The organism is Mesorhizobium sp. WSM4815 (genome assembly GCF_055811575.1).
The window spans coordinates 361,431-417,660 of sequence record NZ_JBVVQS010000102.1; the positions used below are offsets into that span (position 1 = coordinate 361,431).

Sequence of the window (56,230 nt, forward strand, 5' to 3'; positions counted from 1 at the left end):
AACCACATATACGAGATTCGTGACGGCTGTTTGAAGGCAAGAGCGAGGCGATTGAGGGGCGGTGCGAGGCAAAACCTTGTCGTCGGTTCCGCCCTCGCGCAAAGCTGTTCCGGGCCGGCGGGTCGGTCAACAGACCCGCCGGTGCGGCACCTCAGACGTATCGGTTGACGATATTCTCGAGCAGTTCCTGGCGGCCGGATCTCGGCTGCGGCTCGATCTTCTTCTTGACGACGCGCTCGGTGATCTCCTCCAGCGTCCGCTTGCCGGCAAGCATCGCCTTGGCCTCGGCCGAGTTCCAGCCAGCATAGCGCTCGGCCAACGGTCCCGACAGCGCCTTGTCCCCGACCATGCGAGCGGCGGCCTTGAGGCCGCGTGCACAGCAATCCATGCCGCCGATATGGCCAATCAGCAGATCCTGCGGATCGAGCGACTGTCGCCGAAGCTTGGCGTCGAAATTGGTGCCGCCGGTCTTGAAGCCACCGGCCTGCAGGACCTGATAATAGGCCAATGCCATCTCCGGCACGTTGTTGGGGAACTGGTCGGTGTCCCAGCCCGACTGGTAGTCGTTGCGGTTCATGTCGATCGAGCCGAAGATGCCGAGCGCATTGGCCAGCGCCAGTTCATGCTCGAAGGAATGGCCGGCCAGGATCGCGTGGCCCTGCTCGATGTTGAGCTTGACCTCCTTCTCCAGCCCGAAGCGTTTCAGGAAGCCGTAGACGGTGGCGACGTCATAGTCGTACTGGTGCTTGGTCGGTTCCTGCGGCTTCGGCTCGATCAGGATGGTGCCCTTGAAGCCGATCCGGTGCTTGTAGTCTACGACCAGGTTGAGGAAGCGGCCGGCCTGTTCCTGTTCGCGGGCAAGGTCGGTGTTGAGCAGCGTCTCATAGCCCTCGCGGCCGCCCCACAGCACATAATTGTCGCCCTTCAGCCGCTTGGTGACGTCGATGCAGTGTTTGACCGTCGCTGCCGCATAGGCAAAGACGTCCGGGTCGGGATTGGTGGCGGCTCCCGCCATGAAGCGGCGATTGGAGAACAGGTTGGCCGTGCCCCAAAGCAGCTTGACCCCGGTCTTCTTCATCTTCGCCGCAAAATAGTCTGATATCTCGTCGAGCCGCGCGGCACTTTCAGAAAAATCTTTTCCCTCCGGCCGCACATCGGCATCGTGGAAGCAGAAATAGGGAACACCCAGCAGCGAAAACATGTCGAAGGCAACATCGGCCTTGAGCTTGGCCAGTTCCATCGTGTCGGTGCCACCAGCCTCGGCGAACCACGGCCGCTCAAAGGTCTGGCCGCCGAACGGATCGCCGCCCGGCCAGGCGAAGGAATGCCAGTAGGCGACGGCAAAGCGCAAATGGTCTTCCAGCCGCTTGCCGGCGACGATTTCATCGGGATTGTAGAACCGGTAGGCCAGCGGATTGGTCGAATCCGGCCCCTCGTATTTGATCTTCTGGATGTCGCCGAAAAAGCCGCTGGTCATGTCTGTCTGTCCTCTCGCAGGGTTCGGTCCTGATTACCTCAGGCGTAATTGGTTTCGCGCTGGCGCTGGATGAAAAAGGTCATGTCAAAGCCAATCAACAACGGAGACAGACCATGACCGACCTCAACACGATCGCCGAAAACTACATCGCCACATGGAACGAGAGCGATGCCGCGCGCCGGCAAGCCTTGCTCAAGGCGGCCTTCACCGATGACATCAGCTACCGCGATCCGATCGTGCAGGGAGACGGCCACAATGGCCTCGCCGCACTGATCGATGGTGTCCAAAAACGTTTTGCCGGCTTCCGGTTTTCGCTGAAGGGCAAGCCGGATGGGTTTGGCGACACGATCCGCTTCTCGTGGAATCTCGGGCCGGAAGGCACCGATTCCGTCATCGAAGGCACCGACATCGGCGTCATCGAGAATGGCCGCCTGAAAAGCGTCACCGGCTTTCTCGACAAGGTCCCGGCACAGTGAGGTGATCTCGGGCCGCGGCGGGGGTGGGAAACCACTCACGCCGTGGCCGTCTTGATAGCCGGGTAAAGCAAGCGGTAGCGCTGATAGGCATCCGCATAGGCGTTGCTTAGCGCGGCGACCGGCTCGATTGTGGCATCGGTGGCCGGCGCCGTGCACACTCTGAGCGGATCGGCGCCCGTCGCCGCGATCAGGCCAAGCCTCGCTGCACCGAAGGCGGCGCCGAAATCGCCGTCGGCGGGAATGTCGACGGGCAGGCCGAGCGCGGTGGCGATTGCCTTTAGCCAGTAGTGCGAGCGCGAGCCGCCGCCGATCGCCGTCACCCGCGTCACCGTCGTGCCGGCTTTGGCCAGGGCTTCGAGACTGTCGCGGAAGGCGAAAGCCACGCCCTCCAGCACGGCCTGGGTCAACACGGCGCGGCTCGATTCATGCGCAAGCCCGGTAAACGAGCCGCGAATGGCCGCATCATTGTGCGGGGTGCGCTCGCCCGAGAGATAGGGCAGGAAGGACACGCCGGTCGGCGCCTTCAGCGTATCGCCGAGCTCGGCGGTCAGCTCGCCGGCGCCTTTGCCTGAAATCTCGGACAGCCAGTTGAGCGAATCGGTTGCCGACAGGATGACGCCCATCTGGTGCCAGGTGTCGGGCAACGCGTGGCAGAATGTGTGCACCGCGCTTTCCGGGTTGGGCAGATAGGACGCATTGGCGGCAAACAGCACGCCTGACGTGCCAAGCGAGACAAAGGCCTGGCCGGCGGCGACCGTGCCCATGCCGCAGGCCGACGCCGCATTGTCGCCGGCGCCACCGGCGATCGGGATGCCCGCCTGCATCCCCCATTTCGAGGCCAGTTCGCTGCGCAACGCGCCAGCCTTCTCAGTGCCTTCGACCAGTGACGGCATCTGCTTCTCGTCGAGCGACGTGGCGGAAAGCAGGTCGGATGACCAGCCTCGCTTGCCGACATCGAGCCAGGACGTGCCGGCCGAGTCCGACATCTCCGAAATATGCTCGCCGGTGAGCCAGAGCCGCAGAAAATCCTTTGGCAGCAAGACCTTTGCCAGTTTGGCGAAAATATCCGGCTCATTGTTTCTCACCCAGACCAGCTTTGGCGCGGTGAAACCGGGAAACACGATGTTGCCGGTCAGCTTGCGAAAGCGCGGGTCGGCGTCGAGCTTGGCAGCCTCGGCATGGCTGCGCGTGTCGTTCCACAGGATGCAGGAGCGCAGCACCTGGTCGCCGGCATCGAGCAATGTAGCGCCATGCATCTGGCCGGAGAGGCCGATGCCCTTCACGGCGGCGAGCTGTTCTGGATGAGAAACCTTGAGCTCGGCGATCGCTTCCTCGCAGGCGCGGATCCACTCGGCGGGGTTCTGCTCCGACCAGCCGGGGTGCGGCCGCGACACGTCGAGTGACGCGTGGCCGGAGCCGACGATGCTCTGCCCGGCATCGATCAACAGCGCCTTGACGCCCGACGTGCCCAGATCGAGGCCGAGATACATGGTGTCCTCCCATTGCCATTAATTTTTTCGGATCTCGAAAAAATCTGACTTGGCAGTTTTTTTAAGACAAGATCCGCCTCCGGTCAATTCTCCGACAAATCGGCAGCGCGCCGCGAAAGCAGCGCCGAGAGCGGGCTGGCGGGCCGCGCCAGCGCGCGTTCCGCGGCAAGTGCCCTTGCCAACGCACGGTCGCCCGACCGCAGCGCCGCCTCGATCAGCGTCAGGTCGATGACGTCGCGTTGCGCATGACTGCCGCCGAAGCGGTGGGCGATCGCCCGGATGGGTCGGATCAGGCGGACCGTCTCGGCAAAATTGCCGTCGCCGAACGCCTTGATGGCGAGCGTCAGGGGATGGCCGACATCCCGGGTAAAGGCGGCGTTGTCGTCGTTGGCGTGCATGGCCTCGCGCTGTGTTTCGAGCAAGGTGCGAGCCGGCGCTTCCTGGCCGGCGCCGACGAGGGCCATCATTGCGTGGGCATCGTTGAAGGCATAGTTGCCGGCGCTGGCCTTCGCCCAGTTGGCGGCGAGCGCCGCCCAGCGGCCGCCGACATCGACGCCGCCGAGATGCAGCCGCCACAGAATCGCCGAAGCATCGACCATGTTGAGCGCCAGCGTCGAGCGTTCGCCGTAGATTGGGCCGTCATAGAGCGCCAACGCCTCGTCGGTTTCGCCGAGATCGTAGTGGAACAGCGCCAGATGCCACCAATTATGCACTTTCAGGAAGCTTTCACGCGTCCACGCGTCGGGGTTGGCGCGCATCCAAGCGATGCCGTCCCTTTGCCGGCTCTGCATTTCCATGACATGGGCGACGGCGTGCTGCGCCCAGCCGTCGCGCGGCTCGATGTCGACTGCCATGCGGCCAAGCTTTTCGGCGCGCGCATAGTCGCCCATTTCCTCCAGTCCGAACGCCTGCATGCCGAGTATGGCGTGGTAGCCCGGCATGCCGCTTTGCCACGATGGCAGCGCGCGGCCGATGCGGTCGCGCAGCATGCGGGCATTGCCGGTGAAGAAATCGATCTGGTGCCCGGTCTGCAGCGCCAGCGCATCGAGCGGAAACTCGATGGCGATATTCTCGAGCAGACGAGCGGCTTCATGCCAGCATCCTGCGGCAAGATGGCCAAGTGCTGCGACATGCGCCTGCTCACGCGGCGTGGCGGCAAGCGGCAGTGCCGCCTCGTGGCATGTCCTGGCCACGGCTGTCGCCTCGCGCTCGGTGGCGAGGCCGAAGAGATAACCCTTGAACACATGCGCCATGACGAAGCCGGGATCCTCGGCGATGGCGCGATCCATCGAGCCGACCGGATCGCCGATGAAGCATTGCATTTCGCGCACGGCCTGGCTGTAAGGCGAGAACCCGGCCTCCGTCGCGCCCGAAAACGTCAGCCCGAATGCATCCCTGACTGCCACGTCATGTCCTCAATTGCCCGAGCGCATCGCCACTGTGGCGATGCCGGCGCCGACCAGCAGCGTGCCGCCGGTGCGGTTGAAGATGCGGATCGCCTTCGGGTTGCGAACGACGTTGCGTGCCCTTGCGGCGATCAGCGCGTAACCGAAGGCATTGGCGAAAGCGAGCGCCAGGAAAGTCGTCTCGAAGATCAGCATCTGCGTCCAGAAATCGGCATGCCGGTCGAGGAACTGTGGCAGGAAGGCGACGAAGAAGGTGATGCTTTTCGGATTGAGCGCGGTGACCAGCCAGGCATGCGCCATCATCTTGGCCGAGGACACCGCGTCCAGGCGCGGCTCGGCCTTGAGCGTGCCACCGGCGCGAAACAGCTTTATGCCGAGATAGATCAGATAGCCGGCGCCGACCACCTTCAGCACCGTGAACACGGTGGCCGACGCCGCCAGCAGCGCGCCGATGCCAAGCATCGACAGCGTCATCGCGGTAAAATCGCCAAACGCCACGCCAACCGCCATCGGCAGCGCCGTGCGCCAGCCCTGGCCGAGCGCATAGGACACGACCAGAAGGATAGTTGGGCCGGGAATGACAAGAAGGATCGTCGAGGCGGCGGCAAAGGCGGCCCAGTTTTCGAAGGACATGTTCGTCTCCTTGAGCTCAAAGAAGAGGATAAATCCTTGGGCTCACAAAGATGTAAAGGGGCAAAAATCGAAAATGCCCCTGGTTAACATCAGGCGACGGTTCTTCACGCTTTTTCAACCATGATTGGTGAAAATGCACTCTATCCGGCCGGACCGTGTTTCCCGCCGACAGCGTAGGGTTTGGGTAGATGCGTGAGTTGCCGCAAGGTCTGACGCCGCCGCACAATGGCGTCGAAATCGAAATTTCCGAAATCCAGCTTTCCCGCCGCGCAGTGTTGTCCGGTGCCGGTGCGCTGGCGCTGCTCGGCGTCGCCGGCTGCAGCCAGACGCTCGACCTGTCGGCGCTGCAACTCGACGCCGTCACCACCGGCGCGATCACCCCTGTCCGCCCAAGCATCAGCGTCGACAAGAACATCACCAGCCCTGGTGTGATGTATGCCTCCGTCACCGACGGCGGCTTCACGCTGCCGGAAGTGCCCTACCTCAAGGTCAAGCCGGAGTTTCGCCGCCAGATCGTCGTCGACCCGACCGGCGAGCAGCCCGGCACCATCGTCGTCCATTCGCAGGAGCGGCTGCTTTACCTGGTGCAGCCCGGCGGTGACGCGATCCGTTACGGCGTCGGCATCGGCAAGGAAGGCTTTCGCTGGTCCGGCCGCGCCAACATCCAGTACGGCAAGGAATGGCCGACCTGGAGGCCGCCGGCCGAGATGATCGCCCGCAAGCCGGAACTGGTGAAATGGCAGGCCGGGCAGCCCGGCGGCCTCGACAACCCGCTCGGAGCACGTGCGCTGTACATCTACCAGAACGGCCAGGACACCGGCTACCGCATCCACGGTTCGCCCGAATGGTGGAGCATCGGCCAGGCGATGTCGTCGGGCTGCGTTCGCCTGATCAATCAGGACATCATCGACCTCTACAGCCGCGTCTCCAGGAGGAACCCGGTCGTCGTCGTCTGACCCTCCCGGTCATCGTCTGAACTCGAGGCGGCTGATGCGGCCGCTCGACTCTCCCGTTGCGCGATCTCGCAAGACAGGCGAATGTGCCCTGCAAAGTCACTGCTCGGGAGACGTGAAGCATGTCCGGAACTTTTGTCATCGCACAAGGCGGCGGCCCGACCGCCGTCATCAACCAGACGGTGGTGGGCGCCACACTCGAGATCCGCAAGCGGCATCCCGGCGCCAAGGTCCTGGGCTCCATCCATGGCGTGCGCGGCATCCGCGACGGCAACTATGTCGATCTTTCGGCTATCCCTGAGGACCGGTTGCGGTTGATTGCTGCGACGCCGAGCGCCGCGCTTGGCTCGACCCGCGACAAGCCGGACGAGGCCTATTGCGAGATCATCCTCAACGGCCTGAACAAGGCGGGCGCCGATGCCTTCATCTATATCGGCGGCAACGACACGTCGGGCACGCAGCAGATCCTGACCGACGCCGCCGGCGGCAAGATGGTTTTCGTCCATGCGCCGAAAACCATCGACAACGATCTCGAGGAGAACGACCACACGCCCGGCTTCATTTCGGCAGCCGAGTTCGTCGCCGGCGCCTTTCTCTCGGTCGACCTCGACTTCCGTGCTCTGCCCGGCATCTATGTCGGCATCGTCATGGGGCGGCATGCCGGTTTCCTCACCGCCGCCGCCGCCGCATGGCAGCTTGATCCCGACAGCGGCCCGCATCTCGTCTATGTGCCGGAGCGTCCGTTCTCGGCTGCGGCCTTCATCGACGATGTTCGCGCCACGCTTGATCGCCACAAGCGCTGCATCGTCGCAGTCTCCGAAGGCGTCAGCACCGCCGACGGCAAGGCGCTGGTCGAAAGTCTTGTCCCGCCGGACAAACTGGAGCGCGATGCGCATGGCAACGTCAAGCTGTCGGGCAGCGACCTGCCGGCCGCCCTCGAGCGTGCGCTGGCCGAAGGATTGCCAGGCAAGCGGGCCCGCGTCGATGCGCTCGGCTACATGCCGCGCGGCTATGTCGGCGCCATCAACCCCGTGGATGCACAGGAAGCCTTTGATGCCGGCGTCTTTGCGGTCGCCGTGGCCGAACAGGGCGGCGGCTCGGTGGCGCTGCAATATGACGGCAAGAAAACCGTGCTGAACAAGGTGCCGCTGAAAAACGTTGCTGGCAAGACCCGTCACATGCCCGACGATTTCATGCTGCCTGAGGTCAATCAGCTCTCCGATGCAGGAATGGCCTATCTGAAGCGGCTGGTTCCCGAAAAGTACAAGGTCGGAAAGCCGTTCGTCTGAGCCGGCTCGCTTCTGATGCCGGAATCTTCGTGATGCGTGACTGGTTCAGCAAGATCGTCATCGACGCCGATACGACGATGCTGACCGAGCCGTTCGTGCATGATTTCGTGCGCGCCAACATCTGGCATCTGCGCGGCCGCGACGTCGACCTGCTTGTCGACACCGGCATGGGGATTTGCCCGCTGGCGTCGGAGATCGACACGCCTGATGGCAAGCCGCTGCTCGTCGTCGCCACCCATATCCACCTCGACCATGTCGGCTCGCTGCACGAATTCCCGCTGCGAGCCGGGCCGAGGATGAGTGCTGCGCAATTCGACAGCATGGATGACGCCGTCACCTACGCCCACATGTTTCATGATCTCGACGGCGCCGTCTCGAAGCTGCCGGCACCGGCCTGGAGAGCGGCCGAATACAGAATCCAGCCGGCGCCGCTGACACGGACGCTTGACGAGGGCGATCTGGTCGACCTTGGCGACCGGCAATTCCGGGTGCTGCATCTGCCCGGCCATTCGCCGGATACGATCGCGCTGTTCGATGAGGCCGACGGCCTGTTCTTCGCCGGCGACGCCATCTCCGACGCCTTGCTGATCGACGACCTGCCGGATTCCGACCGATCAGCCTATCGCCGAACCATGCAGCGGCTGCTCGATCTGCCTGTCAGCATCGGCCATGGCGGCCATGGACCAAGCTTCGACGCCAAACGGATGCGCGAGATCGCCACCGGTTATCTCAGGCGAACAGACGGCGCATAAGCCAAGAATCTGGTTGCCCGCCAGAGTATCTTTGACAACATTGGTGAAGGCCGACAGGCGGCCTGATGCAAACGGATTGTCTCGATGGTCACCCGCGGCTTCTCTTCAGGACGAAAGCCCCCGACGGATGCGGATGCGCGTATCCCGCCGGGACAATATCTCGAGCAAGGGTTTCCGGTGCTGTCGGCCGGGCCGACGCCGCCTGTGCGCACCGAGGACTGGTCGTTCACGCTCAAGCACGGACCGCGGCCGATCAAGACGTGGAACTGGACAGAGTTCAACGCGCTGCCTTTGACCAAGATGACCCGCGACATCCACTGCGTCACCGCGTGGACCAAGTTCGACACGGCGTGGCAAGGGGTGCTGGTCGACGATATTCTGGCGGATGCCGGTATCGAGCCACCGACGGCCTTCACGCTGGCGCTGTCCTTCGACGGCTATACAACCAATGTGCCGACGCAGGATCTCACTGCCGGCAAGGCGATGGTGGCGCTGCTTTACGAAGGCAGGCCGATCACGCCGGACCATGGCGGCCCGGCGCGGCTGCTGGTTCCGCATCTCTATTTCTGGAAGTCGGCCAAATGGCTGAACGGCCTGCAGTTCACCGAGCGCGACGAGCCCGGCTTCTGGGAGCTGCGCGGCTATCACATCTATGGCGACCCGTGGCGCGAGCAGCGCTATACGGGCGATCCATGAGCGACGCGCCGGCGGCGCAGTCGCCCTGGCAGACGGTGACCATCGCCCGCATCGAAAAGCGCACGCCGCGCGTCGCCAGCTTTTTCCTCCAGCCGTCGCGGCCCTTCGCCTATCGTGCCGGGCAGCATGTCGATGTCAGGCTGACGGCGCCGGACGGCTATCAGGCGCGCCGCTCCTACTCAATCGCCTCGGCGCCGGAAGCCGGCGAGACGATCGAGCTGGCGATCGAAAGGCTCGATGATGGCGAGATCTCGCCCTTCTTCCACGATATCGCGGCGGTTGGCGACGAGGTCGAGTTGCGCGGACCGCTCGGTGGCCACTTCGTCTGGTCCGACAGCGACGGCGGCCCGCTTCTGCTGGTCGGCGGCGGGTCCGGCGTGGTACCGCTGATGGCGATGATCCGCCATCGCGCCGCGCGCAGATCGGCGGTGCCCGTGGCATTGGTATTTTCCGCACGGGTCTGGGACGAGGTGATCTTTCGCGACGAGCTGATCGACTTCCACGATCGCCGGGACGGCTTCGATCTGGTGTTGGCGCTGACCCGCGAGGCCGCCCCGCGCCCGTCAGACTATTCGCGGCGGGTCGATGCCGCGATGATGGAGCAATCGATGCTGCGGCTGCCCGCGCCGCCAAGGTTCGCCTTTGTCTGCGGCTCGAATGCCTTCGTGTCAGCCGCCGCCCAGGCGCTGATCGATGCCGGCGTTCCGGCAAGCCTCATCCGCACCGAGCGCTACGGGGTTTAAGCTCCCCGGTCAGGCGTCGATCTCGAGCGCCGCCAGCGGCTTCGAACAGCAGGCAAGGATGAAGCCGTCGTCGATCTCGTGATCGAGGATGCCGCCATTGTGGCTCATCTCGACCGTGCCCGAGACCTTTTTCACCTTGCAGGTTCCGCACAGGCCGAACTCGCAGGCTGCGGGGATGCGTACGCCCGAAGCGCGCGCCGTCTGCAGCACGGTCTGGCCGGCAACGCATTCGGCATCAATATCCGAAAGCGAAAAGCGGATCGGCGTTGCGGCCTCGGCAGGTACCTCGATCCCGCCCTCTGCTGGCCCACCTTTTGCCGGCCCACCCTCTGCCGGCGAACCGAACGGGGCCGGAATTTCCTCCACCGCCGGGGCCGCAAAGCTCTCCTGATGGTAGTTGGCCATGTCGAAGCCGGCCGCCTCCAGCATCTGCCGCACGGCGCGCATGAACGGGCCGGGGCCGCAGCAGAAAATTTCGCGCTCGCGAAAATCGGGCGCCAGCAGCGGCAGCCGTATCGCGTCGATCCGGCCCATATGGCCGAACCAGCCCTCACGGCTGGACCGCTCCTCGATCATGAAGCCGAGCGTCAGGCCCGGCATGCGGCTGCCGAGCAGCTCGAGCTCCTTGCGGAAGATGATCTCCTCGGGCTTTCGCGCGCAGTTGACGAAGCCGACATCTGTCCATGGCGCGCAGTCGTTCAGCCAGCGCAGCATCGACATCATCGGCGTCACGCCTGAGCCGGCCGAAATGAACAGATACTTGGCCGCTGGATGGCTGTGCAGCGAAAAGTCGCCCGCCGGCCCATAGGCCTTCACGTGAACGCCGGGCTTCAGATTGTCGAACATCCAGCGGGTGCCGAGGCTGCCGGCCTGCGCTTTCACCGTCACCGCGATCGAGAACGGCCTCGACGGCGAGGACGACAGCGTATAGGTCCGCATCATCGGGCCCTCGGTGGTCGGCAGTTCCAGCGTCACGAACTGCCCCGGTCTGTAGCGGAACCAGGTCTGGTTGTCAGAGCGGAAGGTGAAGGTCTTCACGTCAGGCGCCTCGTCGCTGACGCCGATGACTTCCAGCACCTGGAGCCTGTCGTTCCAGGGCGCCATCTCGTCGAGATGGCGGTAGAGGCCAAGGTCCGTCATCGCATTCATCCCCTTGACCTCGTTCAGGCGACGCTGCGCAGCGCCGGCCGCCCGGCCTCGGCAAGGCGCGGCCCGATGAAGGAGGCGTACCATTCGACGAACTGGATGACGCCGCCCTCATGCAGTTCCGAATAGGGGCCGGGCTCATAGGCCGGCGACAGGATGCCGAAGGCGTTTTCCTCGACAATGCGACGGTCCTGGTCGTTGGTCTCGGTCCAGACATGGGTGAGTTCGGCGAGGTCGTAATCGACGCCTTCGACCGCGTCCTTGTGGACAAGCCATTTGGTGGTGACGGCCGTTTCCGTGGCACTGATCGGCAGCACGCGGAAGGTGACGGCATGATCGCCGAGGATATGGTTCCAACTCGTCGGATAGTGATAGAGCAGCAGCGAGCCGATACGGTCGGTCGAAACGCTGTCGGAAAGGTTCTTCTTCACCGCGCGTCTTCCCGTCATCGTGTAGCTGACGGCGTCGCGCAGCAGCGGCGCGCGGGTGACGCGATACTGCCCGGCCGGATCGATGCGGAACTTGCTCGGCAAGCCCGCCGCCTCGCATTTCGCCCAGTGCGCGAGCATCTCCGGATCGCTGTCGGCGCCCTGCACGCCGGTCACGGTCGGCGCTTCCGGGAATGTCTTGCAGAGTTCCGGATGGTTGCCGGCGCAATGGTAGCACTCGCGGTTGTTCTCCCAGACGAGCTTCCAGTTGCCCTTCTCGACGATGGTCGATTCGAAGGCGATTTTTGCCTCGCGCAGCCGGTGCGGCAGCAGGTAAGGCTCGATCATGGCGCGCATCGGCGCGAAGTCGGCCGGCTCGTTGGCCAAGCAGATAAAGATGTAGCCGGCAACGCTTTCGCAAGCCACCGGCTTCAGGCTGAACTGGCTCTTGTCGAAGCCGTCTGCCATCTGGCGAGCAAACAACAGCCGGCCGTCCAGCTCGTAGGTCCACTGGTGATAGGGGCAGACCAGCTTCGCCGCAGTGCCCTTGTCGGCATTGCAGACACGGCTGCCGCGATGCCGGCAGGAATTGTGGAAGGCATTGATCTTGCCTTGCTGGTCGCGGACCAGCACGACCGGATAGTCGCCGATCTGGGCGGTGATATAGCTGCCAGCTTTCGGCAACTCGCAATCGTGGCCGATGAACAGCCAGTCGCGATACCAGATCAGCTCCATGTCGAGCTTGAAGAAATCTGGATCGGTGTAGAAGGGCTGCTCGAGCGAATAGCCTTGCCTGCGGCCGTGCAAGAGCCTCAGCATGTCGTTGCGCGCGTCCATGTCCTGTCCTCGTGTAAGGACTGAACTGGTGGTGATGGAGGGAGGACCGTTTGCACGCCGGCGACAGGGCCGGACGTGCATCATCCACCTCTTGACCGCCCACCGCGATCAGTCGAGTCTGAAAATCTCGGGCTGGTTTCCGGGCTCTGGAGTGTCCTTGCGGACTCGTCGCGACACCTTCCCAGGCTTGTGGCCCAGTGGTCTCCCGTTGCGACTTGAACTCCACCACCGTTGCGGGGGCAGCGCCGGGTTCTGACCGGCTTCCCAATTCTCCGCTTCGTCGTCACCAAGCGGCACCTGAGATGGCGTGATCTAATCATGCCGGCCGGCTGACTGCCGGCATGAAAGCGACATCGTATCCATGCGGCGCGACACCGCCTGCGAAACCTGCAGGTTTATATCTGCAGGGCTGAAACCCCACTTTGTCGGCGGCCATTGTCGGCTGCCGTGACATCGAATCCGACCCGCGGCGGCGACCAGGAAGGTTAACAGTTTACAAAAGTGACTATTAGCCGCCTCTAAAATCGAACCGAACGGTTCGTTTCTGTTGACAATGAGTACAGCATGCTGTGAACGCAGATCCGCCAATCCGTCAAATCATGAATGGCTAATTTTGAATAAGATATTGAAAACGAACCATAAAACCATGGTAGTAGATGCTTCTGGTACAATTTCAAGGTGTAGATTCTTGGTCCATACGGAACAACTTCGTGATTGGAATCCGCCGAATGGCCTTCCCACATCGGGGCTGTCCGAACGACGCGCGCATCCTCCCAAGACACGCCGCTAGACGGACTGAAGACTAAGATACTGGAGTACTAAAATGAAAAAGATCGCTCTTGCTGCCGTCGCCGCTCTGGCCATCACCGGCAGCGCCTTTGCCGGCAGCGACCATTATGGGTCCAACGCCGCCACCCAGCCGACTGCTTCGGTCGACAGCTCGTATACGGCCTCTGTCCAGACGCCGGCTCACGCTGAAAAGCAGCCCGTTGGCCAGGGCGCCGACCGCAACCTTTTCGGCAACAATTAACAGCTGGTCCCAAACAGCAAAGTGGCGGTCCGCCGCTCGGGATCTGAGGAACTCAGGAGTATTTGAAATGAAGAAGCTCATTCTTGCCACCGCCGCCATTGTGGCCATATCCGGCAGCGCTTTTGCCGGCAGCGACAACTTTGGATCGAACGGCGCCAACCAGCCGGCCGCTGCGGTCGACAGCAACTCGTACACGGCTTCGATTCGGAATTCGGCTTCGCCGCAGAATCCGGTTCCGGCTGACGAGAAACCCGTCAACGGCAGCGACCGTAACCTGTTCGGCAACAACTAACAGTTCGTTCCAACAGCGGCGGCGGCATTTGCCCGCCGGGCTGGCGGAACCAAGAAAATCCAGGAGTTTTGAAAATGAAGAAGATCGTTCTTACCGCCGCCGCGCTTTTGATTGCTGCGGGCGGCGCTTTTGCCGGTAGCGACAACTTTGGCAGAACCGACATCAACAAGCAGGCGACCATCAACGTCGACAACACGCAGACTTCTTCGGTACGCAATACCGGCTCGCCGGTCTACAAGCTGCTCAACTCGTCGGGCGACGTACAGAAGTCGGCCCCGCAGGGCAGCGACCGGAACCTGTTCGGCCGCTAGCGCATCGGCCCGAAAATCGGTTCCGATTCTCGGAAAGCACGATGCGCAGGTTTAAAGTGTTGGAGCGTACCTTTGTGCGTCCACTTGGACGCACGTCGCTCTAACAGCGACCGGAACGCACAAGAGTGGCGGCTTTGCCCGCCGCTCTCGTTTTTGGGTCACCAAACATCCATCAGTTCGGCTGCTGCTCTCAGGCTGCCTTTGCTTCCGCTTTGTGGAGCGTGAATGAATGTCCGTCGGCATCGAAAATATGCAGGTCGCCGGCATCGGCATTCAACCGCAGCGCAGCGCCGCGCTTGACTCCGACATTGCCTGGCAGCTTGGTGACCAGCGGCAGGTCGGCGCGGCCGATGTCGACATAGACGAGCTGGACCTCGCCGAGTTGCTCGACATAATCCACCGTTCCCTCGAAAAGATAATCCGCCCCGGTGGCGATCGTCAGATCTTCCGGCCGCACGCCGAAGCTCACCGAAGCGCCCTTCACCGACGCCGGCGTGGCGATCGGCACCGTCGCCTTGCGCCCGCCGACATGACTGACGATGGTCGGGTCGCCTGATTTGTCGATCGTCGCCGGCAGGATGTTCATGGCCGGCGAGCCGATGAACTGGGCGACGAACAGATTGCCGGGTCTCTTGTAGAGCTCCATCGGCGTGCCGACCTGCTCGATATGGCCCTCCTTGAGCACCACGATGCGGTCGGCCAGCGTCATCGCCTCGACCTGGTCGTGGGTGACGTAGATCATCGTTGTAGCAGGCATCGATTCCTTGAGCTTGGCGATCTCGATGCGGGTGGCGACGCGCAGCGCCGCGTCGAGGTTCGACAGCGGCTCGTCGAACAGGAAGACCTTGGGGTTGCGCACGATGGCGCGGCCGATGGCGACGCGCTGGCGCTGGCCGCCCGACATCGCCTTGGGCAGGCGGTCGAGATATTTGGTCAGCTGCAGGATTTCCGCCGCCTGGCGCACCCGCTTGTCGATCTCGGCCTTGCTCTCCTTGCCGATCTTCATCGAGAACGCCATGTTGTCGTAGACAGTCATGTGCGGATAGAGCGCATAGGACTGGAACACCATGGCGATGCCGCGCTTCGACGGCGGCACGTCGTTCACCACCTCGCCGTCGATCTTGAGCTCGCCGGAGGTGATTTCCTCAAGCCCGGCGATCGACCGCAGCAAGGTCGACTTGCCACAGCCCGAAGGGCCGACGAAGACGATGAACTCGCCCGACTTTATGTCGAGGTCAATGCCATGGAGAATGTTGAGATTGCCGTATGATTTCTTCACTTGCCTTAGCGTGACATCGGCCATGGGTTCCCTCCAGTGAATTGCAAATTCAGTCGATACGCCCGAACCAGGCGCCGTAGCCGCCGAGGCGGATAAAGCCGGCGTCAGTCTGTCCCGAAAACCCGTGCCCCGGCAAGGGCTGCAGCGAGCGTCCGCCGAGATTGACTTCGGCCGGTCGGCTGCCGAGATTGAAGGCGCAGACGATCTGCTCATTGCCCTCGCGGCGCGTGAAGGCGACCGTATCGCCCTGGCTTTCGATGAACTCGATCTCGCCCTTGGCCAGCGCCGGATACAGGTGGCGGAAAGCGAGAAAGCGCCGGTAGTGTTCGAGCAGCGAGTTGTCGTCGCCCTGCTGCACATCGACCGCCTGCGAAAGGTGCTTGGCAGGCACGGGCAGCCAGGGCTTTGCCGTGGAGAAGCCGCCATTGCCGTCGGCGCCATTCCAGACCATCGGCGTGCGGCAGCCGTCGCGGCCCTTGAATTCCGGCCAGAACCGGATGCCGTAGGGGTCCTGCAGATCCTCGAATTGCAATTCCGCTTCGCCAAGACCGAGTTCCTCGCCCTGGTAGATGCAGACCGAGCCGCGTAGCGACATCAGCAGCGCCGAGATCACCTTGAGATAAGCGGTCTGGTCGGCCTCGCCGGCCGCCCAGCGCGAGGCAGTGCGCATCACGTCGTGGTTGGAGAAGGCCCAACACGACCAGCCGTCGCTGGCGACCTCGCCAAAGGCTTCCAGCACCGAACGCACCTTTGCCGCGCTGATCTTTTCGGGCGCCAGGAAGTCGAATGAATAGCACATGTGCACGCGCTTGCTGCCGGCGGTATAGGCCGCCACCACCTCCAGTCCGCGCTGCGAATCGCCGACTTCGCCAACCGCCGCCGTCGCCGGATATTCGTCGAGCAGGGCGCGGAAGCGTTCGAGGAAGCCAAGGTTTTCGGGGCGGCTCTTGTCGTAGAGATGGTCCTGGTAGTTGTAGGGGTTGACGGAAGGAGCGGTCTGGTCGTTGCGCTGTTCGGCCGGCAGCGGCGGATTGTCCTCGAGGCCCTGGCTGTGGAAGTAGAAATTGATGGTGTCGAGGCGGAAACCGTCGACGCCGCGCTCCAGCCAGAAGCGGGTGACATCGAGCAGCGCGTCCTGGACTGCGCGGCTGTGGAAGTTGAGATCGGGCTGCTCGGCCAGGAAATTATGCAGGTAATATTGCTGGCGGCTGGTGTCCCACTGCCAGGCCGAACCGCCGAAGATCGACAGCCAGTTGTTGGGTGGCGTGCCGTCGGGCCTGGCCTCGGCCCAGACATACCAGTCGGCCTTCGGGTTGGTGCGGCTCGAGCGGCTTTCCTTGAACCACGGATGGATGTCGGCGGTATGCGACAGCACCTCGTCGATCATCACCTTGAGCCCGAGCCTGTGCGCCTCGGCGGTCAGGGCGTCGAAATCGGCCAGCGTGCCGAACATCGGATCGACGTCGCAATAGTCGGACACGTCGTAGCCGAAATCCTTCATCGGCGACTTGAAGAACGGCGAGATCCAGATGGCATCGACGCCGAGCGCCGCGATATAGGGCAGCCTGCCGATGATGCCCCTGAGGTCGCCGATGCCGTCGCCGTTCGAGTCCTGATAGCTGCGCGGATAGATCTGGTAGATCACGGCACCTCGCCACCAGTCGCGGTCGACGGCGAAGTCGGGACTCAACGTCGCTTTCACAGCGGATTGCATGATCTCAGCCTCCCTTCACCGAGCCGGCGAGCAGCCCGCGGACGAAATAGCGCTGCAGCGAGAAGAACACGATCAGCGGCACGACAATGGTGATGAAGGCCGATGTCGTCAGGATCTCCCAATCGCCGCCGCGCGAGCCGAGCAGCGCGTTGAGCTTGGCGGTCAGCACGATCTGGTCGCCCTCGGTGCCGAGGAAAACCATCGCGACCAGCAGGTCGTTCCACACCCACAGGAACTGGAAGATGGCGAAGGAGGCAAGCACCGGGAACGACAGCGGCAGCACGATCTTGACGAAGATCTCGAAATCGCTGGCGCCGTCGATGCGCGCCGATTCCATGATTTCGCGCGGCAGGCCGGCAATGTAGCTTCTCAAGAGATAGATGGCGAAGGGCAGGCCGAAGCCGGTATGCGCCAGCCAGATGCCGAGATAGGTTTTCGACGGCACGCCGAAGAAGCTGCCGACGCCGTTGTAAAGCTTCAGCAGCGGGATCAGCGACATCTGCAGCGGCACGACCAGGAGCCCGATGATCACCGCGATGAGCAACGCCCGGCCGGGAAAGCGCATCCAGGCCAGCGCATAGGCCGCGAACGCCGCGATCAGGATCGGGATGACCGTCGCCGGAATGGTGACGGTCAGCGAATTCATGAAGGAGCGGCCGATGCCCTCCGAAAACAGCACCGTATTGTAATTGTCGGTGGTGAATTTCGGTGGCGCCGACGAGGCGTAGTAGACGCGCTGGCCACGCTCGCCCTCGAACGGCTTGGTCGAGGTCATGACGAAACTGCCGTCGGCGTTGAGCTGCAAGGTCTCGCCGTCGCCGAGATCGGCTGTCGTGCCGGCGGGATATTGCGTCGGCGCCGACGACTTGACGCCAAAGGCGCTGATGTCGCGGGCCGGATCATCGCCGAAGATGTTGCCCTCGAGGACGAACTTGCCGTCCTTCTCGACTTGCGCCGAGGCGGGTGGCAGCCGCCCCGCTTCCGTCTGCGTGGAACTGGCGAACGAGTTCCACCAGCCCGAGGCGATGATCTGGTCCTTGTCGCGCAGCGACGAGACGAGAATGCCGAGCGTCGGGATCGTCCAGATCGCGACGAAGAGGAAGACCGCGATATGGACGCCGAAACGGCTGGCAAAGGACTTTCCGGTCGAGACGGCCATCTCAATGTCCTCCCGTCTCTTTGTTGGCCTGGCGGATGTTCCAGATCATGATCGGAATGACCGCGATCATGATGATGATGGCGATGGTGGCGCCACGGCCGAAATCGCCGCCGCCGCGGAACATCCAGTCGAACATCAGATTGGCCAGCACCTGGCTGTTCCATTGGCCGTTGGTCATCGTCAGCACGATGTCGAAAACCTTCAGCACCAGGATGGTGATGGTGGTCCAGACGACGGCGATCGTTCCCCAGATCTGCGGCACCATGATCTTCCAGAAGATCTGGAACGGATTGGCGCCGTCGATGACGGCCGCCTCCAGCGTCTCCTCGGGAATGCCCCGCAAGGCAGAGGACAGGATGACCATGGCAAAGCCGGTCTGGATCCAGATCAGGATGATCATCAGGAAGAAATTGTTCCAGAACGGCAGCGATATCCAGACCTCCGGCTGGCCGCCGAAATATTGGATGATGGCGTTGAGCAGGCCGATCTGCGTCTGGCCAGCACCGCGGTATTCGTAGATGAATTTCCAGATGACGCTGGCGCCGACGAACGAGATGGCCAGCGGCAGGAAGATGAGGCTCTTGGCGATTGTGCCCCACCAGATCTTGTCGGTGAGGACGGCGATGATCAGCCCGAGGAAGGTGCAGGCGGCAGGCACGACCGCCAGCCAGATGATGTTGTTGAGGATGGAGGTGCGGAATTCGCGGTCGCCGAACGCCCATTCATAGTTGGCGAAGCCGACGAAATTGGCGCCACCGCGATCGAGGAACGACAGCCTGAGCGTCTCCACGACCGGGTAGATCAGGTAGATGGTGAGGATGATCATGGCCGGGCCGACGAACAGCCACGGCCGGATCATCCCCTGCCGGCGCAGATTGTCGATGGCCGCCGCACCTGCAACGCCGCGCGACGGGAAGATGATGTCCACCAGCTTGTTGGCGCCCCAGAAATAGGCGACGCAGCCGCCGACGCCGACGACGATGACGAATATGGCCGAGAAAATCTGAGCCGCCACGGGTCCCTCCCTCTGCGCATGATCCGCCAGTCGGGAATGACTTTGGCGATGCGATCACAGGCCGATTCAGTTATTTGGAACGCGATCGGATGCAAGGCAGGGTTTTGCACTTGCTGGTCGCGCGTCATGCCGGAATGTGCTCATAAAAATTGCTGCTGTGCGGGCCGCCGGTCGGATCCGGGCCATCGAGGCCCGGATCAATGCAGGATCGGACGTTCAGCCGGGACCGCCTACTTGATCGCGTCCCAGCTCTTCTGGATATCGGTGGCGACATCCTGGGCGGACTTGCCGCCGACGAGATCGATCATGCCGGTCCAGAAGGCGCCGGCGCCGATCTTGCCCGGCATCAGGTCGGACCCGTCGAAGCGGAAGGTCGAGGCCTCGGCGAGGATTTCGCCCTGCTTCTTCAGCGCGTCGCTGGCATAGGCGTCCTTGTTGACCGACTTGAACGGCGTCACAAAGCCGCCCTGGGCCATCCAGATCTCATGGGCGAGCGGCATCTTCAGGAATTCGATGAACGCGCGGGCACTCTTGCTATCCTTGGTGATCATGGCCAGCGTGCCGGCGCCGAGGACCGGGGTGCCGAGGTCGGGCTTGGCAGCGTAAGCTGGGAAGTAGAAGAAATCGGCGTCCTGGCCGATCTCGGTGCCTTCCGGGAAGAAGGTTGGGATGAACGACGCCTGGTGGTGCAAATAGCATTTCGGCGGCACCGAGAACAGGCCTTTCGGGCTGTCGCGAAAATCGGTCGCCGCCACCGCCTTGGCGCCGCCGTCGACCATCTTGTCGTCGGTCGCGATCTTGCCGAAAATGTCGATGGCGTTGACCACCGCGGGGTCGTTGAACGGAATCTCGTTCTTCACCCACTTGTCGTAGGTCTCGGGCGTCTGGGTGCGCAGCATGATGTCCTCGACCCAGTCGGTCGCCGGCCAGCCGGTGGCGCCGCCAGACCCGAGCCCGATGCACCATGGCGTGCCGCCGTCGGCGATGATCTGCTTTTCGAGCTCGGCGAGCTCTTCCTGCGTCTTCGGCACCTCGTAGTCGGCTTCCTCGAAATTGTCCGGCGAGTACCAGACCAGCGATTTCACGTCGGCCTTGTATGGGAAGGCGAAAAAGCCCGGCTTGCCATCCTTGTCCTTGAAGGTGCCGAGATCGACCCATGACTGGCCGGCGCCGTAATTGTCCTTGATCCAGTTGGCGGTGTCGTCGCCGAGCGGCGTCAGCAGGCCCTTGGACGCCAGGTCCTGGATCAGGCCCGGCTGCGGCAGCACGGCGATGTTGGGCGGGCTGCCGGCCTGCGTGTCGATGACGATCTGCTGTTCGTAATTTTCCGACGAAGAGTATTTGACCTCGGCGCCGGTGGCTTCCGAGAAATAGTCGAGAACGGTGCGGATGAGGCCCTCGTCCTCGCCGCGCCATGGCCCGAAGATCGACAGCGTCTCGCCCTTGAGGTCGACTTTCTTGAGCTCTTCGTAATTCGCCCAGTTGAAGCGGGGGTCTTCGCCCGGCTTGAACTTCAGTTCGGCTTGCGCCGGTGCGCCAAGGGCGAGCCCGACAAAGGCGGCGCTCAGCAGAAGCATTTTCCTCATTGGTATTCCCTCCCAGTGGTGACAGACACCGGACGGAACCTCCATTCCGTCCGCCGACGCTGCAGGACTGTGACTCACTCGGAAGGGAACCGCAACCTTTCGAAGAGTCTTCCAAAGCGCTTTGGTCTTCGCAATCACGCCACTGAATTAATCAGAAGTCAAGAGGCTGGTAAACTAATCGATTTAATTTCACGGCCGCAAGAGCAAACAAAGTGCGCTGCAGCACCATTTTGGGCGCTGCAACAGCAAATTTTGCTTCAAACCGGTGAGAAAAGGTGCTTATGATCGTCGCATCGGTAGCGCTTGCCGCCGTGGCGCGAGCGACCCATAGTTAAAGCGCTTTGAGGCTTGGAGGCCTCCGGTGAACCTCAAACAGCTTTCCCACATGCTGGCGCTTTCGCAGACGACGGTAAGCCGCGCGCTGAACGGCTACCCGGAAGTCAACGAGGAAACGCGCCGGCGGGTGATCGACGCAGCCAAGCGCCACGGCTATCGCCCCAACCCGAGCGCGCGTCGGCTGGCTACCGGCAAGACCGGGATGATCGGTTATGTCTTGCCGACCGGGGCGGCCGTCGACATCGACCCGCATTTCGTCGAGTTCCTCTCCGGTCTCGGCGACTACGCCCGTTCGCACGAACTCGACCTAGTGCTGTCCCCCGCCGATGCCGACGATCAGGAGACGACCTATCGGCGCATCGTCGCCAACCGGCAGGTCGACGCCGTCTACATCTCCTCGCCGAGGCCGGCCGACCGGCGGGTGGCGCTGGTCAGCACGCTCGGCATCCCCTTTATCGTCCATGGCCGCAGTGAAGGGCTCGATTTCGATTACCCTTTCACCGACATCGACAATGAGGGCGCCTTCCACGAGGCGGCACGGTTGCTCGTCCAACTCGGTCACCGGCGGCTGGCGCTGATCAACGGCGACGGCCGCGAGACCTTCGCCATTCACCGCGAGCGTGGTGTGCGCCGAGCGCTGGCGGCAAGCGGTCTGGCGCTTGGCGAAGGCGATGTCTGTTCCCTCGCCATGACCGAGGAGAACGGCTACCGCGCCGCCAGGCGCTTACTTGAGCAAAGCGATGCGCCGACCGCGATCGCCTGCTCCAGCCTGATCATGGCGCTCGGCGTCGTGCGAGCGGTGCGCGATCTCGGCCTGACCATTCCGGGCGACCTGTCGCTGATCGCCCACGACGACGTCTTCCCCTGGCTGAAGCCGGAGAATTTTTCGGTGCCGTTGTCGACGACGCGTTCGTCGATCCGCCTGGCCGGCGCTCGTATCGCCGAGCGGCTGGCGGCGCGGATTTCCGGATCGGAGGAGGGCGCCCGCGGCGAAGTCTGGCCGGTCGACCTGGTCATCAGGGGATCGGTCGCCGGCGCACCGCCGTAAGGGGTCAAATGTTGGCGGGTACCGGGAAATACGACATCGCGGTTCGCCCCCTCTGTCCGGCCGGACAGAGGGGGGTGCTTCGCGCCGCCCCTCATCGCTTTACCTCCCACGCGGACTTACTCCTTCGCCGCCTCGGCCGCCCTGATATCCAACAGGCCATAGCCGAAATCATTGTCCCTGCCCTTGGGGCCGAGATCCCTGGCCGTGGCGGCCAGCGCTTTCTCGACCCAGTCGGCGGAACGGTCGGGTGCGGCATGCAGCAGATTGGCGATCGCGCCGGTGACGATGGCTGCGGCAAACGAGGTGCCGGTGACCACATCCGAACCGGCGCCGCTCGGCGCTACCATCTCGACGCCGGGAGCGGAGAGGAAGACGTAGGCGCCGCGATTGGCCTGCTGCATCAACCCATCCTTGGCATCGGTGGCGGTCACCGCGATGACGCCGTCGAAGGCGGCCGGGTAGCCGTAGGGCGCCTTCGGTCCGTTGTTGCCGGCGGCGGCGACCAGCACGATGCCCAAGGCGCGAGCATTGCGGCAGGCGACGCCGAGCAGGTCGTTCTTCGGGCCGACGAAGCTCATATTGATGATGCGGACGTCTTGCTCCGCCGCCCAGTCCAGCGCCGCAAGGATGACGTCCATGGTCGACTTGCCGCCCTCGAAGGCGCGGGCGTGGTAGATCCTGGCGCCCGGCGCCATGCCTTTGAGCGCGCCGACGCCGGCGATCAGGCCGTCGATCGAGGTGCCGTGATCGCGCGCCTCGATCGGCACATCGGGCATGGCGTCGAACTGATCGGCGATGACGCCTCTTAGGGCCGGGTTGGTATCGTCGATGGCGGTGTCGATGACGGCGATGCGTACATTCTCGCCGCTCGCCTCTTTCGCATCGAGCGCGATGCGCTCGAAGGCATAGTTGACGATGGTGGCTGCCTGCTGCAGCGAGTAGATATGGTTGGGCTCGCGCCGCAAAGTGCGGCCGTCGGCGGCAAGCTGCGCCAGCACGACGCCGACCGGGCGGCCATCGGGAATGCCGAAGCGCACCAGCGTGGAGCCGAGCAACTGAGACTGGCGCTGCGAGCGCACCTCGAGGCCAAAGGAGGCGGCGATCTGCTGGACGGCATCGCCCTCCACCGTCACCAGCACCTCGTCCGGCACGAAATCACCGACGATGGCGCGCGGCGGCTCGGCCGCGACGAGATCGCTGGGCGAAACGATCGGGCCGCCCGCCGCAGCGGCTTGTATCGCTGTCGCACCGGCAGGCGGGACTGGCGGCGGCAACGCACCGCTGGCCGGATCGCGGCGCGGATCGGGCGTCGGCAGCGGCGCTTGGCCGCCGCCGATCGGATTGGGGAACAGGTCGACGATCAGCGCGGGAAGAAGCACCGCATTTGTCGCGGCAGGACCTGCGCCGGGCCTTTCGCCGCTGCCATCCTTTGTGTCGCGCTTGATGCAGTCGGCCGCCGTCGCCCCTCGGTTGAGGCAGTCGATTTCAGTCTGCGTAAGGTTCGGATCATTGGTCTGCGCCAAGGCAGGCACAGCGCCGATTATCATCGCCGCCACGAGCAGCGCCGCAAATCGGATGACCGCCCTAGCCGCCATCGACCGGTTTCCTTCCCTCGACCACAGCCTCCGCGAAAGGCTGGGCGGCAATCAGGCCGAGCACTTTTTCATAGTCGGCTGCGGTCGCGGCCGGAATGCCAAGACGGAAGACACCTTCGGCGGTTGGGCCGGCGGCAATCTTCAGCTGGTGCTCGCCAAGAAAAGCGACAATGTCGGCCATCTTCGCATCCGGCTTGAACGTGACCAGCGCGAACGGCATTTTCGCAAGATCGCCTTGCTGGCCGGCAATTTCGAAATCGCTGTCGATGCCGCCAGGCTGCTCAAACGACTGCACCACAACAAGCGCCAGCAGAGCCGCGGCCGCAGCCCAGGCAACGCCGGCGGGAACTGCCGTGAAGCGGCCCCACGCTTGCGCCAGCCAGGACGCCGCCGGCGCGCGCGCTGGACCGGCCTCGGCGTCGAGCGCCCGGGCGAAGCGGCTGAGCGCATCGGCCGGCGGACGGATCGCTTCATTGGATGCAGCGGTGCCGGAGAATTCGGCTTCGGCCTCGCCGAGTGCGGCAAGCGCTGCCGGGTCGGTCGCCAGCCATTCCTCGACGGCTTCGAGCTCTGCACCTTCCAGCGAGCCATTCAGATAGAACGGCAGCAGCGTTTCCATTTCATCGCGGCGCGACATCTTTTCAGCGGCGCTCATGGCCACCCCCTGTCGTAACCGGCGGCCTTGAGGGCCTCGCCGAGTTTCTTGCGGGCGTAGAACATCCTGGTCTTGACGGTGGCGACCGGGATGCCGAGCACCTCGCCGATCTCGGTCACCGACTGTCCGTGGTAATAGGCAAGGTCGATCACCGTTCGGTGTTCTTCCGGCAAGGCATCGACGAAGCGCCGCAACGCGGCGCCCTTGTCTTCCTTCATGGTGACGACTTCCGGAGAGTCGGCGCCGTCGGCGACCTGGGCCGCGTCATCGTCGTCGATCCAGTCTTCCTTTTTCTTGCGCAGCGACGACAGCGCCTTGAAGCGGGCGATGCCGAGCAGCCATGTCGAGACTTCCGAGCGCCCCTCGAAGCCGGGCGCCTGGCGCCAGAGTTCGAGAAACACCTCGTTGGCGATATCGTCGGCCATCATTTCCGATCCCGTCTGGCGCACCACGAAGCGGTAGACCCGCGCGTGGTGGCGCATGAACAGGAGCCGCACGGCGGCACGGTCGCCTTTGGCGACCCGGCCGACAAGCGCGCGATCGGTTTCCGTCGCTGCCGTCATGGCCGATCGAGCCGCCTGGCTCCTGTCTGCTCTGTCGCTGATCGGCCCAAAAAGGTTCACCGCTTTCCGCCCAGAATTCCCTGAAAGCTAGCCGAAGAGCGGCAGTGTTGCCAGAGGGAGGTTCTTCCCTTATCCCCCTGTGGGAGAAGGTGGCCGAGCGAAGCTCGGTCGGATGAGGGGTGCTGGACGGATCGCTACACCGAAGAAATAAGCGCTTCAAATCCCTCAATATTTTTACGCCGAGTTTCTTCCAACACCCCTCATCCGTCTTGCCGCTTCGCGACAATCCACCTTCTCCCACAAGGGGGAGAAGGGAAGACGCGCGCTCAGTCGAGGAACGGCCTGGCCTTCATTGTCGCGGGCACCGGGACGCCGAGGCGCGCAAGCACCGTCGGCGCAAGCTGCAGCTGGTCTAGCAGCGTGTCGGCCTCCGGCCCGTTGCCCTGTCCGAAATAATACAGAGCAAAATCCTGCATCTCGTCGTCATGGCCGCCATGATGGCCGCGATCGGTCTGGCCGTGATCGGCGGTCACGATGACCTCGTAGCCGGCTTTCCGCCAGCGCGGCAGGAAGGCGGCGAGCATGCCGTCCATCGCATAGACGGCATGGTCCATCTCATGGCAGTCATGGCCGAAGCGGTGGCCCATCGAGTCCAGCGTGCAGGTGTGCAGGATGCCGTAGTCGATGCCGTGGCGTCTGGTCAGCATGGTCAGCGTCGCGAACAGGTCGACGTCGCTCGGCGTCATCTGGTTGCGGGCATTGTAGCCGGTCATGGTGTGGAACCGGCCATGGGTGATCGGCCCGCCCGGCTCGTCGAACTCCATGTCCTCGACCAGATCGAACGGATAGGCCCGGAAGAATTCGGACCAGTAGGAATGGGTGACCGCACCTGTCTTGCCGCCGGCCCTGCTGACCTCGGAGAAGATATCCGGCTGCTCGACGCGGAAGCGGTTCTCGTTGGTCAAGATGCCATGCACCTGCGGCGCTACGCCGGTGTGGATCGAGGCATAGCAGCAGGCAGAGGTCGACGGCAGCACGGAACGCATCTTCCAGACGCGCGCTTCGCCCGATTGCACCCAGCCTTCGAGGTTGCCCATCAGCCGGCGCCAGTTGCGGTAAGGCACGCCGTCGAGGATGATCAGCAGAAGTTTTGTTTTCAGCGCCACCGGTGTGTCTAATTCCCCGCGCTGGCCATGCGCCGTCCCTTGATCGCCTTTTCCAGCCAGCCGATCTCCATTTCGGGGACTGAGGACAAGAGAAGGTCGGTATAGGCATCGAACGGCGGCGCCAGCACCTGGCTCTTGGCGCCATAGCGCACCACCTCGCCGCGATACATCACCGCGATCGAATCGGCGATCGACTTCACCGTCGCGAGGTCGTGGGTGATGAACAAATAGGCGACGTTTTCCTCCTTCTGCAGCTCGAGCAGCAACTTCAGGATGCCGTTGGCGACCAGCGGGTCGAGCGCCGAGGTCACCTCGTCGCAGATGATCAGCTTCGGCTTGGCGGCAAGCGAACGGGCGATGCAGACGCGCTGCTTCTGGCCACCGGAAAGCTCGGCCGGGTAGCGGTCGACAAAGCCCTTGCCCATTTCGATCTTGTCAAGCAATTCGGCGACGCGCTTGTCGCGCTCGCGGCCGCGCAAACCAAAATAGAATTCGAGCGGCCGGCCGATGATGGTGCCGACGGTCTGGCGCGGGTTCATCGCCACGTCGGCCATCTGGTAGATCATCTGCAACTGGCGCAGATCCTCCTTGGGCCGATCGGCAAGCCGGTTGGCGAGCGGCCGCCCGTCGAAGGTGACGGTGCCTTGTTCGGGCGGCAGAAGGCCGGTGATGGCGCGCGCCAGCGTCGACTTGCCCGAGCCGGACTCGCCGACCACCGCCAGCGTCTGGCCAGGATAGATGTCAACCGAGACGTTCTTCAGCACCTTGATGTGGCTGCGGCCATAGGCGGCGGTGATGTTCTTGACCGACAGGAACGGCGTCGTGCCGGGCTTCTGTTCCTGGTGCTCGATCTCATGCACCGAGACCAGCGCATTGGTGTATTCCTGGCGCGGCTCCTTGATGATCTGGCGGGTGCCGCCCCATTCGACCAGCCGGCCATGGCGCAGCACCATGATCTCGTCCGAGACCTGGGCGACGACGGCAAGGTCGTGGGTGATGTACAGCGCCGCGACGTGCGTGTCGCGGATGGCGTCCTTGATCGCCGCCAGCACGTCGATCTGCGTCGTCACGTCGAGCGCCGTGGTCGGCTCGTCGAAGACGATCAGGTCGGGCTCGGAGCACAGCGCCATCGCCGTCATCACGCGCTGCAGCTGGCCGCCGGACACCTGGTGCGGAAAGCGCTCGCCGATGCTTTCTGGGTTCGGCAGGCTGAGCTTCTTGAACAGCGCGATGGCACGCATTTCGGCCGCGGCCCGTGTTGCCGTGCCATGCAGAAGCGTCGCCTCGACGACCTGGTCCATAAGCCTGTGCGCCGGGTTGAAGGCGGCGGCAGCCGATTGCGCGACATAGCAAACCTCGCGGCCCCGCAGCTTGCGAAAGCCCTCCTTGCCGCCCTTGAGAATGTCGCGGCCGTTGAGGATCACTTCGCCGCCGGTGATCCGCACGCCGCCGCGGCCATAGCCCATCGACGCCAGGCCGATGGTCGACTTGCCGGCTCCAGACTCGCCGATCAGGCCGAGCACCTTGCCCTTCTCGAGCGACAGCGAGACGTCGTGGACCAGCACGATGTTCTTCGGCGCTTCGCCCGGCGGGAACACGGTGGCCTCGATGCGCAGATTGCGGATATCGAGCAGCACGGACTTTGCTCGCTGGTCAGCCATTACCCGCGCCCTCCCTTCAGGCTCGTCGTGCGGTTGAGCACCCAGTCGGCGACAAGGTTGACGGAAATCGCCAGCATGGCGATCGCCGCGGCAGGGATGAGCGCCGCCGCGATGCCGAAGACGATGCCGTCCTTGTTTTCCTTGACCATGCCGCCCCAATCGGCGCTAGGCGGCTGCACGCCGAGGCCGAGGAAGGACAGTGTCGACAGGAACAGCACGGCATAGATGAAGCGCAGGCCGAGTTCCGAAACCAGCGGCGACAACGCATTGGGCAGGATCTCGCGGAAGATGATCCACACGCTGCCTTCGCCGCGCAGCTTGGCCGCCTCGACGAAATCCATGACGTTGATGTCGACGGCGACCGCCCGCGACAGGCGGTAGACGCGGGTCGAGTCGAGGATGCCCATGACCAGGATCAGCGTCACCAGATTGGTTGGCAGCACGGAGAGCACGACGAGGCCCATGATCAGCGTCGGGATAGACATCAGGAGATCGACAAGGCGCGACATAAGCGTGTCGAACCAGCCGCCAAAAACCGCCGCCGAGAAGCCAAGGATGGCGCCGAGCGAGAAGGACAGCGCGGTGGCCAGCACCGCGATGAACAGCGTGACGCGGGCGCCGTAGATCATGCGCGAAAGAAGGTCGCGGCCGAGATTGTCGGTGCCCAGCAAATGTGTCGCCGACATCGGTGCCCAGACGTCGCCGACGATCTCGCCATTGCCGTAAGGCGCGATCCAGGGCGCGAAGATCGCCGCCAGCACGAACAATGCCGTCAGCACCAGGCCGATCAGCGCAGGGATGGGGATGCGTTTTATGTCGAGCACAGCGCCGCCCCTCACTTCGGATGTCTGAGACGCGGATTGGCGACGATCGCCGCTATGTCCGCAATGATGTTCAGGCTGATATAAACCGCGGCGAAGATCAGGCCGACCGCCTGCACCACCGGTACGTCACGCTTGGTGACGTGGTCGACGAGATACTGCCCCATGCCCGGATAGACGAAGATCACTTCGACAACGACGACGCCGACGATCAGGTAGGCGAGGTTGAGCATGACGACGTTGATGATCGGCGCAATCGCATTGGGGAAGGCATGCCTGCGAATGACGGCGAATGCCGAAAGCCCCTTGAGCTCCGCCGTCTCGACATAAGCCGATTGCATGACATTGAGGATCGCGGCGCGCGTCATGCGCATCATGTGGGCGAGCACCACCAGCGTCAGTGCCGCCGCCGGCAGCATGATCGCCTGCATGCGCTCGCCGAACGGCATCCCGTCATAGACCGTCGAGATGCCGGGGAAGATCTGGTATTTCACGGCAAAGAAATAGACCAGCACATAGCCGATGAAGAATTCGGGAAACGAGGTCGAGGCAAGCGCCAGTCCGGAGATCAGCTTGTCGACCCAGCCATTGCGGTAACGCACCGCAATCAGGCCGAGGATGATCGCCAGCGGCACGGCAACGACCGCCGCCCAGAAGGCGAGGAACAGCGTGTTCCACAACCGCCCCTTGATCGACGTCGCAATATCCTGCCCGCTCGACATGGCGGTGCCGAGATCACCGGTCACGACGCCGCCGAGCCAGCGGAAATAGCGGATAAAGGCCGGATCGTTGAGGCCGAGCTGCTCGCGCAGATTGGCAAGCGACTCCGGTGTCGCCGACTGTCCGAGGATGGCTTGCGCGACGTCGCCGGGCAGGATCTGGGTGCCGGCGAAGATCAGGACCGATACGGCCAACAGCAGGAGGATGCCCAGCGCAATGCGCTGGGCCACCAGTTTCACGATGGGTGAGGACATCTCCGCAAGGCCGGGCTCAGGCTTCGAGCCAGCACTTTGCCAGAGCGTACCCGTTCATCAGCTCCTGATGCGGATCGTCGACCCAGCCGGCGACCTTGGCGCCCGTCGCGTCGATGAACTGGTTGAACATCGGCAGGATCAGGCCACCTTCGTCGCGGACGAGCATCGCCATGTCGCGATACATCGCCTTGCGCTTGGCTTCGTCGAGCTCGGCACGCGCCGCCAGCACCATCTTGTCGAACTCGGGACGCTTGAAACGCGTGTCGTTCCAGTCGGCCGTCGACAGGTACGCAGTCGAGTACATCTGGTCCTGCGTCGAGCGTCCGCCCCAGTAGGAGGCGCAGAAGGGCTGCTTGTTCCATACTTCCGACCAGTAGCCGTCGCCCGGCTCGCGCTTGATCTCCAGCGTGATGCCGGCCTTGGCCGCGCTTTGCTGGAACAGCTGCGCGGCATCGACGGCGCCGGGGAAGGCGACGTCCGATGTCCTGAGCAGGACGGCGCCGTCATGGCCCGACTTCTTGAAATGAAACTTGGCCTTGTCGGGATCGTATTTGCGCTGCTCGATGTCCTCGGAAAACAGCGGATAGGCCGAGTTGATCGGGAAGTCGTTGCCGAGCGAGCCATAGCCTCTGAGGATCTTGTCGAGCATCTCCTCGCGGTCGATCGCCAGCTTCAGCGCCATGCGCAAATCGTTGTTGTCGAACGGCGCCGTGTTGCAATGCATGATGAAGACGTAGTGGCCAGGACCCGCATGGTTGCGGATGGTGACGCCGGGCAGCCGCTTGATCAGGTCGACGATCTTCGGCTCGACGCGGTTGATCATGTTGACCTGGCCGCCCTGCAAGGCCGAAGTGCGCGCCGTGGCGTCGTTGATGACGATGATCTCGATCTGGTCGGCATGGCCCATCTTGTCGGCCTGCCAGTAATTGGCGAACCGCTCGCCGCCATGGCGCACGCCGGGCTCGTTGGTGGTGATCTTGTAGGGTCCGGCCGAGATGCCGGCGTCGGCCTTGTCCTTGCCGCCATTGGGCTGGATGATCAAATGGTAATCGCTAAGCAGATAGGGCAGGTCGGCATTGGCTTCCTTCAGCGTCAGCACGACTTCCTTGCCGCTGGCCTTGATGCTCTCGATGCCTTTCATGTAGCCGAGCGCGCCCGACTTCGACTTCTCGTCCGAATGGCGTTCGAGTGTGGCGGCGACGTCCTCGGCGGTTACCGTCTTGCCGTTATGGAATTCGACGCCGTCGCGAATCTTCAGCGTCCAGACCTTGGCGTCGTCAGACGAGCCGATCTCCTCGGCGATGCGGTTCTCGAGCGTGCCTTCCGGGGAAAGCTCGACGATCAGTTCGCCCCACATCTTGCCGAAGGCGAACGGCACCTGCGTCATGAACAGGGCCGGATCGAGGCTGTTGGTGGACTCGCCGCCGACCAGGCCGGCCTTCAACGTGCCGCCCTTCACCGGACCCGCGGCGCGCGCTGCACTTGAAAGCAGCGAGTTGGCGAAGGTCGCGGTGACGCCGAGCGCTGCCGCCCGGCCGAGAAAATCACGACGGCTCAGTTTGCCGGATGCGACGCGCCGGCTAAGAAATTCCAGTTCGTTTGACATGTTGAGTTCCTCACTCTGTTGGTTCGACCTTGTGGTCGTTTTTTATGGTTTCTTGTGAGGAGAATAATGACCGCAAGGGAACGCCGTAAGCAAGACCGAATGCGACATGCCGTGGCGTAAATCGTACGTCGCAATTGGACCAATCCGCATAAGCGCTCAAAGCAGATCGCGCGGGATTTTCTCTTCGAAATTACGCTCGAAAACCAGTTCCTCGCCTTCATAGGCTTCGATTCTGGCGCTAATAATGAAGTTTTGCGCATCGGACCGCATCTCGGCTGACGTTTCTGTGCGCACCGACCATCCATTTCGCGACAGCGTGTGCGTCCAGTGCGTCTTGCCCGACGCTGACAGCGGATTGTCAGGATGGATCGCCCATGTCTCGCGGGCGACGCTGCCATTGGCGAGGCCATGCTCCAGGTCGCGCACCTCGCCGAAATCGTCGACAATGGAAAGCGTGACGATTCCGGTCTTCTCGTCGCGATCAACATGACGCTCCGAATTGGCGGCACGGACCGTTTCGGTTGCCCAGGGCACGGCTGCCTCGGGCGTAGGGAACGTGACTTCGTCGCCTTGCGCCGGCGGACGCAGCGGCAGCTTCAGCGTAGCCGCCGACAGGTCGAGCCGAACCGGTTCCGGCGATGGCCAGATCATCGGCCAGTAGGCGTTCGAAACGGCAATACGCAGGCGATGGCCTGATGGCACGCGATAGGCACATTGATCGAGCACGACCCGCGCCAAAACGGTCTCTTCCGGCACCAGCGCCTCGGGGAATTCATGCGAGTTGCGGTGCGTCAGGTTGAGCACGCCGTAGGAGATCAATTCGGATGCGCCGTCAGGATGCACGTCGCACAGCCGCACCGCGATGTTCGCCTGCGGTCGATCCGAGGCGACCTGGATCAAAACCTCCGGCGCGCCGACAATGTCGATCGCCTCGCCGAGCGGGGGCTGGTCGAAACACACCGACAGCGCATCGTCGGGGCGCTGGTCGCCGGGCAGTTCCGGCCCGAAGGTGAAGGGGAAATATTCGCCGCCGGCGAGGCCGCAGCTTTGTGGCGAAGCCACGATTACAGGCCTGGCGCCTTCCGGGATCAGTTCGATCGCCTCAGCCTTGATGTTGGGCGATGGCCAGTCTGCTTCGGCAACCCAGCGGCCGGGCCGCTCGGGGTGCCAACGCGCGGGGCGCACGCTGTCCATCACATAGGCGCGGTAGGCCGGGTCGGCCTCGACGCCGGTGTCGATGCCTTTCAACCAGCGGTCCCACCAGCGCAAGGCCTCCTGCAGGAAGCCGATCGCTGGTTTCGGTGCGGCGTAATGCGGGTACTTGTGGATCCACGGGCCGACGATGCCCTTGACCGGCGCCTCGATATTGGCCGCGAGGTAGGAAATCGTATTGCGATAGCCGTCATGCCAGCCGCCGATCGACAGCACGGCGGCTTGGATGGCGGAATAGTTCTCGCAGATCGAACCGCGCTTCCAATAGGCGTCGCGGTGCTGGTGTCTCAGCCACAGCGGCGCCAGGAAGGGCTGGTTCTCCAGCCGGGTCAGCCATAGGTCGCGCCATCTGTTGTCGCCGGCCAGCAGCGGGTCCGGTGGCCGCGACGAATAGGAGAGCATGGTCGAGGCCCAGCCGAAATTCTCGATCAGCAGGCAGCCGCCCTTGTAGTGGATGTCGTCGGCATAGCGGTCGACGGTCGAGCACAGGCTGATGACTGCCTTCAACGCCGGCGGCTGCTTGGCTGCAACCTGCAGGCAGTTGAAGCCGCCCCAGGAGATGCCCATCATGCCGACATTGCCGTTGCACCAGGGCTGGGCCGCCGCCCAGTCGATCACGTCGCATGCGTCCTGCAATTCCTGCTCGGAATATTCGTCATCCATCAGCCCTTCGGAATCGCCATTGCCGCGCATGTCGACGCGGATAGAGGCGTAGCCGTGACCGGCGAAATAGGGATGCGTCAGCTGGTCCCGATAAATTGTGCCGTCGCGCTTGCGGTAGGGCAGGTGCTCAAGGATCGCCGGCACCGGATCGTCGGCAGCATCGGCCGGCATCCACATTCGCGCCGACAGCCGGCAGCCATCCGGCATGACGATGCCCATGTCCGGAAATTCGACGACCTTGCGGGCAAATTCAGTGATGGTCTTCATCCGGGGCATAACGCCCCGCAGCGAGGCGACTTTCAATCGTCATTCGCGACTGGAGCAAAAAAATATGCGACCTGTCAGGGAGCGCGCTATCGCAACTCGTCCAGCAGTTCGGGATGTTTTTCCAACAGCGTCATCAACTGAATGGTCGGGCCACTCGGCTCAATCAAACCCCGTTCGTATTTGTCGAAAGCGTTCTCGCCGACTTTGAACAGGGATCCCGCCTCGCGCTGCGACAGTTTGAGCTTTGTGCGCACGCGACGGATGGTGGCCGGCGCCGGAACGCCGTCGATCTTTTCTTTGAGGATGCGGAGCGCTGCATCGACGACAGTCATGTCGTCCCCGACATGCACGCCCTCATCTCCCGATGGGGGATAATACCCCGGCAGATCGACGATCATGCTCTCGCCCTTGTAAGTCACAGTGAACGGACGCACTCCACGCGTCAGCGTTTCTCCTGTTTCTGGGGAGATCATGGTGTTCGTTTCCTTATTTACTTTCGTCGTCATAGTCACTTTTCCTTGAACGACATGACTGTGAATCCGGTCACGACGTCGGCCTGAAATTTCACATAGAGCACCAACTCGCGTGCTGGCACGTGGTAGACATCTTGCCAGACACGATGGTCGGCGAATGTCGTCATTGACTTTACAAACATTTTTCGCGTGATGCTGCCGATCACCTCGACTATACCGGAGCGATCGAAGCCGAGGCCAACCGCATCCCGCAGGCCGGACGTCGTGATTGCCAGCGTATCTACAGAGCCCAACTCCGCCTTGATAGCATCAAGATCGTAAGTGGGCCTGCGTTTCTCCATAACACAGTATGCCACCATAAAGGGGGCATTTCAAGCTTTGAACTTTGGGGCATTCAACTCAACGGAATGTCGTTGTCAGCCTTGCTCGCTTGATAGGCGACGGACAATTCGTCATAGCGTGCGGAGATTTTGCCGATCCGCGTTCCCAGTCGCAGGCGCTCGGTCTCGGGCAGCAACGACACCAGTCTGCGGATCGAAAAACCCTTCCAGTAGGCATTCTCGGCATTGTAGCAGCCGGGGTCGAGGGTGAAGACCTCCTTCAGGATCTTCAGATCGTGCGGGATGGCGAAGCTGTCGCGCGAATCCTCATGCGAAAAAAGATAGTAGAAATTGTCGAAGCCGGTCCAGGTGATCGCCGACAGGCAGAGCGAGCAGGGTTCGTGCGTGGCGAGAAAAATCGCGTCCTTGGTGTCGACGCGCTCAGCCTTCGGCATTTCATAAAACCGCTTCAGGCAGTGCACTTCACCATGCCAGAGCGGATTTTCCGTCTCGTTGTTGGTTTCGGCGAGCACCAGCGAACGGTCGTTCTTGCGCAGGATCGCGGCGCCGAACAGCTTGTTGCCGTGGGCGACTCCTTCGGCCGTCTTCGGCACGATGTCATGCTCGATGACGTCGAGCAGGCGGTCGATCAACGAGACGTCGGCCATCACTGGCTCCCGTCGGGAAGATGGATCTCATAGGCGTGCGAGAAATGGCATTCTTCGAGGTTGGAGCCGTCGCCACCGCGATCGACGACGAGGAAATCCTGAGCCTCGCCGATCGGCGTCAGCACGCCGTGCCAGCGATTGCGCGGATAATTGACGCCCTGCCCGGGCGCGGTGAGGAAGGCGTGCGGCTCGCCCGGGCCGTCGTCGCCATCATGGCAGACGACGACCAGGAACGGCCGTGGCGACAACGGCATGAAAGCCTGGCTGCCGAACGGATGACGCTCGACCATGGTGAGCTTCAGCGGAAAATCGTAAGGCGTGCCGCGCACCATGGAGATCAGCACGCGCCCATTCGGCCCCTGCGCTTCGGCGGTGGCGAGGTTGTGATAGCGCTCGGCCTTGCCGCGATTGATCGGGTAGTGATTGCCGCCGCCCAAATCGATGACGTCGCCGAACTCGGCAAAATTTTCGCGGGTTAGCGGCCGCGCCACGATGCGGGTCATGGCGCGCGCCTCCCGACGCCGGCGCCACCAAGCTTGGCGTGCCGGTTGACATCCTTGTAGAGCAAATAGCGGAATTTTCCGGGGCCGCCAGCATAGCAGGCCTGCGGACAGAAGGCGCGCAGCCACATATAGTCGCCGGCCTCGACCTCGACCCAGTCCTGGTTGAGGCGGTAGACCGCCTTGCCCTCCAGCACATAGAGGCCGTGTTCCATGACATGCGTCTCGGCGAAGGGAATGACCGCGCCCGGTTCGAGCGTGACGATGGTGACATGCATGTCGTGGCGCATGTCTTCAGAGTCAACGAAGCGCGTCGTCGCCCAACGGCCCTCGGTGCCGGGCATCGGCGTCGGCGCAATGTCCTGTTCGTTGGCAAAGAAGGCTTGCGGGACACCAATGCCTTCGACGGCGTCGTAAGCCTTGCGGATCCAGTGGAAGCGGAGAGCAGCGCCGCTCTCGTTGCGAACTGTCCATCCGCTGGCCGGCGGCAGGAAAGCAAAGCCGCCCGGCTGCAGGACATGCTTCTCGCCAGCCAGCAAAACGCTCAGCTCGCCCTCGACCACAAACAGGGCGCCCTCGGCGCCGGCATCCGGTTCCGGCCGGTCGCTGCCGCCGCCGGGCGCGACCTCGACGATGTATTGCGAAAACGTCTCGGCAAAACCCGACAGCGGGCGCGACAGCACCCAGACGCGGGTCTTGTCCCAGAACGGCAGGGCGCTGGTGACGATGTCCTGCATCACCCCCCTTGGAATGACGGCGTAGGCCTCGGTGAAGACGGCCCGGCCGGTCAGCAGCTCGCTCTGGCCGGGGTGGCCGCCCTGCGGCGCGTAATAGGTTCGGTCGGCCATTTTCATCGTATCCATCAGTTCAGAGCGTATTGCGGAAGCAAGGCCTATTGCGGAAGCATGTCCTTGAGGCGGAGCAGTGCGATGCGCTCGACCTGTTTGCAGGCGGTTTCGAATTCAACGCCGCGGCTGTTGCCGATGCGCGCCTCGAACTCCGCCAGGATTTCTTCCTTGGTCTTGCCTTTCACCGCGATGATGAAGGGGAAGTCGAAATTGGCGACGTAGGCGGCATTGAGCTTTGAGAACAGCTCGCGCTCCTTGTCGGTCAACGCCTCGAGCCCGGCGGAAGCCTGTTCCCTGGCCGATTCCGCAGTCAGCCGCTTGGTTTGCGCCAGTTTGCCGGCAAGGTCGGGATGGGCGTTGAGCACGGAGAGCCGCTCGGCCCCGCTGGCGCCGCGAAAGACACGGCACAGCGCATTGTGCAGGCCGCCGGCACTGTCATGCGCCGGACCGAGCTCCAGCTCATAGGCGCGCTCGGCGATCCACGGCGAATGCTCGAATACGCCGCCGAATGCCTGGACGAAAGCCTCGAATTCCATCTTCGACGGGCGCAGCGTCGGCGGCCGGAACGGATGGTTCTCTTGCCAGTGCCTTGCAATGTCGATGCGTCGCGCCAGCCAGACCCTGTCGTGTGATTTGACGTAGTCGACGAAGCGCTTCAGCGCCGCGACCCGGCCCGGCCGGCCGACGAGCCGGCAGTGCAGGCCGATATTCATCATGCGCGGCCGTCCTGCCTTGCCCTCGGCATAGAGCGTATCGAAACTATCCCTAAGATAGGCGAAGAACTGGTCGCCCGAGTTGAAGCCCTGCGGCGTGGCGAAACGCATATCGTTGGCGTCGAGCGTATAGGGGATGATGAGCTGCGGCTTTGCCGACCCGTCCGGCCCAGCATGCTCGAACCAGTAGGGCAGTTCATCGTCATACGTGTCCGACACATAGTCGAAGCCGCCCTCTTCCGCCGCCAGCCGCACGGTGTTGATCGATGTGCGGCCGGTGTACCAGCCGGTCGGCCGCGCCCCGGTCACCTCGTAGTGCAGCCGGATTGCCTCGTCCATGTCGCGGCGCTCGTCCTCCGGCGCATGGTCGCGATAGTCGATCCATCTCAGCCCGTGCGAGGCGATCTCCCAGCCGGCCTCCTGCATCGCCACGACCTGGTCGGGCGAACGCGCCAGTGCTGTGGCGACGCCGTAGCAGGTGATCGGCACCTCAGCCTCGGTGAACAGGCGCAGCAATCGCCAGAAGCCGGCGCGGGCGCCATATTCGTAGATCGATTCCATGTTCCGGTGGCGCTGCCCGGGCCAGGGTGCAGCGCCGACGATCTCGGACAGGAAGGCTTCCGAAGCCTTGTCGCCGTGCAGGACGCAATTTTCGCCGCCTTCCTCGTAATTGACGACGAACTGCACCGCGACATGCGCCCTGCCGGGCCATTTCGGATCCGGCGGATTGGCGCCGTAGCCGCGCATGTCTCGTTCGTAACGCATTGTCGCTCCTGCCGGATAGTGTGATCAGGATAGTCGAAAGGATTGCTTGCGCATTCCCCCGAAAATTTTTGAAAGTGTTTTTGCAGCACTTCACTCGACCGGGACTTATGCATCGCCTTTAATGGGCGCACAATTCGCCAAACATGTTCGACTGTACCGGACATGTTTCGAGTGTACCGGAATGGGAGCAGCCAGTGGCGGAAACGTCGAAAGCCGAAGGCGGACGTCTGACGACCCATGTCCTCGACACCGCGACCGGCAGGCCGGCGGCAGGCCTGTCGATCGAGCTTTACCGCATCAACGACGACATGCGGACGCATCTGAAGACAGCGGTCACCAATGCCGACGGCCGGTGTGACGCGCCGCTGCTTGCCGACGCGGAATTCCGCACCGGCGAATACGAGCTGGTCTTCGCCGCCGGCGACTATCTGCGCCGGCAGGGGTTGAGACTGCCGGAACCGGCCTTCCTCGACAGCGTGCCGATCCGCTTCGGCATGGCCGAGCCGATGCACTATCACGTGCCGCTGCTCATATCGCCCTACGGCTATTCGACCTATCGGGGGAGCTGAGACATGACGAGGCTCAAGATACGCAATGAGATACGCTTCATCCTCAATGGCGAGGATGTTGCGCTGACTACGGTCGCGCCCGACGAGACCTTGCTCGACTGGCTGCGGCTCGAGCGCTCGCTGCGCGGCACCAAGGAAGGCTGCGCCGAGGGCGACTGCGGCGCTTGCACCGTGCTGGTCGGAAGGCTGTCAGGCGGCCGGCTCGTCTATGAAAGCGTCAATGCCTGCATCCGCTTCCTTGGCTCGCTCGATCGCACGCATGTCGTAACCGTCGAGCATCTGCGCGGCGACGGCGAAAAACTGCATCCGGTGCAGCAGGCGATGGTCGATTTCCACGGCTCGCAATGCGGCTTCTGCACGCCGGGCTTCGTCATGTCGCTTTATGCCCTGTGGATGCGGTCACCGGAGCCGTCGGATGCAGCCATCGAAAAGGCGCTTCAGGGCAATCTCTGCCGCTGCACCGGCTACGAGGCGATCATGCGGGCGGCACGTGCCATCTCCAGCTACGGCAAGGCGGCAAAGGATCCGCTGGCAGCGGAGCGCAAGGCGATCACGAGCAAGCTCGAAGCGATGAAAGACGGTTCGCGCATCGAGATCGGCGCCGGCAAGCAGCGCCTGGTCGTCCCGGCCGATGCCGACGACCTCGCCGCCGTGCTCGACAAGGAGCCGGGCGCCACCATCGTTGCCGGTTCGACCGATGTCGGCCTGTGGGTGACCAAGCACATGCGCGAGATTGCGCCGGCGATCTTCATCGGCAATCTCGACGGGCTGTGCCGGATTTCCGAAGACAAGGGCATCATCTCGATCGGCGCTGGTGTCACCTACACCGAGGCTTTCTCAATGCTGACGAAACGCATCCCGGCGCTAGGCCCGCTGTTCGATCGCATCGGCGGCGACCAAGTGCGCAACATGGGCACGATCGGCGGCAACATCGCCAATGGCTCGCCGATCGGCGACACGCCGCCGCCGCTGATCGCACTCGGCGCGCGGCTGACGCTGCGCCGCGGCAACAAGCGGCGGACGATCTCGCTTGAAGACTTCTTCATCGCCTATGGCAAGCAGGACCGACAGCCGGGCGAATTCGTCGAGGCCGTGCATGTCCCAGTGCCGGGCAGGGATACCAAATTCGCTGTCTACAAGATCACCAAGCGCCGTGACGAGGACATCACTGCCGCACTTGGCGCATTCCTGCTGGCCCTGGCCAAGGACGGCACGGTGGCGGAGGTGCGCATCGCCTATGGCGGCATGGCGGCAACGCCGAAGCGGGCTTTCGGCGTGGAAAAGGCGCTGCTCGGCAGGCCCTGGACGGAACCGACGGTCGAGACCGCCATGGCCGAGTACGCCAAAGACTTTACCCCGCTGACCGACATGCGGGCGAGCGCCGAATACCGGGCGCTGGCGGCGCGCAACCTGCTGTTGCGGTTCTTCGCCGAGACCAGCGGCACCAAAGCACCGATCCAGATATCGCGCAACGAGGCGGCGTGATGACCAAGCACGCTCCAAACCTCAAGGCGCAGAAAATCGCTGGTGGCGTTGCCACCGACCAGCGTCATGATTCCGCGCACAAGCATGTCCGCGGCACGGCCGTCTATATCGATGACATGCCGGAATCATCCGGCATGCTGCATGGCTGCCTCGGGCTTTCGACGGCCACGCATGCCACCATCAGCAGCATGGACCTGGCGGCGGTGCGCGCAGCACCCGGCGTCGTCGACGTGCTGACGGCGAGCGACGTGCCGGGCGAAAACGACATTTCGCCGACCGGCCGCCACGACGAACCGGTGCTGGCCGACGGCAAGGTGCAGTTCTTCGGCCAACCGATCTTTTGCGTCATCGCCGAAACCCGCGAGCAGGCGCGCCGCGCCACAAGGCTGGCCAAGGTCGAATACAAGGAATTGCCTTTCGTCACCGACATCGGCGTCCTCGATCCCAGCAAGGACAAGCTGGTCACGCCGCCGCTGACCCTGAGGCGCGGCGATGCCGCGGCTGCGATCAGGGCGGCGCCGCGCCGGCTGAAAGGAAAAATGCGCATCGGCGGCCAGGACCATTTTTATCTCGAAGGCCAGATCGCCATGGCCATTCCCGGCGAGGATCAGGACGTCACGATTTATTCGTCGACACAGCATCCGAGCGAAATCCAGCACATGGTCAGCCATGCGCTCGGCGTGCCGAGCCATGCCGTCACGGTCGAGATCCGCCGCATGGGCGGCGGCTTTGGCGGCAAGGAAACGCAAGGCAACCAGTTTGCCGCGCTCGCGGCGATTGCTGCGAAAAAACACCATCGCGCGGTGAAAATCCGGCCCGACCGTGACGAAGACATGATCGCCACCGGCAAGCGCCATGACTTCCTCGTCGATTACGAGGTCGGCTTCGACGACGAGGGCAATATCCTCGGCGTCGATTTCATGTTTGCGGCGCGCTGCGGCTTCTCGGCGGACCTGTCGGGCCCGGTCACCGATCGCGCGCTGTTCCACTGCGACAACACCTATTTCTGGCCGGCGGTTCATGCGCAATCGGCGCCGCTCTACACCAACACCGTGTCGAACACCGCCTTCCGCGGCTTCGGCGGGCCGCAAGGCATGGTCGGCGCCGAGCGCGTCATCGAGGAGGTCGCCTTTGCCGTCGGCAAGGATCCGCTCGAAATCCGCAAGAAGAACTTTTATGGCACCAGCGACCGCAACATCACGCCCTATCACCAGACGGTCGAAGACAACATCATCCACCGCATCGTCGCCGAACTGGAGGCGAGTTGCGACTATGCGGGGCGCCGCCGCACGGTTCGTGCCTTCAATGCCAACAGTCGCTTCATCAAGCGCGGATTGGCGCTGACGCCGGTCAAGTTCGGCATCTCGTTCACCGCCACCCACTACAATCAGGCCGGCGCGCTGGTGCATGTCTATACCGACGGTTCGGTGCATCTGAACCATGGCGGCACCGAAATGGGGCAGGGCCTCTACGTCAAGGTGGCGCAGGTGGTGGCGGAAGAATTCCAGATCGACCTCGACCAGGTAAAGATCACCGCGACCACGACCGGCAAGGTCCCGAACACCTCGGCGACCGCCGCATCGTCCGGTTCCGACCTCAACGGCATGGCGGCGCAGAACGCGGCCCGGCAGATCAAGGAGCGGTTGACCAACTTCGCAGCCGAAAAATACCAGGTGCCGCGCGACCAGGTGCTGTTCCTGCCCAACCGGGTGCGCATCGGCAACCAGGAGATCGCCTTCGCCGATCTCATCAGGCAGGCCTATATGGCGCGCATCCAGCTTTCGGCGGCGGGCTTCTACAAGACGCCGAGAATCCATTGGAATCGCGACAAGGGCGAGGGTCGTCCCTTCTATTATTTCGCCTATGGCGCCGCGTGCTCGGAAGTCTCGGTCGACACGCTAACCGGCGAATATGTCGTCGAGCGCACCGACATCCTGCACGAGACCGGACGCTCGCTGAACCGCGCCATCGACCTTGGCCAGGTCGAAGGCGGCTTCATCCAGGGCATGGGATGGCTGACGACGGAGGAGCTTTGGTGGGACGAAAAGGGCCGGCTGCGCACCCATGCGCCGTCGACCTACAAGATTCCGCTCGCCTCGGACCGACCGAAGATCTTCAATGTGACGCTGGCCGATTGGCCGGAAGCGAGCGAGCCGACGGTGCACCGCTCCAAGGCGGTCGGCGAGCCGCCGCTGCCGCTCGGCATCTCGGTGCTGCATGCGCTGTCGGATGCGGTGGCAAGCGTTGCCGACCACCGGATCTGCCCGCGCCTCGACCCACCGGCGACGCCGGAGCGGGTGCTGATGGCGATCGAACGGCTGAAGAGGGAAGCCAAGGCTGGTGCTTGAACTCGGTCCCGGGGTTCGTACAAGGCGTGCAATCCGGGCCGAAAAACCCTATGTTTCCTGATAGGGAAAGCAAAAACATGACCTCGAAAGTGCAAACCCTGAAAGCATTTCTTGGCGGCGCCGGCCGTGTCGCGCTGGTCGAGGTGGCCGGGACCAAAGGCTCGACGCCCCGCGAGAAGGGCGCCTTCATGCTCGTCTCGGGCGCGGCGATTTTTGGCACGATCGGCGGCGGCCAGCTCGAATTCATCGCGATCGATAAGGCACGGCAGTTGCTTTTCTCCCCCCTTGAGGGGGAGATGGCCGCGGAGCGGCCAGAGGGGGTCGGTAGAGGAAGCACGCGACCTAAGAAAATGTCGAGCACTGGCGCGGCGACCCCACCCGACGGCTTCGCCGCCACCCTCCCCTCAAGGGGGAGGGATGTCCGCGCTACCCTCGATGTCCCGCTCGGGCCCGAGATCGGGCAGTGCTGCGGCGGCAGGGTCGAGGTGCTGATCCGGCTGGTCGACACGGCGTTGGCGCAAGAGCTGGTCGCGGCGGCGGACGCCGAGCAGGCGCAGCTGCCGCATGTCTACATCTTCGGCGGCGGCCATGTCGGCCAGGCGCTGGCCTCGGCGGTGGCCTTGCTGCCGGTCCGTGTCGTCGTTGTCGAGACGCGGGCCGAGGCGCTGGAGGGCATGCCGGACACGGTCGAAACCAGCCTAACGCCAATGCCCGAGGCGATGGTGCGCAAGGCTTCGGCTGGCGCCGCATTCGTCGTCCTCACTCACGACCACGCACTGGATTTCCTGATCGTCGCCGAGGCACTGAAACGCCGGGATGCCGCCTATGTCGGCATGATCGGCTCGAAGACCAAGAAGGCGACATTCAGGAACTGGTTCCTGAAGGCGGCGGACGGCAGCGAGGCGGAATTTGCCGGCCTCGTCTCGCCGATCGGCGGCGATGCGGTCAAGGACAAGCGTCCGCAAGTCATTGCGGCCTTGGCGGCGGCCGAGATCATGACGGCACTGGCCGCCCATGCTGGCGCGCGAGCCGCGCCGCACCCCGTCTCTCGTGGCAAGGCAATGGCCGGCTGACGGCCAGAATTCGAGCAACGCTCATTTGCCGGCCAGAATTTCCTTGATCAGCCGTTGGCAGCGCTCGGCCATGAAATCGAGCAGCAGCCGCACCTTCGGGTCCTGCAGCTTCTTGTGCGGGTAGACGGCGGCGAACTGCACCGGCGTCGGTGGCGTGTCGGGCAGGATCACCTTCAGACGCCGGTCGCGGATGAACGGCTCGACCTCGAAGCGCGGCTTGTTGATGATGCCGCGGCCCGACAGCGCCCAGCCGGTCAGCACGTCGCCATCGTCGGTGTCATAGGGTCCGTGCACCTCGAATTTCCGCGGACCGTCGGCCGTCTGCAGCGTCCACACATATTCGCGCGCGCCGGCGTAGCGCAGCATCAGGCAGTCGTGTTTGCTGGCGATCAGTTCCTGCGGCTCGGTCGGTTCGCCGCGCGTCTCCAGATATTTCGGCGCCGCCACCAGCACCCGCTCGCACTCCATGATGCCGCGCATTCTCAGGCTGGAATCCTCGATGATACCCAGTCTGAACGCGACGTCGATGCCTTCCTTCATGATGTCGACATTGTGGTCCGAAAGCCTCAGCCGAACCTCGATGTCAGGATATTTGTCGTGGAAATCGGGGATTCCCGACGCCACCAGCCGCCGGCCGAGGCCAAGCGGCGCTGTCACCTTGATGGTGCCACGCGGCTGGCCGGACAAAGCGCTGACAGCGGCTTCCGCCTCGGTGACCGCCTCAAGCACCTGCTTGGCGCCGGAGTAGAACACCGTGCCGTGCTCGGTCGGCATCAATTGCCGCGTCGTGCGATTGAACAGCCTGACACCGAGATGTTTTTCGAGCTCCTTGATGCGGTTGGAGGCGACCGCTGGCGAAATGCGCATGTCGCGCCCCGCCGCCGACAGATTGCCGAGCTCGACGACGCGAACGAAGACGGAGATGTTGTCGAGATAGGCCATGCGGCTTTGGGGCTCTCATGCGGCTGCGCAGGGATAACCCTAGTGCATGACCCCGAAAAATCGGAATCGATTTTCGGAAAGGATCATGCACCAGATAAAGTTCTACAGCGTCCTTTGCGCGTCCAAGGGACGCGCGGCGCTAGTATTTTCCATTTTTTTTTGAAAGTCATCGTGCCGCTCGGCCCTTTCCGTTTGCGCTCCAGTCCGTAAAGTCACCCAATCGGCAGGGACGACTTTTCAATGATGGATTTCGCGATTTTCTGGGACTGGCTGAGTTTCGCCGTGCGCTGGCTGCATGTCGTCACCAGCATAGCCTGGATCGGCTCGTCCTTCTATTTCGTCGCCCTCGATCTCGGCTTGCGCCAGCGTTCGGGCATGCCTGTCGGCGCCTTCGGCGAGGAATGGCAGGTGCATGGCGGCGGCTTCTACCACATCCAGAAATATCTGGTGGCGCCGGCCGAAATGCCTGAGCACCTGACCTGGTTCAAATGGGAATCCTACGCCACCTGGCTGTCGGGCTTTGCCATGCTGTGCGTCGTCTACTATGCCGGGGCGGACCTCTTCCTGATCGATCCCAACGTGCTGGCCATGTCGGTGCCTACAGGCATCTTGCTGTCGCTGGCGACGATCGGCGTTGGCTGGGTGGTCTACGATCTCTTATGCCGGTCGCCGCTTGGCAGGAGCGACACCGGCCTGATGCTGGTGCTCTATGGCGTGCTGGTGTTCATCGCCTGGGGTCTTACCCATCTGTTCACCGGCCGCGCCGCTTTCCTGCATCTTGGCGCCATCACCGCGACGATCATGTCGGCCAATGTCTTCATGGTCATCATCCCGAACCAGAAGATCGTCGTCGCCGACCTGATCGCCGGCAGGAAGCCAGATCCGAAATACGGCAAGATCGCCAAGCAGCGCTCGCTGCACAACAATTACCTGACGCTGCCCGTTTTGTTCCTGATGCTGTCGAACCACTACCCGCTGGCGTTTGCTACCCAGTTCAACTGGGTGATCGCCTCGTTGGTTTTCATCATCGGCGTGCTGATCCGGAACTATTTCAACACCATGCATGCGCGCAAGGGCAACCCGACCTGGATCTGGCTGGCTGCCGCCGTCCTGTTCGTCGTCATCATCTGGCTGTCAACCGCGCCGAAAGTGCTGACCGGCGAAGTCAAGGCGTCCTCGACGGCACAGGTCTACATCGCCTCGGCGCATTTTCCCGCAGTGCGCGACACGGTGCTTGGCCGCTGCTCGATGTGCCATGCGCAGGAGCCATCCTACGAAGGCATCTATCACGCGCCGAAAGGTGTGATGCTTGACACGGACGCCGGTATCGCCGAGCAAGCCCGCGAGATCTACCTGCAGGCCGGCCGCAGCCACGCCATGCCGCCCGCCAATGTCACCCATATCACCGACAAGGAGCGGGCGCTGTTGGCGGCTTGGTTCGAGGAGGCAGGGAAATAAGCATGACCAGCACGCTCCTGCGCGGCCGCACGCTGTCCTTCCTGCGCTGGCCAGAAACCGTCGACGACCATTCCGCCTGGCGCTACGAGGACGATGGCGGCCTGCTGCTTCGCAACGGCAGGATCGTTGCCGCGGGCGCCTATGCCGACGCCGAGAAAAAGGCTGATGAAGGCGTAAAAAAGATCGACCACCGCCCGCATTTGCTGCTGCCTGGCTTCATCGACCCGCATGCGCATTTTCCGCAGATGCAGGTTATCGCCTCCTACGGCGCCGAGCTGCTCGACTGGCTGAACACTTACACCTTTCCCGAGGAAACCAAATTCCAGAACGCCCAGCATGGCCGCCGCATCGCCAGGCTGTTCCTCGACGAAATGCTGCGCCACGGCACGACGACAGTCGCCGCCTATTGCTCGGTGCACAAGGAATCGGCCGAGGCGTTCTTCGCCGAGTCGCATCATCGCAACATGCTCAACATCGGCGGCAAGGTGATGATGGATCGCAACGCGCCGGAGGGCGTGCTGGACACGCCGCAATCGGCCTATGACGACAGCAAGGCGCTGATCGCCGAGTGGCACGGCAAGGGCCGCCAGCACTATGCCATCACACCGCGCTTCGCCATCACCTCGTCACCCGAGCAGTTGGAAATGGCGGGCGCGCTGTGCCGCGAATATCCTGATCTGCACATGCAGACGCATCTGTCGGAAAACCACGCCGAGATCGCCTTTACGCTGCAATTCTACCCGCAGGCACACGACTATACCGATGTCTACGAGCAATACGGGCTGCTCGGGCGCAAAAGCCTGTTCGGCCACTGCATCCATCTGTCGGAACGCGAGGCGGATGCGCTTTCGGACACGGGCTCGGTGGCCGTGTTCTGCCCGACCTCGAACCTGTTCCTCGGTTCGGGCCTGTTCGATTATCAGCGCTACCGCACGCGTGGCAAAGCTCTTCGGATCGCGGTCGCCACCGATGTCGGCGGCGGCACCAACTACTCGATGCTGCGCACCATGGATGAGGGCTACAAGGTGATCGCGCTGAACGGCGAGAAGCTCAATCCGTTCCAGTCGTTCTGGCAGCTCACCCGCGGCAATGCCGAGGCGCTGTCGATCGTGGAAAGGATCGGCACGCTCGACCAGGGCAGCGATGCCGACATCGTCGTCCTCGATGCCCGCGCCACGCCGGCGATGCGGCTGCGGATGGAGACGGCGGACACGCTGGCGGAGGAGCTGTTTCTGCTGCAGACGCTGGGCGATGATCGCGCCGTGCGCGAGGTCTACGTCGCCGGACGGGCGGTCAAGACGGATATGGCGGTTTAGCTATCCCCCACATCCCGCTTGACCCAGCGGCAGCCATCGGTCAAAGCGTGCCGCGACGTTGATAGGGGAACGACATGGCCGTTGCGGACGATATCGCTCTGATCCAGAAACAGGAAGCCGAGCTTGTCTTCTCGGTCTTCGATGAAGCTGTCGCCTTTAAGATCGGCTCGACGATCCGCGACCGGGCACTGGCCCAGGGCTTGCCGATCATCGTCGACATCAGGACCTTCGACCGGCCGCTGTTTTACGCGGCAATGCCGGGCTCGAACGCTTCCAATCCGGATTGGGCGCGGCGCAAGATCAACGTGGTGCAGCGGTTCCTGAAAAGCACCTACCGCATGGTGCTGGAGCAGCAGCGTCCCGACCGCAGCTTCAAGCCGGGCGAGGGGCTCGACATATCGGACTATGTGCTGGCCGGTGGTGGCTTTCCCATAACGGTCAAAGGTGCCGGCGTCATCGGTGTGATCGCGGTCTCGGGCCTGCCGGAGCGTGAGGATCACGGCGTCGTCGTCGATGCGCTGTGCAGCCACCTCGGCGTCGACGGGCGCGAGCTGGCACTGCCGCCGGAAGCAAAATGACCGCGCTCGATCCCAAATCCTTCCTCGCCGCCATCTTCAATGCCGCCGTTGCCGCCGCCGATCCGCAGAGGACGATCAGGGATCATCTGCCGGCAATGCCGAAGGGGCGCACCATCGTCATTGGTGCAGGAAAAGGCTCGGCGCAGATGGCGGCGGCGTTCGAAAAAGTGTGGGACGGGCCGATCGAAGGGCTGGTCGTCACCCGCTACGGCTATGGCGCGACCTGCCAGCGCATCGAGATCATCGAGGCGGCGCATCCGGTGCCGGATGCCGCCGGACTCGAAGCGTCGCGCCGGCTGCTCGAAAAGGTGCAGGGGCTGACCGCGGACGATCTGGTCGTGGCGCTCATCTCAGGCGGCGGCTCGGCGCTGCTGCCGGCGCCCGCCGAAGGTCTGACGCTGGCTGACGAGATCGCCGTCAACGAGGCGCTGCTCGCCTCCGGCGCTCCGATCGCCGCCATGAACACCATCCGCAAGCATGTTTCCACCATCAAGGGCGGTAGGCTGGCGGCAGCTGCCTATCCGGCAAAGCTGGTGTCGCTGGTCGTCTCCGACATTCCCGGCGACAATCCGGCGCTGGTCGCTTCCGGCCCGACCGTTCCCGATTCCGGCAGCCGCCAAGAGGCACTGGCATCGATCGCCGGCTATGGCATGAGACTGCCGGCTGCCGTGATGGCGCATATCAATTCGCCGGCCGCCGATGCGCCGCGCGTCGATGATCCGCGTTTTTCGCGCAACGAAGTGCATCTGATCGCCTCGGCCGGCGTCTCGCTGGAAGCGGCTGCGGCCGAAGCCAGGCGCCATGGCATCGAGGCGGCCATCCTCTCCGATTCCATCGAGGGCGAAGCGCGCGAAGTTGGGGGTGTCCATGCGGCAATCGCCCGCGAAGTGGCGACGCGCAACCGGCCTTTTCCGAAACCCGTGCTGATCCTATCAGGCGGCGAGACGACGGTGACCGTTCGGGCGAAGGGCAAGGGCGGCCGTAACACCGAGTTTCTGCTTGCCTTCGCCATCGGCATCAGCGGCATGGAGGGCGCCCATGCACTGGCCGCTGACACCGATGGCATCGACGGTTCGCAGGACAATGCCGGCGCCTTTGCCGACGGCTCGACGGTGTCGCGGATGCGGGCGGCAGGCGTCGATGCCAAGGCGATGCTTGCCGGCAACAACGCCTGGACGGCATTCAACGCCGTCGGCGATCTCTTCGTGCCCGGCCCGACCGGGACGAACGTCAATGATTTGAGGGCAATCCTGATCAGATAGGGGTCAGGCGGCCATCAGCTTTTTCACTGCCTTCATGTCCTGCAGGAACCGCTCGCGTTCGGCCTGCTTGTCCGCCGGCTCGCGAATACGCAGGATGAAGGACGGGTGGATGGTGACGAACACAGGCAAGCCATCGTCCCGATCCACGACCGCGCCGCGCATCTTCATGATCGGCACGACCTTGCCGAGCAGTGACTGCGCCGCCGTTGCGCCGAGCGCCACCGCCAGATTGGGCTTGATCAGATCGAGCTCCCTGTCGAGCCACCAGCGGCAGGCCTGCACCTCGCCGGTATTCGGCTTCGAGTGGATGCGCCGCTTGCCGCGCGGCTCGAACTTGAAATGCTTGACCGCATTGGTGACATAGACTTTCAGCCGGTCGACGCCGGCATCGTCCAGGATGGCGTCGAAGACTTTTCCCGCCGGACCGACGAAAGGTTTGCCGGCCAGATCCTCCTGGTCGCCTGGCTGTTCACCGACGAAAACCACCTTGGCCTTGTCAGGCCCTTCGCCGAACACGGTCTGCGTTGCGTTGCGCCACAGCGGGCAGCGGCGACAGGCCTTCGCCACTTCGCTGAGTTCGGGAATGGTGCTTGCGCCATCGTCTTCTGCCGTCTCAGGCAATTCAGGCTTGGGCCAGCGTCTTGCCTGCACCTTGGCGTGGTGTGGAGAATTTGTCGGCATCCTGGCGATCATGGCTGATGCGGCCCTGCCCGCTGCTGCGATCAGATGCGGAATGAGCGAAGCCCCAGAAAGGTTCCTTCAAATAGCCGGGACCCGGCTATTTGCTGGGCGAATGACCGGCGATGCGATGCCTCACACCTCGTGCAGATAGAGATGATAATCCAGTTCGCTGACCGTGCGCGCCACCCGCAGATATTCGGATTGCTTGATCGCCACGAAGGTCCGGTGCAGGTCTTCCCCCAGCGCCCCCTTGAGGAATGTCGAGGCCCTTGCCGCCTCGATCGCGGCGCGCCAGTCCACCGGCATGGTGGTGCGCGTGATTGCTGATTCGTAGCCATTGCCGGTGGTTTCGGGGCCTGGATCGAGGCCCTCATCGAGACCCTTGACGATGCCGGCCAGCACGGTTGCCGCCACCAGATAGGGGTTGGCGTCGACGCCCGACGGCCGGTGCTCGATGCGCCGGTTTTTCGCGTCGCCAGCCGGCACGCGCAATGCCACCGAGCGGTTGTTGACGCCCCAGGTCGGCGCCACCGGCGCATAGGATTGCGAAACGAAACGCCGCCATGAATTGGCGTGCGGTGCAAACACCAGCATCGATTCGGCCATGGTCTGGATGAGGCCGCCCAGTCCGCGCAGCAGCGGCAAGGACCAGGTCTCGCCGCTGGCTTCGGCAAAGACGTTGTTGCAGGCCTTGTCCTGCAGCGAGACATGGAAATGCATGCCGGAGCCGGCGTATTTCTCGATCGGCTTGGCCATGAAGCAGGCAGTGACGCCGTGGCGGCGCGCCTGCGCCCGCACCAGCCGCTTCAGCATGACGAGGTCGTCGGCGGCCCGCATCACGTCCTTGCGATAGTTAAGCGTCAGTTCGTACTGGCCGGGCGCATATTCGGAAATGACCGTCTCGGCCGGGATGCCTTGCACCCCGGCCGCGGCATAGATATCGGAAAACAGCGGCTCCATGCCGTGCAGATGGTCGACGGAATAGACCTCTGTCTTGGCCGAGCGGCGGCCGTCGAGCACCGCGTGCGCCGGCTGCACCTTGCCGTCGGCGTCGCGCTCGTTGGCAAGCAGGAAGAATTCGAGCTCGAAAGCGCCGGCCGGATGCAGGCCCTTGGCCGCCAGTATCTCCACCTGACGGCCCAACGCCAGGCGCGGGTCGGAGGACATCGGCCGGCCATCGAGATGGTACATCGCCATCAGCACCTGGCCGCGCGGCGGCTGTGTGCCGAACAGCGGCACCAGCGTGCCGGGGATCGGCCATGCCCGCAGGTCGCCGTCGCCCGTCGTCCAGATCAGTCCGGTCTCGTGCACGTCCTCGCCGGTGATGTCGAGGCCGAGGATCGAGATCGGCATATGCCTGCCGCCCTCGAAGATGCTCATCAACTCGTGCCGGCGCACGATCTTGCCACGCCCGACGCCATTGGCATCGGTCAGCACGATGTCGAACGCTTCGATCTCGGGATGGGCGTCGAGAAAGGTTTGCGCCTCGGCGGGCGTCGAGCCCGAAGGGGAGGCGATGATGGCGTTCAAAGTTTGCTTGTGCGCTTCTCTCATGTGCAAGCTTGTCTCATGCCGCGAGCCTTGCCGCAACCGCGCCGAAGGCGGTGATCAGGCGGTTCACCTGGGCAGCGCTGGTCGCCGGCGAGATCAGCATCATGTTGTGGAACGGCGCGATCAGCACGCCGCGATTGACCAGCGCGACATGGACAGCCGCTTCGAGCGCCGGTGCGTGCGCTGCTTCCGCCTCGCCGCCATTCCTCAGCGGGCCGGGTGCGCAGATGAACTCGACGCGGGCGCCGACTCGGGCAACATGCCAAGGCAGGCGGTAACGGTCGATGACGGCGGTCAGCCCGGCGTCGAGCCGCCGCGCCAGATGGTCCATATGGCTATAGTTCTCGTCGGTCATCACCTCTTCGAGCGTGGCGCGCATCGCTGCGAACTGCAGCGGATTGGCCGAGAGCGTCGTGCCCATGCCGGAATAGCCTGGTTCCTTGGTCCTGACATAGTCGGCATAGCGGGTGGCGACGCCATCGCTCATGCCCCAGACGCTGGCTGGCACACCGCCGGCGATTGGCTTGCCGAGCACGAACAAGTCCGGCTCCAGGCCGTGTTTCCTGGTGTAGCCGCCGGGACCGGTCGAGATCGTGTGCGTCTCGTCGATCAGAAGAAGGGTGCCAGCGGCGCGGGTGAGACGCCGCAGCGCGTCGTGGAAGCCGGGATCGGGCAGCACCATGCAGGAATTGGTCAGCACCGGCTCGGTGACGACACAGGCGATTTGCTGGTCCCGGAGTGCTGTCTCAAGCGCCGGCACATCGTTGAACTCGACGACATCCGTCGCCCGGGTCAGGTCGCGGAATTCGCCGGCCAGTCCTGGCCGGTTGGCCGGTCTGCCGCCGACCAGGCGCACCATCGTCTCGTCGACCGAGCCGTGATAGCAGCCGTTGAAGACTACGATCTTGCCCCGGCCGGTGATGGCGCGGGCGACGCGCAGCGCGAAGCGGTTGGCATCGGTCGCCGTTGTCGCAATCTGCCAGAACGGCAGGCCGAAGTGCTGTTGCAGCAGCGGGCCGATGGCGAGTGCATCTTCCGAAGGCAGCATGTAGGTCAGGCCGCGTCCGGCCTGCCTACGGATGGCGTGGGCGACCGGCGGCGGCGAGTGGCCGAACATCGAGCCGGTGTCGCCGAGGCAGAAATCATCGAGCCGATTGCCGTCGATGTCAGTGATAGTGGCCCCTCTGGCGCTGTCGACCATTATCGGGAACGGCGTCGGCCAGTCGTTCATCCAGTGCATCGGCACGCCGCCGAAGAAACCCGGCAGGCCGTTGCCGACCTTGGCTGCCGATTTCGGCCTTGCCTTGCGGAAGGCTTCGGCCTCGGTTTCGCGCAGATCCGCGATGCGAGCAGTGCTGATGCCACCGATCGCCATCTTTGAATGGTCGATTGTATGCATGAATGCCCTCAAATAGGGGGAGTAGGGGAGTAGGGCAGTAGGGCAGTAGGGGAATAGCTGCCTTACTCCCTTACTCCCTTACTCCCTTACTCCCTTACTCCCCTACTCCCCTATGCCGAAATATCGAGGACGCCGCAGTCGCCGGCGGCGCTGCCGAAGGCGACGCGGCGTTCCTCCTTGTCCCACATCATCGAGGTAATGGCGCCCTTGCCCGGTCGGCGCAGAAGCACCTCCTTGGCGTCCGCGAAACGCACCGCCATCACCATGCCGTCGTCATAGCCGACGGCGACGACATCCTGGCTCGGATGGCAGGCGACCGAGGTCACCATGGCGTTGCCGCGCGTGCCGAGTTCCAGCGGCGCCTTGCCCATCGGCCCGTCCTTGCCCGAAAACGGCCAGACGATCGCCGCCGGGGCTCCGGAACTGGCCAGCCATTTTCCCTTGGGCGCCCATGACAGGCTTTTGACTTTGCCGGGATAGCCGCTCATCCGCATGTGCTTGCCATCGGCGAGCTTCCAGCCATGCAGCGCGTTCTCCTGCATGGTGGTGACGAGGAAGGCGCCATCCGGCGAGAAGGTGATGCCGGTATGGGCGCCGGCCCATTCCAGCTCGACCGGCTTGCCGTTCGCCGCCGGGAAATGCAGCGTCGCGCCATTGTAGCGGGCGACGCCGAAGCGCATCCCCTTGGGCGAGAACGCCAGCCCCTCTACCGAACGCGGATGCAGGAATTCCTTGGTCTTGCCGTCGGAGAAACGCACGAAGGCGATCTTGCCCGAGGCATAGGCGATGGCGCCCTGTGGTCCGGCGGCAACGCTGGTGATCCATTTCTTCCCGGCGCTTGCCAATTCTGCCGCATTGCCGCCGGCGGTAACGGAAAAAATCTTGCCGTCCTCGCCGCCGGTGATCAGCCGGTCGTTGGCCGCATCGTGGAAGGCGGCGAGAAGCCCGTCATTGGCCTGCGCCGTCTTGTGGCCATGGTCCAGCCGATGGATTGTACCGTCGGCCAGTGCGAAATGCGGCACGTCGCCAAGGAAAACGGCGGCGATGCAATGTCCCTGGAGATCAAGCGGGGCGACTGTGGGCATGGGAGATTCCATTCGAGATTTCGGCTGGTCGTCTACCTCCGCGCGGGAGCCGCCAGCGCGGGTAAGTGGCAGCTTGCCTTCTCTCCTTGTTGTGGGAGAAGGTGGATTGGCGCGCAGCGCCAAGACGGTTGAGGGGTGCTGGACGGAGTGCCGTCGTTGCCAAGCTGGAACACCCCTCATCCGACCGAGCTTCGCTCGGCCACCTTCTCCCACAAGGGGAGAAGGAGAGGACGTGCAGCGCTAGCGTTATAAGGCCTGAAAATCAAGCGGCCTGGCAGGCATCAAAACTCTTCTTCAGCCGCTCGGCGTCGAGTTCGCGGCCGATGAAGACCAGCCGGCTCTCGTGCTTCTCGCCGTCCTTCCAGGCGCGCTGGTGGTCGCCCTCGATGATCATGTGCACGCCCTGAATGACGTAGCGCTCGTCATCGCCTTTAAGCGCGATGATCCCTTTCAGACGCAGGATGTTAGGGCCTTCCATCTGGGTGATCTTCTCGATCCAGGGGAAGAATCTTTTCGGGTCCATCTCGCCGCCCCGCAGAGACACCGACTGCACCGTCACGTCATGGATATCGGACGGGTGCGCGTGATCATGGTGATGATGCCCGTCATGATCGTGATGATCATGGTCATGATGATCATGGTCATGATGGTCGTGGTCGTCACGCGCCTCGAGGAAATGCGGATCGTTCTCCAGCGCCCGGGAAAGGTCGAAGGCGCCGCGGTCGAGCACCTCGGACAGCGCCACGCCGGCGCGCGTGGTGCGATGGATCCGGGCCGCCGGGTTGATCGCGCGGATCGTCGCCTCGACCTTGCTCAGTTCGTCCGGCGTGACGAGATCGGTCTTGTTGAGCACGACGACATCGGCAAAGGCGATCTGGTCCTCGGCTTCGCGGGAATCCTTCAGCCGCAACGGCAGGTGCTTGGCGTCGACCAGCGCCACCACCGCGTCGAGCCTGGTCTTGGAGCGCACGTCGTCGTCCATGAAGAAGGTCTGCGCCACCGGCACCGGATCGGCGAGGCCGGTCGTCTCGATCACGATGGCGTCGAAGCGGCCTGGCCGGCGCATCAAGCCCTCGACGACGCGGATCAGGTCGCCGCGCACCGTGCAGCAGACGCAACCATTGTTCATCTCGTAGATTTCCTCGTCGGATTCCACGATCAACTCGTTGTCGATGCCGATCTCACCGAACTCATTGACGATGACGGCGTAGCGCTTGCCGTGGCTTTCCGAAAGGATGCGGTTTAGCAGCGTCGTCTTGCCGGCGCCAAGATAGCCGGTGAGAACGGTTACGGGGATTTGTATCGTCTGTGCATCGCTCATGTTGGGCCTCGAAAAGGATTGTTGGCTCCATATAGGATGCACGCCATGCTTTTGCACGTGGCAACCAATGGGCCAAACAGGTCGCCAACATTGCCGGGTTTTCCCAACATTGCTGGGTTTTCATTGGCGTTGGCTGGTCTCACTGACTAGATAAGACCAAGCCAGCTTGCTCGACAGAAACCAAAAAGAGGCGCCGGATGTCCGACAGACCGTCCTCCTTGCCGTTGAGCCGGCGCCAGGCGCTTGGCCTCATTGCCGTTAGCGCGGGCGGCGGTGTCTTTCTGCCGGGCATCGCGCTGGCGCAGCAGGCCTCGCCCTATGCCGGGCTTGCCCTGTTCGATAGCGGCGCCGGCGTCTGCGCGATCACACCGGAAGCGACCGAGGGCCCGTTCTATTTCGACCCGAAGCTCGAACGCGCCGATATCACCGAAGGCAAAGCGGGCATTGCCCTCAATCTGCGGCTGCAGGTCATCGACGCAGGCTGCCGGCCGCTTGCCGGCGCGCGGGTCGATATCTGGCATTGCGACGCGCAAGGCCATTATTCAGGCTATCCGGGACAAGGCGACGGCCAGGATGTCGATACGTCAGGCCAGAGTTTTCTGCGCGGTTGGCAAAAGACCGATGACAGCGGCATCGTCTCGTTCGCCACCATCTATCCCGGCTGGTATCGCGGCCGCACCACCCACATCCATTTCAAAGTCTTCCCCAACGACAATTCGGTGATGACCGGCCAGCTGTTTTTCCCCGACGGCCTGAGCGAACAGATATTCACTACTGTCGCGCCCTACACCGACCGGTCCGGCAAGCGGGATACGTCGAACGCCAGGGACGGTATCGCGCGGCGCGCCGGGCCGCTTTCGCAGGCGGCGCTGCGCGAGGTGGCGGACGCCTACCAGGCCTTGATGATCGTCGCGGTGAGGGCTGATTGAGACCCGCATCGGTGCGGCGCTCCTGCCGAACCCGACCACCTGCGCTGAAAAGTCGTTTGTCATCTAACTGAAATAAACATCTGGCATTAGCCTCGGCGGACACCGCATTGCTTGCCGGCAAAGCTGTTTTGCAAAGCCGGATCTTTTTTGATCGTCCATTGCCAACCGGGCGGCTGCCTCTATGCTGTCCACACCGGTTCGGCCGAAGAGGGATAGCCATGGCCAAGGCGGACAAGACTGCGACAATGAGCCGGCTGCATTCGGCGGCGCGGCTGGCGCGTACGGCACTCGCCGCGCGGCTTTTGGCGCACGGCTTCTATGCCGGCCAGGACCAGATCATGCTGGCGCTCGACCGTGAGGACGGGCAGACGCCCGGCAATCTTGCCGGTCGCCTCGGTGTTCGCCCGCCGACCATCACCAAGACCATCAACCGGCTGCAGGCGCAAGGCTTTCTGGAAAAACGCGCTTCCTCCGCCGATGCCCGCCAAGCCCATATCTTTCTGACCGACACTGGCCGCGAAATCATTCAAGCCATCGAGAAATCGGTGAAGAAGACCGAGAAGCAGGCGCTGAAGGGGCTCGATAAAAAGGACCAGAAGGCGCTGTTCAAGCTGCTCGCCCGCGTTGAGGCGAACCTCTCGAACGGAGAGATGGTTCTCGTCGATGA

52 protein-coding genes and 1 riboswitch (1 of these 53 running past the window's edge) are annotated in these 56,230 nt (G+C 63.4%); of the genes, 20 read left to right on the top strand and 32 right to left on the bottom strand.

Features of this window, described 5'->3' with window-relative positions; all coding sequences use genetic code 11:
• Window positions 1-151 precede the first annotated feature (151 nt).
• Window positions 152-1,477, bottom strand: coding sequence for a xylose isomerase (gene xylA, locus AC0L2B_RS30520; protein WP_128244556.1), 1,326 nt, complete (start codon window positions 1,475-1,477; stop codon window positions 152-154).
• A gap of 113 nt (window positions 1,478-1,590) precedes the next feature.
• Between xylA and AC0L2B_RS30525 the strand changes: the two genes are divergently transcribed.
• Window positions 1,591-1,953 (top strand): nuclear transport factor 2 family protein, encoded by a 363-nt coding sequence (locus AC0L2B_RS30525; protein WP_128244555.1) that lies wholly within the window; start codon window positions 1,591-1,593, stop codon window positions 1,951-1,953.
• A 35-nt stretch (window positions 1,954-1,988) separates the two neighbouring features.
• Here AC0L2B_RS30525 and xylB read toward each other — a convergent pair whose 3' ends face one another.
• From xylB to AC0L2B_RS30540, 3 genes are all read right to left on the bottom strand, one after another.
• Window positions 1,989-3,443 (bottom strand): xylulokinase, encoded by a 1,455-nt coding sequence (gene xylB / locus AC0L2B_RS30530; protein ID WP_473748012.1) that lies wholly within the window; start codon window positions 3,441-3,443, stop codon window positions 1,989-1,991.
• 83 nt (window positions 3,444-3,526) lie between these two features.
• On the bottom strand, window positions 3,527-4,849 hold the full coding sequence (locus AC0L2B_RS30535) for a tetratricopeptide repeat protein (RefSeq protein ID WP_473748013.1): 1,323 nt from the start codon (window positions 4,847-4,849) through the stop codon (window positions 3,527-3,529).
• Window positions 4,850-4,858: 9 nt separating this feature from the next.
• The gene (locus AC0L2B_RS30540) at window positions 4,859-5,482 is read right to left on the bottom strand and encodes a LysE family translocator (protein ID WP_077375225.1); all 624 of its coding nucleotides are present in this window, start codon (window positions 5,480-5,482) and stop codon (window positions 4,859-4,861) included.
• A 188-nt stretch (window positions 5,483-5,670) separates the two neighbouring features.
• Between AC0L2B_RS30540 and AC0L2B_RS30545 the strand changes: the two genes are divergently transcribed.
• The 5 genes from AC0L2B_RS30545 to AC0L2B_RS30565 all read left to right on the top strand — a co-directional run bounded on the left by AC0L2B_RS30545 (window position 5,671) and on the right by AC0L2B_RS30565 (window position 9,915).
• Window positions 5,671-6,438, top strand: coding sequence for a L,D-transpeptidase (locus tag AC0L2B_RS30545; RefSeq protein WP_473748014.1), 768 nt, complete (start codon window positions 5,671-5,673; stop codon window positions 6,436-6,438).
• Between the two features lie 119 nt (window positions 6,439-6,557).
• Complete coding sequence (locus AC0L2B_RS30550) at window positions 6,558-7,724, top strand: diphosphate--fructose-6-phosphate 1-phosphotransferase (protein ID WP_128244551.1); 1,167 nt, start codon at window positions 6,558-6,560, stop codon at window positions 7,722-7,724.
• Between the two features lie 32 nt (window positions 7,725-7,756).
• Entirely contained in the window at window positions 7,757-8,476 is a 720-nt protein-coding gene (locus tag AC0L2B_RS30555; protein WP_473748015.1) for an MBL fold metallo-hydrolase, read from the top strand.
• Between the two features lie 84 nt (window positions 8,477-8,560).
• Complete coding sequence (locus AC0L2B_RS30560) at window positions 8,561-9,172, top strand: molybdopterin-dependent oxidoreductase (protein WP_473748016.1); 612 nt, start codon at window positions 8,561-8,563, stop codon at window positions 9,170-9,172.
• A complete protein-coding gene (locus tag AC0L2B_RS30565; protein WP_473748017.1) occupies window positions 9,169-9,915 on the top strand; it encodes an FAD-binding oxidoreductase in 747 nt (248 codons plus the stop codon). Before AC0L2B_RS30560 ends, AC0L2B_RS30565 begins: the two co-directional genes overlap by 4 nt.
• A gap of 9 nt (window positions 9,916-9,924) precedes the next feature.
• On the opposite strand, the gene AC0L2B_RS30570 is transcribed toward AC0L2B_RS30565, so the two are convergent.
• Window positions 9,925-11,055, bottom strand: coding sequence for an FAD-binding oxidoreductase (locus AC0L2B_RS30570; protein WP_473748018.1), 1,131 nt, complete (start codon window positions 11,053-11,055; stop codon window positions 9,925-9,927).
• A 23-nt stretch (window positions 11,056-11,078) separates the two neighbouring features.
• On the bottom strand, window positions 11,079-12,326 hold the full coding sequence (locus AC0L2B_RS30575) for an aromatic ring-hydroxylating oxygenase subunit alpha (protein WP_473748019.1): 1,248 nt from the start codon (window positions 12,324-12,326) through the stop codon (window positions 11,079-11,081).
• A 113-nt stretch (window positions 12,327-12,439) separates the two neighbouring features.
• Window positions 12,440-12,642: riboswitch (cobalamin riboswitch) on the bottom strand.
• Between the two features lie 507 nt (window positions 12,643-13,149).
• Between AC0L2B_RS30575 and AC0L2B_RS30580 the strand changes: the two genes are divergently transcribed.
• The 3 genes from AC0L2B_RS30580 (at window position 13,150) to AC0L2B_RS30590 (ending at window position 13,959) form a co-directional block, all read left to right on the top strand.
• Window positions 13,150-13,356, top strand: a complete 207-nt coding sequence (locus tag AC0L2B_RS30580; protein WP_473748020.1) for a DUF680 domain-containing protein — start codon at window positions 13,150-13,152, stop codon at window positions 13,354-13,356.
• A 67-nt stretch (window positions 13,357-13,423) separates the two neighbouring features.
• Window positions 13,424-13,648 (top strand): DUF680 domain-containing protein, encoded by a 225-nt coding sequence (locus tag AC0L2B_RS30585; protein WP_473748021.1) that lies wholly within the window; start codon window positions 13,424-13,426, stop codon window positions 13,646-13,648.
• 74 nt (window positions 13,649-13,722) lie between these two features.
• The gene (locus AC0L2B_RS30590; protein WP_023796852.1) at window positions 13,723-13,959 is read left to right on the top strand and encodes a DUF680 domain-containing protein; all 237 of its coding nucleotides are present in this window, start codon (window positions 13,723-13,725) and stop codon (window positions 13,957-13,959) included.
• 190 nt (window positions 13,960-14,149) lie between these two features.
• On the opposite strand, the gene AC0L2B_RS30595 is transcribed toward AC0L2B_RS30590, so the two are convergent.
• The 5 genes from AC0L2B_RS30595 to AC0L2B_RS30615 all read right to left on the bottom strand — a co-directional run bounded on the left by AC0L2B_RS30595 (window position 14,150) and on the right by AC0L2B_RS30615 (window position 20,712).
• Entirely contained in the window at window positions 14,150-15,262 is a 1,113-nt protein-coding gene (locus tag AC0L2B_RS30595; RefSeq protein WP_023796851.1) for an ABC transporter ATP-binding protein, read from the bottom strand.
• A gap of 25 nt (window positions 15,263-15,287) precedes the next feature.
• Window positions 15,288-16,952 (bottom strand): beta-galactosidase BglA, encoded by a 1,665-nt coding sequence (gene bglA / locus AC0L2B_RS30600; protein ID WP_473748022.1) that lies wholly within the window; start codon window positions 16,950-16,952, stop codon window positions 15,288-15,290.
• A gap of 4 nt (window positions 16,953-16,956) precedes the next feature.
• On the bottom strand, window positions 16,957-18,111 hold the full coding sequence (locus AC0L2B_RS30605) for a carbohydrate ABC transporter permease (RefSeq protein WP_473748023.1): 1,155 nt from the start codon (window positions 18,109-18,111) through the stop codon (window positions 16,957-16,959).
• Window position 18,112: 1 nt separating this feature from the next.
• Window positions 18,113-19,126 carry a carbohydrate ABC transporter permease gene (locus AC0L2B_RS30610; protein WP_473748024.1) on the bottom strand — a complete coding sequence of 338 codons (1,014 nt, stop codon included), beginning with the start codon at window positions 19,124-19,126 and terminating at the stop codon, window positions 18,113-18,115.
• A 230-nt stretch (window positions 19,127-19,356) separates the two neighbouring features.
• On the bottom strand, window positions 19,357-20,712 hold the full coding sequence (locus AC0L2B_RS30615; protein WP_473748025.1) for an ABC transporter substrate-binding protein: 1,356 nt from the start codon (window positions 20,710-20,712) through the stop codon (window positions 19,357-19,359).
• Between the two features lie 361 nt (window positions 20,713-21,073).
• Here AC0L2B_RS30615 and AC0L2B_RS30620 point away from each other — a divergent pair, with 361 nt between their 5' ends.
• Complete coding sequence (locus tag AC0L2B_RS30620) at window positions 21,074-22,096, top strand: substrate-binding domain-containing protein (protein WP_473748026.1); 1,023 nt, start codon at window positions 21,074-21,076, stop codon at window positions 22,094-22,096.
• 116 nt (window positions 22,097-22,212) lie between these two features.
• Here the strand turns inward: AC0L2B_RS30620 and AC0L2B_RS30625 are convergent, their stop codons facing one another.
• From AC0L2B_RS30625 to puuE, 15 genes are all read right to left on the bottom strand, one after another.
• On the bottom strand, window positions 22,213-23,691 hold the full coding sequence (locus AC0L2B_RS30625) for a S8 family serine peptidase (protein ID WP_473748027.1): 1,479 nt from the start codon (window positions 23,689-23,691) through the stop codon (window positions 22,213-22,215).
• Complete coding sequence (locus AC0L2B_RS30630) at window positions 23,681-24,346, bottom strand: hypothetical protein (protein WP_023796841.1); 666 nt, start codon at window positions 24,344-24,346, stop codon at window positions 23,681-23,683. The genes AC0L2B_RS30625 and AC0L2B_RS30630 overlap by 11 nt, the downstream gene beginning before the upstream one ends.
• Window positions 24,343-24,909 (bottom strand): sigma-70 family RNA polymerase sigma factor, encoded by a 567-nt coding sequence (locus AC0L2B_RS30635; RefSeq protein WP_473748028.1) that lies wholly within the window; start codon window positions 24,907-24,909, stop codon window positions 24,343-24,345. Before AC0L2B_RS30635 ends, AC0L2B_RS30630 begins: the two co-directional genes overlap by 4 nt.
• 326 nt (window positions 24,910-25,235) lie before the next feature.
• A complete protein-coding gene (locus AC0L2B_RS30640; RefSeq protein WP_473507824.1) occupies window positions 25,236-26,075 on the bottom strand; it encodes an alkaline phosphatase family protein in 840 nt (279 codons plus the stop codon).
• 8 nt (window positions 26,076-26,083) lie between these two features.
• Complete coding sequence (locus AC0L2B_RS30645; RefSeq protein WP_473748029.1) at window positions 26,084-27,736, bottom strand: ABC transporter ATP-binding protein; 1,653 nt, start codon at window positions 27,734-27,736, stop codon at window positions 26,084-26,086.
• On the bottom strand, window positions 27,736-28,560 hold the full coding sequence (locus tag AC0L2B_RS30650) for an ABC transporter permease (RefSeq protein WP_128244537.1): 825 nt from the start codon (window positions 28,558-28,560) through the stop codon (window positions 27,736-27,738). Before AC0L2B_RS30650 ends, AC0L2B_RS30645 begins: the two co-directional genes overlap by 1 nt.
• A gap of 11 nt (window positions 28,561-28,571) precedes the next feature.
• On the bottom strand, window positions 28,572-29,531 hold the full coding sequence (locus tag AC0L2B_RS30655; RefSeq protein WP_023796836.1) for an ABC transporter permease: 960 nt from the start codon (window positions 29,529-29,531) through the stop codon (window positions 28,572-28,574).
• Between the two features lie 16 nt (window positions 29,532-29,547).
• A complete protein-coding gene (locus tag AC0L2B_RS30660; protein ID WP_023796835.1) occupies window positions 29,548-31,137 on the bottom strand; it encodes an ABC transporter substrate-binding protein in 1,590 nt (529 codons plus the stop codon).
• A gap of 156 nt (window positions 31,138-31,293) precedes the next feature.
• The gene (locus AC0L2B_RS30665) at window positions 31,294-33,279 is read right to left on the bottom strand and encodes a CocE/NonD family hydrolase (protein ID WP_473748030.1); all 1,986 of its coding nucleotides are present in this window, start codon (window positions 33,277-33,279) and stop codon (window positions 31,294-31,296) included.
• A gap of 86 nt (window positions 33,280-33,365) precedes the next feature.
• Window positions 33,366-33,785 (bottom strand): type II toxin-antitoxin system MqsA family antitoxin, encoded by a 420-nt coding sequence (locus tag AC0L2B_RS30670; RefSeq protein ID WP_473748031.1) that lies wholly within the window; start codon window positions 33,783-33,785, stop codon window positions 33,366-33,368.
• 2 nt (window positions 33,786-33,787) lie between these two features.
• Entirely contained in the window at window positions 33,788-34,093 is a 306-nt protein-coding gene (locus AC0L2B_RS30675) for a type II toxin-antitoxin system MqsR family toxin (RefSeq protein WP_473748032.1), read from the bottom strand.
• Between the two features lie 53 nt (window positions 34,094-34,146).
• Window positions 34,147-34,740 (bottom strand): nucleoside deaminase, encoded by a 594-nt coding sequence (locus tag AC0L2B_RS30680; protein ID WP_473748033.1) that lies wholly within the window; start codon window positions 34,738-34,740, stop codon window positions 34,147-34,149.
• Window positions 34,740-35,243: an ureidoglycolate lyase gene (locus AC0L2B_RS30685; RefSeq protein ID WP_473748034.1), complete on the bottom strand. Its 504-nt coding sequence runs from the start codon at window positions 35,241-35,243 to the stop codon at window positions 34,740-34,742. Before AC0L2B_RS30685 ends, AC0L2B_RS30680 begins: the two co-directional genes overlap by 1 nt.
• Entirely contained in the window at window positions 35,240-36,088 is an 849-nt protein-coding gene (locus AC0L2B_RS30690; RefSeq protein WP_473748035.1) for a bifunctional allantoicase/(S)-ureidoglycine aminohydrolase, read from the bottom strand. Before AC0L2B_RS30690 ends, AC0L2B_RS30685 begins: the two co-directional genes overlap by 4 nt.
• Before the next feature lie 44 nt (window positions 36,089-36,132).
• Window positions 36,133-37,566 carry an allantoinase PuuE gene (puuE, locus tag AC0L2B_RS30695; RefSeq protein WP_473748036.1) on the bottom strand — a complete coding sequence of 478 codons (1,434 nt, stop codon included), beginning with the start codon at window positions 37,564-37,566 and terminating at the stop codon, window positions 36,133-36,135.
• Between the two features lie 194 nt (window positions 37,567-37,760).
• On the opposite strand from puuE, the gene uraH reads away from it, so the two are divergent.
• The 4 genes from uraH (at window position 37,761) to xdhC (ending at window position 43,041) form a co-directional block, all read left to right on the top strand.
• The gene (gene uraH / locus AC0L2B_RS30700; RefSeq protein ID WP_236377917.1) at window positions 37,761-38,135 is read left to right on the top strand and encodes a hydroxyisourate hydrolase; all 375 of its coding nucleotides are present in this window, start codon (window positions 37,761-37,763) and stop codon (window positions 38,133-38,135) included.
• A gap of 3 nt (window positions 38,136-38,138) precedes the next feature.
• Entirely contained in the window at window positions 38,139-39,620 is a 1,482-nt protein-coding gene (gene xdhA, locus AC0L2B_RS30705; RefSeq protein WP_473748037.1) for a xanthine dehydrogenase small subunit, read from the top strand.
• A complete protein-coding gene (gene xdhB / locus AC0L2B_RS30710; protein ID WP_473748038.1) occupies window positions 39,620-41,968 on the top strand; it encodes a xanthine dehydrogenase molybdopterin binding subunit in 2,349 nt (782 codons plus the stop codon). The genes xdhA and xdhB overlap by 1 nt, the downstream gene beginning before the upstream one ends.
• 77 nt (window positions 41,969-42,045) lie before the next feature.
• Window positions 42,046-43,041 carry a xanthine dehydrogenase accessory protein XdhC gene (xdhC, locus tag AC0L2B_RS30715; RefSeq protein WP_287226711.1) on the top strand — a complete coding sequence of 332 codons (996 nt, stop codon included), beginning with the start codon at window positions 42,046-42,048 and terminating at the stop codon, window positions 43,039-43,041.
• Between the two features lie 21 nt (window positions 43,042-43,062).
• Here xdhC and AC0L2B_RS30720 read toward each other — a convergent pair whose 3' ends face one another.
• Window positions 43,063-43,983, bottom strand: coding sequence for a LysR family transcriptional regulator (locus AC0L2B_RS30720; protein WP_023796825.1), 921 nt, complete (start codon window positions 43,981-43,983; stop codon window positions 43,063-43,065).
• A 240-nt stretch (window positions 43,984-44,223) separates the two neighbouring features.
• Here AC0L2B_RS30720 and AC0L2B_RS30725 point away from each other — a divergent pair, with 240 nt between their 5' ends.
• The 4 genes from AC0L2B_RS30725 to AC0L2B_RS30740 all read left to right on the top strand — a co-directional run bounded on the left by AC0L2B_RS30725 (window position 44,224) and on the right by AC0L2B_RS30740 (window position 48,597).
• Complete coding sequence (locus AC0L2B_RS30725; protein WP_473748039.1) at window positions 44,224-45,441, top strand: urate hydroxylase PuuD; 1,218 nt, start codon at window positions 44,224-44,226, stop codon at window positions 45,439-45,441.
• A 2-nt stretch (window positions 45,442-45,443) separates the two neighbouring features.
• The gene (gene guaD, locus AC0L2B_RS30730; protein WP_473748040.1) at window positions 45,444-46,757 is read left to right on the top strand and encodes a guanine deaminase; all 1,314 of its coding nucleotides are present in this window, start codon (window positions 45,444-45,446) and stop codon (window positions 46,755-46,757) included.
• Between the two features lie 74 nt (window positions 46,758-46,831).
• A complete protein-coding gene (locus AC0L2B_RS30735; protein ID WP_077374984.1) occupies window positions 46,832-47,335 on the top strand; it encodes a heme-degrading domain-containing protein in 504 nt (167 codons plus the stop codon).
• Window positions 47,332-48,597 (top strand): glycerate kinase type-2 family protein, encoded by a 1,266-nt coding sequence (locus AC0L2B_RS30740; RefSeq protein ID WP_473748041.1) that lies wholly within the window; start codon window positions 47,332-47,334, stop codon window positions 48,595-48,597. The genes AC0L2B_RS30735 and AC0L2B_RS30740 overlap by 4 nt, the downstream gene beginning before the upstream one ends.
• Before the next feature lie 3 nt (window positions 48,598-48,600).
• Here the strand turns inward: AC0L2B_RS30740 and AC0L2B_RS30745 are convergent, their stop codons facing one another.
• From AC0L2B_RS30745 to AC0L2B_RS30765, 5 genes are all read right to left on the bottom strand, one after another.
• Window positions 48,601-49,323: a UdgX family uracil-DNA binding protein gene (locus AC0L2B_RS30745; RefSeq protein ID WP_473748266.1), complete on the bottom strand. Its 723-nt coding sequence runs from the start codon at window positions 49,321-49,323 to the stop codon at window positions 48,601-48,603.
• Between the two features lie 87 nt (window positions 49,324-49,410).
• Window positions 49,411-50,832 carry a glutamine synthetase family protein gene (locus AC0L2B_RS30750; RefSeq protein ID WP_473748042.1) on the bottom strand — a complete coding sequence of 474 codons (1,422 nt, stop codon included), beginning with the start codon at window positions 50,830-50,832 and terminating at the stop codon, window positions 49,411-49,413.
• Between the two features lie 13 nt (window positions 50,833-50,845).
• A complete protein-coding gene (locus AC0L2B_RS30755) occupies window positions 50,846-52,228 on the bottom strand; it encodes an aspartate aminotransferase family protein (protein WP_473748043.1) in 1,383 nt (460 codons plus the stop codon).
• Window positions 52,229-52,338: 110 nt separating this feature from the next.
• Window positions 52,339-53,313: a WD40 repeat domain-containing protein gene (locus AC0L2B_RS30760; RefSeq protein WP_473748044.1), complete on the bottom strand. Its 975-nt coding sequence runs from the start codon at window positions 53,311-53,313 to the stop codon at window positions 52,339-52,341.
• A gap of 262 nt (window positions 53,314-53,575) precedes the next feature.
• Entirely contained in the window at window positions 53,576-54,634 is a 1,059-nt protein-coding gene (locus tag AC0L2B_RS30765) for a CobW family GTP-binding protein (protein ID WP_473748045.1), read from the bottom strand.
• 197 nt (window positions 54,635-54,831) lie between these two features.
• Between AC0L2B_RS30765 and AC0L2B_RS30770 the strand changes: the two genes are divergently transcribed.
• Both AC0L2B_RS30770 and AC0L2B_RS30775 read left to right on the top strand, forming a co-directional pair.
• A complete protein-coding gene (locus tag AC0L2B_RS30770) occupies window positions 54,832-55,563 on the top strand; it encodes an intradiol ring-cleavage dioxygenase (protein WP_473748046.1) in 732 nt (243 codons plus the stop codon).
• Window positions 55,564-55,781: 218 nt separating this feature from the next.
• A protein-coding gene (locus AC0L2B_RS30775; RefSeq protein WP_473748047.1) for a MarR family winged helix-turn-helix transcriptional regulator crosses the window boundary here: on the top strand, window positions 55,782-56,230 show its 5' portion. The gene runs 22 nt beyond the window's last position; the window shows 449 of its 471 coding nt (coding positions 1-449); it begins with the start codon at window positions 55,782-55,784; its stop codon lies beyond the right edge, outside the window.

Excerpts from the sequence above, each read along its gene's own strand:
- xylA (WP_128244556.1), bottom strand. The coding sequence starts at position 1,477 with ATGACCAGCGGCTTTTTCGGCGACATCCAGAAGATCAAATACGAGGGG.
- AC0L2B_RS30525 (WP_128244555.1), top strand. The coding sequence starts at position 1,591 with ATGACCGACCTCAACACGATCGCCGAAAACTACATCGCCACATGGAAC.
- xylB (WP_473748012.1), bottom strand. The coding sequence starts at position 3,443 with ATGTATCTCGGCCTCGATCTGGGCACGTCGGGCGTCAAGGCGCTGTTG.
- AC0L2B_RS30540 (WP_077375225.1), bottom strand. The coding sequence starts at position 5,482 with ATGTCCTTCGAAAACTGGGCCGCCTTTGCCGCCGCCTCGACGATCCTT.
- AC0L2B_RS30545 (WP_473748014.1), top strand. The coding sequence starts at position 5,671 with ATGCGTGAGTTGCCGCAAGGTCTGACGCCGCCGCACAATGGCGTCGAA.
- AC0L2B_RS30550 (WP_128244551.1), top strand. The coding sequence starts at position 6,558 with ATGTCCGGAACTTTTGTCATCGCACAAGGCGGCGGCCCGACCGCCGTC.
- AC0L2B_RS30555 (WP_473748015.1), top strand. The coding sequence starts at position 7,757 with ATGCGTGACTGGTTCAGCAAGATCGTCATCGACGCCGATACGACGATG.
- AC0L2B_RS30560 (WP_473748016.1), top strand. The coding sequence starts at position 8,561 with ATGGTCACCCGCGGCTTCTCTTCAGGACGAAAGCCCCCGACGGATGCG.
- AC0L2B_RS30565 (WP_473748017.1), top strand. The coding sequence starts at position 9,169 with ATGAGCGACGCGCCGGCGGCGCAGTCGCCCTGGCAGACGGTGACCATC.
- AC0L2B_RS30570 (WP_473748018.1), bottom strand. The coding sequence starts at position 11,055 with ATGACGGACCTTGGCCTCTACCGCCATCTCGACGAGATGGCGCCCTGG.
- AC0L2B_RS30575 (WP_473748019.1), bottom strand. The coding sequence starts at position 12,326 with ATGGACGCGCGCAACGACATGCTGAGGCTCTTGCACGGCCGCAGGCAA.
- AC0L2B_RS30580 (WP_473748020.1), top strand. The coding sequence starts at position 13,150 with ATGAAAAAGATCGCTCTTGCTGCCGTCGCCGCTCTGGCCATCACCGGC.
- AC0L2B_RS30585 (WP_473748021.1), top strand. The coding sequence starts at position 13,424 with ATGAAGAAGCTCATTCTTGCCACCGCCGCCATTGTGGCCATATCCGGC.
- AC0L2B_RS30590 (WP_023796852.1), top strand. The coding sequence starts at position 13,723 with ATGAAGAAGATCGTTCTTACCGCCGCCGCGCTTTTGATTGCTGCGGGC.
- AC0L2B_RS30595 (WP_023796851.1), bottom strand. The coding sequence starts at position 15,262 with ATGGCCGATGTCACGCTAAGGCAAGTGAAGAAATCATACGGCAATCTC.
- bglA (WP_473748022.1), bottom strand. The coding sequence starts at position 16,952 with ATGCAATCCGCTGTGAAAGCGACGTTGAGTCCCGACTTCGCCGTCGAC.
- AC0L2B_RS30605 (WP_473748023.1), bottom strand. The coding sequence starts at position 18,111 with ATGGCCGTCTCGACCGGAAAGTCCTTTGCCAGCCGTTTCGGCGTCCAT.
- AC0L2B_RS30615 (WP_473748025.1), bottom strand. The coding sequence starts at position 20,712 with ATGAGGAAAATGCTTCTGCTGAGCGCCGCCTTTGTCGGGCTCGCCCTT.
- AC0L2B_RS30625 (WP_473748027.1), bottom strand. The coding sequence starts at position 23,691 with ATGGCGGCTAGGGCGGTCATCCGATTTGCGGCGCTGCTCGTGGCGGCG.
- AC0L2B_RS30630 (WP_023796841.1), bottom strand. The coding sequence starts at position 24,346 with ATGAGCGCCGCTGAAAAGATGTCGCGCCGCGATGAAATGGAAACGCTG.
- AC0L2B_RS30635 (WP_473748028.1), bottom strand. The coding sequence starts at position 24,909 with ATGACGGCAGCGACGGAAACCGATCGCGCGCTTGTCGGCCGGGTCGCC.
- AC0L2B_RS30645 (WP_473748029.1), bottom strand. The coding sequence starts at position 27,736 with ATGGCTGACCAGCGAGCAAAGTCCGTGCTGCTCGATATCCGCAATCTG.
- AC0L2B_RS30655 (WP_023796836.1), bottom strand. The coding sequence starts at position 29,531 with ATGTCCTCACCCATCGTGAAACTGGTGGCCCAGCGCATTGCGCTGGGC.
- AC0L2B_RS30660 (WP_023796835.1), bottom strand. The coding sequence starts at position 31,137 with ATGTCAAACGAACTGGAATTTCTTAGCCGGCGCGTCGCATCCGGCAAA.
- AC0L2B_RS30665 (WP_473748030.1), bottom strand. The coding sequence starts at position 33,279 with ATGAAGACCATCACTGAATTTGCCCGCAAGGTCGTCGAATTTCCGGAC.
- AC0L2B_RS30670 (WP_473748031.1), bottom strand. The coding sequence starts at position 33,785 with ATGACGACGAAAGTAAATAAGGAAACGAACACCATGATCTCCCCAGAA.
- AC0L2B_RS30675 (WP_473748032.1), bottom strand. The coding sequence starts at position 34,093 with ATGGAGAAACGCAGGCCCACTTACGATCTTGATGCTATCAAGGCGGAG.
- AC0L2B_RS30680 (WP_473748033.1), bottom strand. The coding sequence starts at position 34,740 with ATGGCCGACGTCTCGTTGATCGACCGCCTGCTCGACGTCATCGAGCAT.
- AC0L2B_RS30685 (WP_473748034.1), bottom strand. The coding sequence starts at position 35,243 with ATGACCCGCATCGTGGCGCGGCCGCTAACCCGCGAAAATTTTGCCGAG.
- AC0L2B_RS30690 (WP_473748035.1), bottom strand. The coding sequence starts at position 36,088 with ATGGCCGACCGAACCTATTACGCGCCGCAGGGCGGCCACCCCGGCCAG.
- puuE (WP_473748036.1), bottom strand. The coding sequence starts at position 37,566 with ATGCGTTACGAACGAGACATGCGCGGCTACGGCGCCAATCCGCCGGAT.
- xdhA (WP_473748037.1), top strand. The coding sequence starts at position 38,139 with ATGACGAGGCTCAAGATACGCAATGAGATACGCTTCATCCTCAATGGC.
- xdhB (WP_473748038.1), top strand. The coding sequence starts at position 39,620 with ATGACCAAGCACGCTCCAAACCTCAAGGCGCAGAAAATCGCTGGTGGC.
- xdhC (WP_287226711.1), top strand. The coding sequence starts at position 42,046 with ATGACCTCGAAAGTGCAAACCCTGAAAGCATTTCTTGGCGGCGCCGGC.
- AC0L2B_RS30720 (WP_023796825.1), bottom strand. The coding sequence starts at position 43,983 with ATGGCCTATCTCGACAACATCTCCGTCTTCGTTCGCGTCGTCGAGCTC.
- AC0L2B_RS30725 (WP_473748039.1), top strand. The coding sequence starts at position 44,224 with ATGATGGATTTCGCGATTTTCTGGGACTGGCTGAGTTTCGCCGTGCGC.
- guaD (WP_473748040.1), top strand. The coding sequence starts at position 45,444 with ATGACCAGCACGCTCCTGCGCGGCCGCACGCTGTCCTTCCTGCGCTGG.
- AC0L2B_RS30735 (WP_077374984.1), top strand. The coding sequence starts at position 46,832 with ATGGCCGTTGCGGACGATATCGCTCTGATCCAGAAACAGGAAGCCGAG.
- AC0L2B_RS30740 (WP_473748041.1), top strand. The coding sequence starts at position 47,332 with ATGACCGCGCTCGATCCCAAATCCTTCCTCGCCGCCATCTTCAATGCC.
- AC0L2B_RS30750 (WP_473748042.1), bottom strand. The coding sequence starts at position 50,832 with ATGAGAGAAGCGCACAAGCAAACTTTGAACGCCATCATCGCCTCCCCT.
- AC0L2B_RS30755 (WP_473748043.1), bottom strand. The coding sequence starts at position 52,228 with ATGCATACAATCGACCATTCAAAGATGGCGATCGGTGGCATCAGCACT.
- AC0L2B_RS30760 (WP_473748044.1), bottom strand. The coding sequence starts at position 53,313 with ATGCCCACAGTCGCCCCGCTTGATCTCCAGGGACATTGCATCGCCGCC.
- AC0L2B_RS30765 (WP_473748045.1), bottom strand. The coding sequence starts at position 54,634 with ATGAGCGATGCACAGACGATACAAATCCCCGTAACCGTTCTCACCGGC.
- AC0L2B_RS30770 (WP_473748046.1), top strand. The coding sequence starts at position 54,832 with ATGTCCGACAGACCGTCCTCCTTGCCGTTGAGCCGGCGCCAGGCGCTT.